The following is a 57,671-nucleotide window of genomic DNA, read 5'->3' on the forward strand; positions in this document are numbered from 1 at the left end:
TGTCGAAAAATATTTTTTGGACACCCCTGAGGGGCCGAAAAGCCTTGATAAATCAACATTTCTAGAGGGAGGAACAGACTTATGACGCATACAACCGGAAACGAAACAAGCTTCCGTGTGAAGGTTCAACGGTTTGGTGGTTATTTGAGCGGCATGATTATGCCAAACATCGGAGCGTTTATCGCCTGGGGGTTGATCACGGCGTTATTTATCCCGACCGGCTGGTGGCCGAATGAGACGTTTGCCAAGCTGGTCGGGCCGATGATTACGTACTTGTTGCCGCTATTGATCGGGTATACGGGCGGCAAAATGGTGTACGACGTCCGCGGCGGTGTCGTCGGGGCGACAGCGACGATGGGGGTCATCGTCGGTTCGGAAATCCCGATGTTTTTAGGCGCGATGATCATGGGGCCGCTCGGCGGCTATGTGATCAAAAAAGTGGACGGCCTCTTCCAAGGAAAAGTGAAACAAGGGTTCGAGATGCTTGTCAACAACTTCTCGGCCGGGATTGTCGGCGGCGTGTTGACGTTGCTCGCCTTTAAAGGGGTGGGCCCGATCATTTCTTTGATTAGCCAAACATTAGCGGCAGGGGTCGAAAAAATTATCGCTTGGCACTCGTTGCCGCTGGCGAACATTTTCATCGAGCCGGGGAAAGTGCTGTTCTTGAACAACGCGATCAACCATGGGATTTTAAGCCCGCTCGGCGTCGAACAGGCAGCGCAAACCGGGAAATCGATTTTGTTCCTGTTGGAAACGAACCCTGGGCCAGGACTTGGCATTTTGCTGGCGTACTGGCTGTTTGGCAAAGGGATGGCGAAACAGTCGGCGCCAGGGGCGGTGATTATTCATTTCTTAGGCGGGATTCATGAAATTTACTTCCCGTACATTCTCATGCGTCCGATCTTGATTTTGGCGGCGATGGCCGGTGGAGTGAGCGGAGTGTTCACGTTTACGGTATTCCATGCCGGGCTGGTGGCTGTGCCGTCGCCGGGAAGCATTTTTGCCTTGCTTGCGATGACGCCAAAAGGAAATTACCTCGGCGTGCTCGCTGGTGTGTTCGTCGCCGCAGCGGTGTCGTTCCTTGTCGCGTCGGTTTTCTTAAAAGCGGCGAGGCAAAACGAAGAGGAAGAAGATTTGGCGAAAGCGGCGGAGAAAATGGAGCAGCTGAAAGGGAAAAAGAGCCAAGTCGCTGCCGCGCTGCAACAAAATGAAGCGGCTTCGCCAGCGGTGGCTCAAGCCGTTCCTAGCCGGGTGAAAAAAATTGTGTTTGCCTGTGATGCGGGAATGGGGTCGAGTGCGATGGGAGCATCGATTTTGCGCAATAAAGTACAAAAAGCCGGCCTTGATATTGAAGTCACGAACACGGCGATCAATCAGCTGCCGGCCGACGCCGATATTGTCGTCACCCACCAAAATTTAACCGACCGGGCGAAAGCGAAACTGCCGAACGCGTATCATGTGTCGGTGGAAAACTTCCTCAACAGCCCGAAATACGATGAGTTGATCGAGCAATTGAAAAAGAATGCCTAAATCTTGAATAGAACGCAGGGGAGTCATGGTCCCCTGCGTTTTTTCATCAGAAACAGAAGAAGTTCTCTGCGTCTCCCGTTGGCGCAGGCGGTGGGAAGATGTCATTGGTGAAGGCTCCCGCCCGGATTTGTCTTTGACCGTGCTGATGAGCTCGGCCGTGGATCTGCCCCTATCTTTGTCGTAGGCGGTCATGCGTCTGGAACAACGGAACGTATGACCAATTAAAAACTGTCAACAATAACAATGACGAAAACGAAACATCTATTCATTGTCACATCAAGAAAAAAGCCCTTACAATAAGAAATGGAAAGAAGATCAAACATTTTAAACGTGTCAACAGTATGGCCCTAGGATCGGAGGTGAACAGCGATGTACGTATCGGCACGGGAGCGAAAGCTGCTTGAGCGTTTGTTGGCCGATGAACGGGAAATGACGGTCGGCGAACTGGCTGAGGAGCTGAATGTCAGCGTCCGCACGATCCACCGTGATTTGCAAGGCCTTGAGTCCGTTTTGCGGCGCTACGGGCTCGAGTTGGTGAAAAAAGCGGGAGTCGGCATTCGTGTTATCGGGGAAAAGAAACAGAAGCAGGCGCTGGCTGTAGAGCTGCTTCATCTTTCTCATCGTGAATATACGCCGGAAGAGCGGCAGCTGATGATTTTAATCGCCTTGTTGGAAGCAGACGAGCCGGTGAAACTCGTCTCATTGGCGAATGACCTAAACGTTACGGTCGCTACGGTCAGCTTGGATTTGGATAAACTGGAGAAAACGGTTGAAGCGTACGGGCTTTCGCTCATTCGCAAGCGCGGGTACGGCGTCGAGCTTACCGGTTCTGAATCGGCGAAACGGCGCCTCATTGGCGAACTGCTATTTCGCCATGTCGATGAACACGAATTTTTGGCGCTGATGAAAGAGACGATCCAGAGACGGCCGGACGACCCACTCGATACGGTGGCGGAAAAACTGCTCGGGCTGGTCGACCGGAAAAAGTTGGCCGTCATTGAACAACAAATCGCGCAGGTGAAAGAAACGTTCCCGTTTACGATGGCCGACAGTTCGTACATCGCCTTCGTCGTCCATTTGGCGCTCGCCATCGAGCGCATCAGACGGGGGGAAGCGATTCATTTCGACCCGCGTGATTTGCAGGCGCTTCAGGCGACGAGAGAGTATGAAATTGCGGAAGCGCTGGCCGAATCGTTAGAAAGAGCGTTTGGCATTGACATCCCCAAAGAAGAGATCGGCTATATGACGATGCACTTAATGGGAGCGAAATGGCGCAGCCGCCAAGGAATGGTGATGGAGGAGCCGAGTTTGGCCATCGGTATGAAAGCGCAGCAGCTCATTCGTTTCGTCAGCCGCGAGCTCGGTGTCGATCTGTCCGCCGACCGGGCGCTATACGAAGATCTCGTCGTTCACTTGAAACCGGCCTTATACCGACTAGAACACGGGATGGGGGTCGCCAACCCGCTGCTTGATCCAATTAAGCAAGACTACGCGGAACTGTTTGCGATTGTCGCCGCCGGAACGAAGCAGCTGTTTGGCGATGTTCCGGTGCCGGAGGAGGAGATCGGCTATTTAGTGCTTCATTTTGCGGCTGCACTCATGCGCGAGAAAAAAGGCTGGCGGGCGCTCGTCATTTGTTCAAGCGGGCTCGGGACGGCAAAAATTTTGGCGACAAGGCTGAAGAAAGAGATTCCGGACATCGCTGTCATCGAACAAGCGTCCGTGTTTGAATGGAAAACGAAAGACGTAAGCGCGTACGACCTCATCATTTCCACCGTGCCGCTTGCGGAGGAACACGGCCCGTATTTCATCGTCAGCCCGATGTTGCGGGAGGAAGAAGCGCGGGCGATCCGCGCGTTTTTAGCGCGAAAATCGGCCGCTGTGGCGAAACCAGTAGAACGCGGGCAAGACGCACAGCCTAACCGACAGACGCTGAAAACGATGAAAGCCATCAGGCGCATCAGTGAGACGATCATCGGCATGTTAGAAGGATTTTCGCTGCGGGTCGTTAAGCACTGCACCGTTCACGGGCTCTTGTCCGACGCTTGCCGCCGGCTTGAACAAAGCGGCGTCATCGTCGATGCCGAAGCCGTCATCGGGGAGCTGCGGCGGCGGGAGTCGCTTGGCGGGCTCGGCGTCCCTGGCACGTCGCTCGCGCTTTATCACGCCCGCAGCTTCGCGGTCCTTCGCCCTTCGCTGACGATGTATCGGCTTGATGAGCCGCAGACGGTGGCAGGCATGGACGGGAACCCGATGGAAATCAACACTGTTGTGCTGCTTCTTGGCCCTGCTGATGCAGACGAGGAGACGCTTGCTGTTTTAAGCCATATCAGCGCGCTGTTAGTCAAAGATGAGCAAAGCATCACCGTCTTGGCGCACGGCGATGAGGAACAAGTGTATTCGCTCATTAGCACCCACTTGGAACAATTTTTTGATCATTATTGGACATCGGCGAAGGAGTGAAATGTATGTTGACCCATTCAATTTTAAACAAAGAAAACATTGTGCTAAATGCACAACCAAAAACGAAAGAAGAAGCCATTCGCCTAGCCGGCGACGTGCTCGTCAAGCAGGGGTATGTTGATCCAGCCTATGTGGACGCGATGCTGGAGCGGGAGGAACTGACCTCCACCTATATCGGCAACAGCGTCGCCATCCCGCACGGAACGGAAGCAGCGAAATCGCTCGTTAGGCATTCCGGCATTTCGATCGTGCAAGTTCCGGGCGGTGTTGACTTTGGCGGCGGCAACGAGGCAATGATCGTCATCGGCATTGCCGGCAAAGACGGGGAACATTTAGATATTCTTTCGAAACTGGCGCTTGTTTGCGCGGAAGCGGACCATGTCGCCGCCATGGCGAACGCCAAAACGGCCGAGGAAATTCTTGCGCTGCTTCATGAGGTGAACGGCTAATGCGGGCCGTCCACTTCGGCGCCGGCAACATCGGCCGCGGCTTTATCGGCAGCCTACTGGCGGCGTCGGGATATCAGGTCGTGTTTGTCGATGTCAACGAACAAATCGTCCGTTTGTTGAAGGAGCGGGGAGCGTATCGCGTCATCGTTGCCGGCGAACGGCAGGAAGAACAGTGGGTGCGCGGCGTTTCCGCTCTCAACAGCCAAACGGAACGGGAACATGTCATGGAGGCGATCGCGGCCGCCGACCTCGTGACAACTGCGGTCGGCCCGCACATTTTGCCGGCCATTGCGCCAGTCATCGCCGCTGGGCTCGAGCGGCGCTTCACGGTTCATCAGCAGCCGCTTCACGTCATTGCCTGTGAAAACATGATCGGCGGCACGGAAACGTTGAAAACACACGTCTTTGCCCATCTTTCCGCGGCTGGGCGACAGCTGGCAGATGAACACGTTGGTTTTCTCAATTGCGCCGTCGACCGCATCGTTCCAAACCAAACGAGCGATGATCCGCTCGCGGTGACGGTCGAGCCGTTTTTTGAATGGGCGATTGAAACACGAAACGTCATCGGCGCCGTTCCGCCGATTCAAGGGGCGCATTTTGTCGCTGACTTAGGGCCGTATATCGAGCGCAAATTGTTTACGGTCAATACCGGCCACGCGTTGGCCGCCTATTTAGGCTATCAAAAACAATACCAAACGGTTCAGGAAGCCATGAAAGACAGCGGCATCCGGACGAGTGTCGAGCAGGCGCTCGGTGAGTCGGGAGCTGTCTTAGTGAAAAAGCACGGATGGAATGAAGAAGAGCACCGTTCCTATATCGAAACGACGATCGGGCGTTTCATCAATCCGTCCCTTTCCGATGATATCGTCCGCGTCGCCCGTTCACCGATCCGCAAGCTCGGGCCGAACGACCGGCTCATCGCTCCGGCTGTGCAATATTACACTTTATTCGACAGCGTCCCGTCCGGGCTTGTCAAAGGCATCGCCGCGCTCTTGCGGTTTGATGAGCCTAGCGATGCCGAAGCTGCTGCTCTCCAGCAAACGATTGAACAAAGCGGTGTCGAAGGCGCGCTTCGGCAATACGCGGGACTGGAGCATGACCATCCGCTCGTCGTGGCGGTGAAGGAAGAATATGCTCAAATGAAACAAATGGATTTGCGTTAAACTCGGAGATCTCTTATATTCTGTCGTCGACCTCCAATCGTGCAAAAACCCCCGGGGGTCGACGACAACCGTTGAAAGCGCCCCACCTTCCAGCTACCGAAGGAAAAAGAAATTGACACAATTTTTGAAACATGATATTCTGAAAACAGCTGCCAACGGAAACACCTGATTTCACGGGCTTTGTTTGGGTTTTTATCGTACCTATGAGGGATTGAAACTCGAGGGAATGAAATCGATGAATGGTCCGTTGCAAGAGTTTTTATCGTACCTATGAGGGATTGAAACTAAATGCCCGCCGCCGCGAATACACTGCCACCGTAGCGTTTTTATCGTACCTATGAGGGATTGAAACAATTGGTCTTTGTCTCGCCTGTCGGCTCTCCTGTCGTTTTTATCGTACCTATGAGGGATTGAAACCTTGTTGCGGCGGACGTTTGCCAGCTCTCAAATCAGGTTTTTATCGTACCTATGAGGGATTGAAACCTTTGCAACTCATACTTACGCAATGGTTCATAAACAGTTTTTATCGTACCTATGAGGGATTGAAACGTTTTTCTTTCGCAATAGTTTCTGGAGAGTCGCCATGTTTTTATCGTACCTATGAGGGATTGAAACAAATGGAGAACTTCGTCGTTTCGGAAAACGTACATTGTTTTTATCGTACCTATGAGGGATTGAAACTCAAGTCGATCTTTTTAGACAAGTCCACGCCGATATGTTTTTATCGTACCTATGAGGGATTGAAACCAGTGCGTCGCCAAAGAGTTGTTCCTCCTCGCTCTTTGTTTTTATCGTACCTATGAGGGATTGAAACTAAATATCTTGAAGGGATGCTATCCCTCCTAATTCGTTTTTATCGTACCTATGAGGGATTGAAACATGAGTCAGAAGTGATCGCCAACTGCCAGGCGTCGGTTGGGTTTTTATCGTACCTATGAGGGATTGAAACGCTCCCCACGGTTGTTTTCCGTGGGGCTGAAATTCGTTTTTATCGTACCTATGAGGGATTGAAACCCTTTCATTTTGATCTTGTCATGATCACGAAACTCGTTTTTATCGTACCTATGAGGGATTGAAACACACAACTTTCATTTTCTTTCCCTCCATTCTTTTTTGTTTTTATCGTACCTATGAGGGATTGAAACTAGATTTTCTGAACCACTTACCCATTCTAAATTAGAGTTTTTATCGTACCTATGAGGGATTGAAACCGATTGGTACGTTTCACAAGGCGTGCCACTTTCAGGTTTTTATCGTACCTATGAGGGATTGAAACCGCCGCGCGACAGGCCCTAACTGTCCCGGCATAGATGTTTTTATCGTACCTATGAGGGATTGAAACAAAGCTCAGACAACTTACCTGAATTAGACTGCTCAATTTGTTTTTATCGTACCTATGAGGGATTGAAACTCCGGTTCGGCCGGAAAATTCGCTGGGTTCTCACCAGTTTTTATCGTACCTATGAGGGATTGAAACTAATGAACATCGCCGATATTTGCTGATTTAATCTTGTTTTTATCGTACCTATGAGGGATTGAAACAGCGAATGGAAAGCGAAGGAGGTTCAATAATGGCAGGGTTTTTATCGTACCTATGAGGGATTGAAACCTCAGATGTTTATTAGACAGCCCTCCCGCCCCACAGTTTTTATCGTACCTATGAGGGATTGAAACTCGAAACATTCAACAACCTAAACGACATCAATCTCAGTTTTTATCGTACCTATGAGGGATTGAAACGTGATCCACCGGGAACAATGGTGCGCGTATGAATATTGTTTTTATCGTACCTATGAGGGATTGAAACACACATACGCCTTGGCCACTGTTTTCTTCTCCATGCGTTTTTATCGTACCTATGAGGGATTGAAACGTCCGTATTCGGTTACTTCTTGCAATTTTTTTCTCCAAGTTTTTATCGTACCTACGAGGGATTGAAACTTGGAAAATTCATGCGTTTGCACGCGCAAGGCATCATTTTTATCGTACCTATTAGGGAAATGAAACAATTCCTCCATGATCGTTGATCATCTTTTTCTACGGGATTTATTGTATCGATGAGGGATGGAAATAAAGAAAACGTGGAGTGGGCGACTGGTTTTTCAAAGAGCTGCTGTCCACATTTTTCGAAGAGGTTTTGCGCCTGCTCATCCGTCTTGAGCTCGATGTTGATAAAAAACAACAGATTCGCTCGATTGGTGAGAAATTACAAGAAACAAAATAATGACGTTGCAAGGTTTTGCAGTTTGAGAAACAATGTTGGAGAGCAGCATTTCCTGTTAAATTACCTGCCTCTAGGAGGCCGGAGATTTAAGGGTGTATACGGATTTGCAGTGTCATTTCTCAATTAGAAAAACCTTGTTGGATCGGGCCTGTTTTTCAATCATTCTCCCATTGATGAAGGGGATCAGCGGTTTTTCACCGGCCTCCTAGAAGATCGTGATTTCGTACAAAATCTTGCTATTTCATCTGTTTTTCAATTAGAGAAGCTTTGCGAAATCAGCTTTTTTGGGTGAAATGCCGCTGATTTGCTCGTGGCAGTCGCTTTGGGGTGCCCCAAGGCGACCGGGACACCCTGTCTCTTCGGCCGGTAACATCATGGAAAATGGGTGGATTCATTGAAGATGTGCTTATCAATTCTAAGACATGAGTCTTTAGGAGTCAGTGGTACATCGATTCTAACCAAGGAGTCGGGTTTATGTCTCCTTTTTGTTTGATTGCCAATGGATGTGAGAAAATTTGCGTGTTTGCGCCAGTATTGCTTTCGGCGAACGGAAACATCATAATACAAGCCTGTATGTTTTCCAGCGCGAGGACGAAAATCAAGGGAATTTTACGAAGAAGTATTGTAAACCGCTTTCATTTGGTTTATAATAAAGCTAAACCGGTTTATGAAAGCGTTTTGGGAACTAAATCGATTTAGGGCAAGAGAGGGATCGCTGTTGAAAAAAGTCACGATGGCCGATGTCGCGAAATTGGCCAACGTTTCCAAAAGCACGGTTTCGCAATATTTGAACAAACGCTACGAGTATATGAGCGAGGAAACGAGAAAGCGCATCGCCGAGGCGATTGAGGAACTTGGCTATCAGCCGAACGTGATCGCTCGCAGTTTGAAACAAAAAACGACGGCGACCATTGGCGTGATCGTTTTTAATATGCTTCATATGTTGACGACGCAAGTGCTGCACGCGATTGAAGAAGAGTGCCAAAAACGCGGCTTTCAAGTCATTGTCTCCAACTCCGGCGATGATCCGGAAAAAGAGAGAACATATATCGAGATGCTGCTGGCGAAACAGGTCGACGGGTTGATCGTCTTTCCCACGGGGAAAAATGAAGACGTTTACCAACGCCTTGCCGCCGAGCGGTTTCCGCTCGTCTTTGTTGACCGGATGGTGCCGGGAGTCGAGGCGGACAGCGTGCTGTTAGACAACTTTGGCGCAGCGGAGATGGCGGTTGATTATTTAGCAGCGGGCGGTTATGACCGCATCGCCATTGTCACCCCGCCGCTCGTTCCTTACAACGTGCCGCGGATGGAACGGTTTGCAGGGTTTCGGGCGGCGATGGCGAAAAGAGGGTTTGACATTGACGATAGGAATGTCATCGCCGCTGATCCGGCCGTACTGCCTCGGGAACTGAAAAAACGGTTTGCTGAGTCCCAACGGCCCAACGCCTTGTTTGCGATTAACGACTTGACATTGATGGGCGTTTTACGGTTTGTCAAGGAGGCGGGTGTGCGCATGCCGGATGAGCTGGCGATCATCAACATCGACGATGTGCCCTTTGCCGATATTTACACGCCAGCGCTAACGACGATCGCCCAGCCGACGTTTGCGATGGGGAAAAAGGCAGCTGAGCAGGTATTTTTACAAATCGATCGGAAACGGTCGGGCAAACCGCACGTGTTTCGTTTCTCTCCGATACTGAAGGAACGGACATCGATTAGACGGGAAAAGGCTTGAGGAAAGGAGGAGAAACGGTGATGATCCATGAACAGGTGGTCATTGGCATCGATATCGGGACGACTAGCACGAAAGCGGTCGTTTTCGGCGAATGTGGTCGGGTGTTGGCTTCCTATGCCGTTGATTATCCGATCATCCAGCCGCATCCGGGCTTTGCCGAACAAGATCCGGAAGAGCTGTTTGCGGCAGTCATTCAAGCCGTCGGGGCGGTGACGATCCGCCATCGGATTCGTCCCGAGCAGGTGAAAGCGATTGGGTTGAGTGCGGCGATGCACTCGATTATGGCGCTTGACGAATCGGGGCGGCCGCTTACTCGTTTACTCATTTGGGCCGATAACCGCAGCGTCGCCCAAGCGGAGCGGCTGCTGAAAGAGAACAACGGTCTTGACATTTATCGGCGGACGGGAACGCCGATCCATCCGATGTCTCCGTTGCCGAAACTGCTTTGGTTGAAAGAGAAGCAGCCGGATGTGTTTCGGCAAGCCCGCTGGTTTGTCTCTGTGAAAGATTATGTGCTTTACCGCTTATATGGCGATTATATCGCTGACCATTCGCTCGCTTCAGCGACCGGGTTGTTCCGCCTCGATACGCTCGATTGGGATGAGGACGTGCTTTCGTTTCTTGGCATAAGCCGCGAGCGGTTGCCGCGTTTAGTCCCAGCGACATACGTCTTGCAAGGGATGAAGAAAGAATGGGCGGATAAAATGGGGGTATCCGCTGATGTGCCGGTCGTCATCGGCGCAAGTGACGGCGTGCTGGCCAACATCGGTGTCGGCGCGGTGCTTCCGGGTGAGGCAGCCATTACGATCGGGACGAGCGGAGCGGTGCGGACGATCGCCGCTGCCCCGACGACCGATGAAAAAGGGCGGACGTTTTGTTATGCGTTGACGCCTAGCTATTGGGTCGTTGGCGGACCGACGAACAACGGCGGCATTTTGCTTCGCTGGCTGCGCGACGAGTTTGGCGCTCAAGAGCGGGAAGTGGCGAAAAAGCTCGGCATTGATCCGTACGACTTATTGACGAAATATGCCGAACGCGTCGCACCCGGAGCGGAAGGATTGGTGTTTTTGCCGTTTTTATCAGGTGAGCGGGCGCCGTATTGGAACGCGAACGCGCGCGGAACGTTTTTTGGCCTTGGCCTTCACCATCGGCGCGAACATTTGATTCGGGCGGTGATGGAAGGTGTCTGCTTCAGCATCGTATCGGTAGCGCTCGCGATCCGCGATGTCACCGGGCCAATGACCGAAATCCGCGTCTCCGGAGGCTTTGCGAAATCGCCGTTTTGGCGGCAAATGCTTTCCGATATGCTCGGCAAACCGCTCATTGTGCCGCAGACGCATGAGGCGTCGGCGCTGGGAGCGGCAGCGGTGGCGCTGCACGCGTTAGGGGAACTGCCATCTTTGGAAATGGTGAAAACGTGGATGGACACGACCGCCCGTCATGAACCGAAGGAAGAACATACGCTGATTTACGCTGAGCTGTTTGATTTATACACCCGCTTGTATGAGCGCTTAAAAGAAGAGTTTGACATCATCGCGGCGTTTCAGCGGCGAGGAGGGTAACAGGTGCAGTCACCTAAATCGGTTTAGGAAGCATCGGCTGCTCCTAAATCGATTTAGGAGAACGTGCGGCCTCGTTTACTTCTTGTTGAAAACGCTTGCTCCCTGAGCGAAATCGATTGATTCGAGATGTTGAGAAAAGGAAAGGGGGTGAAGAGCGTCGGCAGGATGAAACCTCAGCCTTGATGGTTGCGCACCTGCCACGTGAGCACATCACTCAAGAAGAAACGATGGTCGAAGAGTCAATCAATAAATGGTGATGACATAGCGTATACCGCTTTTCCGGCGGATCGTTTTCTCCAATCGAAAAAACCTTGCAACAACGGTTCTTCTTTGCATAATGGACGCTTATGGATTGGGAGAAACCGCTGTTTTTCACCGCTTTCTCAAATAGACGAATACAAGGGGGAACAAGTCATGGGAATTGCCATTGTCATTGCCGCCATTATTGTTTTATTGTTATTGATTACCGCAGCGAAAATGCATCCGTTTGTTGCACTCATTTCCGTTTCCGTCGGTGTCGGGCTGGCGATGGGGATGCCGCTCATTGCCCCGTCGCCGGAAACACCAGGGATCATCGACTCGATTAAAGCAGGGCTTGGCAATACGCTCGGCTTTTTAGCGATCGTCTTGGCGCTTGGGACGATGCTCGGCAAAATGATGGCTGAGTCGGGCGGTGCGGAGCGCATTGCGAAAACGTTAATCAATCGGTTTGGCCAAAAACGCGTCCATTGGGCGATGATGGTCGTCGCCTTTTTAGTCGGGATTCCGGTCTTTTTCCAAGTCGGATTTGTGCTCCTCATTCCACTCGTCTTTACGATCGCAATCGAGACGGGCATCTCGCTTGTGACGATCGGCATTCCGCTTGTCGCCGGTTTATCGGTGGTGCACGGCCTCGTCCCGCCGCACCCGGCGGCGATGGCGGCTGTCGGCATCTTTAAAGCAGATGTCGGAAAGACGATTCTTTATTCCATCATCGTCGGTCTGCCGACGGCAATCATTGCTGGACCGCTGTTTGGCAAATGGATCGGCTCGCGCATACACAAATCCGTGCCGGCCGACATCGCTGAGCAGCTCGTGCAGCAGAAAGAAGCGCGTGAACTTCCGGGCTTTGGAAATACGCTGTTTACCATTTTGCTTCCCGTTATTTTGATGTTAATTGCTTCTGTGGCCAACGTGACGCTTGATCAAAAGTCTGAAGCAGCGAAAGTGTTGCGCTTTATCGGTGATCCGATCGTCGCGCTGTTGATCGCCACGGTTTATTCATTCTTTAGCCTAGGCTATGCCCGCGGCTTTACCCGCGACGCTGTCCTGAAATTCGCCAACGACTGCCTCGGTCCGGTCGCAAACATCTTGCTTGTCATCGGAGCGGGCGGCGCGTTCAACAAAGTGCTGCTCGATTCCGGCATCGGCAATCAAATCGCGGAGGTGGCGAAACACTCGCACTTATCCCCGCTCCTGTTAGGCTGGGGCATCGCCGCTCTCATCCGCGTGGCGACCGGGTCAGCGACCGTGTCGATGATGACCGCAGCCGGCATCGTTGCACCGATTGCTGCGAGCATCCCGGGAACGAACACAGAGCTCCTCGTTTTGGCGACCGGTGCTGGGTCGTTGATCTTGTCACATGTCAATGACTCCGGGTTCTGGATGATCAAAGAATATTTCGGCATGACGGTCAAGGAAACGCTCATGACATGGACAGTGATGGAAACGATTATTTCGGTGGTGGCGTTTATGTTCGTCTTACTGTTGAATGTGGTTCTATAACAACAGAGTGGAAGAGGGTGTCTCGAAAGGATCGAGACCCCTCTTTCATTATGACATCCTTATTTTTCGTCGGTGTCGCTTGTTTTGACATATTCCTTTCATTTATTTTATGTTATAATAATGTAATAAAACATTACATAAGGAGTGACAAAAGTTGATTTTTGCGAGGCGTGCAGAGAGAAAAACAAGGAGTGAATCCGCTAGGTCAGAGCAGGAGGAAAAGCGTGAAGAACGAAACCAAATCGCTCGGCAAATTGTGGTGGCCGTTGATCAGCTCAAGGCGGTGATGGAACAGATGAAACTGGCGGCGCTTTCGCTAAGTCACATTTCCGATTCAAGCCAGAACAGCGCGGCAGAGCTGATGAGCCATAGCGAAAAAACAGTCGAGTATACAGAGAAAGTAGCGAAAAAAATGCGGGCCATCGAGGAAGCGGCTAAGGAAATTGCCACATCTTCGAACGACATTCATGCAAGCAGCCGACAGTTTTCTGAACAATGGATGCATTCATGGAATTAATTGGAAACGCTGCAAAAGGAAATCCGAACATTGCGCTCCCGCCATGAAACATTGCTGAGACAAATGGACCACCTTGTTTATCATTCGCAACGCATCAATCAAATTATATCGGCGATCGGTGAGATTTCACAAAAAACGAGAATTTTATCGCTAAACGCCAACATAGAAGCGGCTCGTGCCAGAGAACACGGACTTGGGTTTGCGGTCGTTGCGCGTGAAATTGGCATGCTAGCCAATCAAACATCGGAGGCGGTTCAACAAACGCAGGACATTTTGTCGCTCATTCAAGGGGAAATCGCAGCGACGACCGATATCGTTCGTGAAGAAACAAAGCAGATCGATGTCGAAGAAAAAGAAATGGAAGCGATTATGACGTTCCTTCATTCATTGCAGCAGCAGCTGAATAATATGATGGACCTCGTCTCTTCTTCTGCCGAGTCAGCATCCGGGCAGTCGGATAGCGTGGAAGAAATTGTCGGCCTGCTTGAAGAAATTGTGCAATTGAGCCAGGAAAATCAACAGTTTGTCGAGCGGGTGGCGGCGGATATGAACGAACAACATGAGAACGTCAGGCAGATCTTGCGCATTCACGAAGCGTTGCAAAAGACGGCGGAGGATCTGCAGCAAACAGTCGGACGTGATTGGATGAGAGAAACGATTTTTGTGGATGATGCAGTCGTAAAAAACGCGATTCATAAACTATCAGCTTTGCTTCAGTCGGCTCCGTTGGAACAAATGGATGAGATCATCCACTGTCGGGTACTGGACCAATTTTTAGCCCAGAACGGAGAATTTGAGGCTGTTTGGTCGAATCGTCTTGATGGCACGTTTGTCTATTCGAATCCACCAGCCGGATTGGTCAACGCCAAAGTCCGGTCGTGGTTTCAGGAAGCCAGTAAAGGAACAGTGTACGTTTCTGATCCGTATGTGTCGGCATTGACGAAACGTGTTTGTGCCACGGTTTCCGCTCCCATTGCGAACCATAACGGTCAAATTGTCGGAGTCATCGGAGCGGATTTGGCGCTTTCGAAATGAGAGATGCCCCAAAAAGGTGCATGTGTGCCTTTTTGGGGTGTTTTTTGTTTTTTTAGGAGGCTGGTGATTTAAGGGAGCAAGCTGCTTATCAAGCCTGTTTCTCAAATAAAAAACCTTATCGCATCAGGATCGTCTCCCCATTGCCCAAAGGAACAACCGTTTTTTTACCAGTCCGAATGACTTTAGAAACAAGAGGGGGGTTCTTTTATGATAATAAATATAACAAAAATATGTCATGAAATATAACAATGATGTTGAACCAATGATATCTAGGCCTTACACTGCTAATCAAGAATACATCCTCAAGATGGTTTACACAAAATGGATATCGCTCGTCACCTTGAGGAACAAGGGAGGGAGGCCGCTTTCCTAGATTAACGAAATATAAGGAATCATTGGTTTTTAGAAATGAATAAGGGGGAAGGATGTCCGAATGAAACCAAAATTCATGCCCAAGTTATGGTTGCTTTTCTGCATCAGCGTTTTTGCCCTTGGTGGCTGTGCGGCGTCATCAGCTGTGGATCAAGCAAAAAACGAAAACAAAAAGGATTCGTCTTCGGCTAGTAAAGAAGGCGATACGGTCAAAGTAGGGATTCTCCATTCGCTGAGCGGAACGATGGCCATCAGTGAAGTGTCGCTGCGCGATGCCGAATTAATGGCGATCGAGCAAATCAATGCATCCGGAGGGCTGCTCGGCAAGAAAATTGAACCGGTTGTGGAAGATGGGGCGTCGGACTGGCCGACGTTTGCCGAAAAGGCGAAAAAACTGTTACAAAAAGATCGAGTGGCCACCATTTTTGGCGGTTGGACATCGGCGAGCCGCAAAGCGATGCTTCCGGTTGTGGAGCAAAACAACGGGCTGCTTTGGTATCCGGTGCAATATGAAGGAATGGAGTCATCACCGAACATCTTTTACACCGGGGCGACGACGAATCAACAAATCGTTCCGGCGGTTAGTTGGCTCTTGAAAAACCGTGGCAAAACGTTTTTCTTGCTTGGGTCGGATTACGTCTTTCCACGGACCGCGAACAAAATCATCAAGGCTCAACTGAAGGACGAAGGCGGGCAAGTGATCGGTGAAGAATATACGCCGCTCGGCCATACCGATTATAGCACCATTATCAGCAAAATCAAACAAGTGAAACCGGCTGTTGTCTTCAATACGCTCAACGGCGATAGCAATGTCGCCTTTTTCAAACAGTTGAAAGACGCTGGCATCACGCCGAAAGACGTGACGGTGATGTCCGTCAGCATCGCAGAAGAAGAAATCCGCGGGATCGGGCCGGATGTGTTGGCCGGTCATTTGGCTGTGTGGAACTATTTCCAGACGACCGATACACCGGAGAATAAGGCGTTTGTACAAAAGTATAAACAAAAGTACGGACAAGACCGCGTGACTGATGATCCGATTGAAGCGGCGTATACAGCAGTTCATTTATGGGCCGAAGCGGTGAAAAAAGCCGGTTCCTTTGATGTGGATCAAGTGAAAAAAGCTGCGGCCGGCCTTGAATACAAGGCGCCGGAAGGAACGGTGAAAATTGACGGGGAAACGCAACATCTATGGAAAACGGTGCGCATTGGCGAAATCCAAGCGGACGGACAATTCAAAGAGTTATGGAATTCCGGCCAGCCGGTGAAGCCAGATCCGTATTTAAAGAGCTACCCATGGGCGAAGGGATTAAGTGAATAGTTCACTTGGAAGGAAGGAGTTTCCTTCCTTCCCGCCCAACCGATACGAGAGGGGGATAGCGATGTTCATTGACCAATTATTCAACGGGCTGAGCCACGGTTCAATTTTGCTTTTGATTGCCATAGGGTTGGCGATTACGTTCGGGCTGATGGGTGTCATCAATATGGCACACGGTGAATTGATGATGGTCGGAGCGTATACAACTTATGTGACCCAACAATGGTTTGCCAACGATATGCCGCACTCGGCAGGACTGTATTTTGTCGTCGCCATTCCGTTGTCATTTTTGATCGCCGCTCTGCTTGGCTGGGGGTTGGAAAAAAGTTTAATCCGTCATTTGTATCGCCGTCCGTTGGATAGTTTGTTAGCGACATGGGGGATCAGTTTGATTTTGCAGCAGACGGCCCGCCTCATCTTTGGGGCGCCCAACGTGGCCGTTGTGCCGCCAAGCTGGCTGGATGGCGGAATCCGCTTGTTCGGGGCGGTGTTTCCGTATAAACGGTTGTTTATTCTTTGTCTTGTGTTGGCGATCGTTTTCTTTCTCTATCTGTATCTAATGAAAACACGAGCTGGGCGACGCATTCAAGCTGTTACCATGAACCGGTCGATGGCGGCCTGCCTCGGCATTGCCACGCAAAAGGTCGATGCTTACTCGTTTGCCATCGGTTCAGGATTGGCGGGAGTGGCGGGATGCGCGTTGACCTTGCTTGGGCCGATCGGGCCGACGATCGGCACTTACTATATTGTCGATGCGTTTATGGTCGTCATTTTAGGGGGAGTAGGAAAACTGGCCGGGACGCTGCTGGGGGCATTTGGCATTGGCTTGATTTCGACGTTCGTCGAGTATTCCACAAGCGCCACTATGGCCAAAGTCATTGTGTTCGTTTTGATTATTGCGTTCTTGCAATGGAAACCATCCGGTCTTCTTAACGTGAGAACGCGGTCGCTTGATTGAGGGGGGAGCATGGTGAATCAACGTTGGGGATACTGGCTGTTTTTTGCCGCCTTGTTTCTTGCGCCGTTTTATTTGACCGAGTTTCGCTTGTCCCTGCTCGGCAAATTTCTTTGCTTGGCCATCGTGGCGGTCGGCATCTCCCTCATTTGGGGTTATACCGGCATTTTGAGCCTTGGCCATGGGGTGTACTTCGGATTAGGCGCTTATTGCATGGCAATGTATTTGAAGCTCGAAGCTTCGCGAGGGCATTTGCCTGATTTTATGGAATGGAGCGGTGTACGCGAACTGCCTTGGTTTTGGAAGCCGTTTTCGTATCCTATGGTGGCCATTGCCGCCGCGATTGCTCTTCCTACGTTGCTAGCTGCGCTATTAAGCTATTTCACATTTAAAAATCGGATTAAAGGCGTCTATTTTTCTCTTCTCTCCCAGGCGGTGGTCGTCGTATTGGTGACATTGTTTATCGGCAAGCAAGAATGGACAGGTGGAACGAACGGCTTGACCAATTTTTCAACTGTATTTGGTTTTTCGCTATCATCGCCGCTCACGCAAATCGTTTTGTATTGGCTGACAACAATCTGTCTCGCTCTCATTTTCGTCGCGGCGCGCCGCTTAACATCCGGACGATTGGGGAAGGTGCTCATCGCGATTCGCGACGCGGAAAACCGGGTCCGTTTTTTAGGATTCAATCCGACCGTCTATAAAGTGTTTGTGTATAGTTTGTCGGCAGCTTTTGCCGGGGTGGCCGGAGCGTTGTTTGTCCTGCAAGTCGGGCTTATTTCCCCAGAGATGATGGGGATTATTCCTTCAATTGAAATGGTGTTATGGGTGGCTGTCGGCGGACGCCACTCGCTCATGGGCGCGATCGTTGGCGCGATTGTCATGAACACGGCGAAAAGTTTTTTAAGCGAAAATTATCCCGACCTCTGGTTGCTTTTGTTAGGCGCGCTGTTTGTCGTTGTTGTGTTATTCGTGCCGAAAGGATTGGCGGGCATTTATGAATCGCTCGTTGCTGTTCGCATCAAAGCAAAAAGGGGGCATGAACGTGAAGCCCGTGTTGATGTGTCGTGATGTGATTGTTGACTTTGATGGATTCCGCGCTTTGCAAGGTGTTGATCTCACCGTTTACCCTCATGAAGTGCGGTTTTTGATCGGCCCGAACGGAGCGGGGAAAACAACACTTCTCGATGTCATTTGCGGACGGACGAGAGCGACGGACGGTCGAGTGATGTTTTTCTCCCATGACATCACGAAACAGCCGGAATACGAGATCGTGCAAATGGGGATTGCCCGGAAGTTTCAAAGCCCTTCCATTTTTCCGTTTTTGACAGTGTGGGAAAATATGGAGTTGGCCATTCGTCAAGATCGGCGCCTGCGTTCTGTTTTGCGGGCGAAGCGGACCGAAAAAGAGGAAGAGATCATGGCAGCCCAACTAGAGAGAATGGGATTGCTTGATGAACGCCATCGCTTAGCCGGCACTCTGTCTCATGGACAAAAACAGTGGTTGGAAATCGGCATGCAACTGATTCAGCGTCCGCAACTTCTCCTATTGGATGAGCCGATTGCTGGCATGAGCGCAGCGGAACGGGAGCGCACGGGGGAATGGCTTCATGAAATTGCTGAACATTGTGCGGTGATCATTGTGGAGCATGATATGGACTTTGTCCGCCGCTATTCGAAACAAGTGACGGTGATGCATGAAGGAAAAGTATTGTGCGAAGGCTCGATTGATGAGGTGCAGCAAAACGAACAAGTCATCGATGTGTATCTTGGAAGGAGGAAAAACGCATGTTATGTCTCCGGAATGTAACCGCTGGCTATGATGAAAGTGTTGTGCTCGGTCAAGTTCGCATGGACATTCCTCTCAGCCGGGTGACGGCGGTGTTAGGCAGAAACGGGGTCGGCAAAACGACGTTGATGAAAACGATCATCGGGTTGATTCGCCCGATGTCAGGCGTGATCGAATGGGAAGGAGAAGATATCACGCGATGGCCGCCGGAGCGGCGGGCGCGGGCAGGGATCGGTTATGTGCCGCAAGGGAGGGAAATTTTCTCTGCGCTGACAGTGGAAGAAAATCTCCTTCTCGGGTTGGAAGCGCAGGCCGAGAACGTCCGTCCTCAGCCGATCCTTGAGGAAATATATGCATTATTTCCAGTCTTAAAAGAGATGCGCCAGCGAAAGGGAGGGGATTTAAGCGGTGGACAGCAACAACAGCTGGCCATCGCCCGCGCGTTAGCCGGCGAGCCGAAACTGCTCTTGCTTGATGAACCGATGGAAGGCATTCAGCCGTCGATCGTTGAGTTGATTCATGATGTGATTATGAAAATCGCCGAAGAAAAGCAGGTCGGCATCGTGTTGGTCGAACATAACGTGGAGCTGGCGTTTTCTTGTGCCGATCATTTCTATATTTTGGATGGCGGCACTGTCGTGGCGAAGGGGGATGTCGATGAGGCGGATTTGACTTATATTCAATCGTTTCTTGCTGTTTAAGCCACAGGCCGCGGGTTAGCGATGAGAGAGTTCTTGAACCTGCGAGAATAGGTGGGGGCATTTAAGAGGGGGAGAGATGAGTGAAACTGACTCCGCGCGAACAGGAAAAGCTGTTGATCGTCGTGGCCGCTGATTTGGCGCGCCGTCGGAAAGAACGAGGATTGAAACTAAATTATCCGGAAGCGGTGGCGCTCATTACGTATGAGCTGTTGGAAGGGGCCCGCGACGGACGGACGGTGGCGGAGCTGATGCAATACGGCGCAACGATTTTGACGCAGGACGATGTGATGGAAGGCGTCGCTGACATGATTGAAGAGATTCAAGTGGAAGCGACGTTTCCCGACGGTACGAAACTCGTCACCGTCCATCAGCCGATCCGGTCGTAACGACGCCGGCCGATTCAATGAAGATGGATAAAGGAGTGGTCCTATGATCCCAGGAGAATATCGATTGCGTGACGAACCGATTGTTTGCAATCGGCAGAAACCAGTCACGAAACTGACGGTCATCAACCGCGGCGACCGCCCGGTGCAGGTTGGTTCCCATTTTCACTTTTTTGAAGTCAACGCATTTCTTGAATTTGACCGGCAGGCGGCGTATGGAAAGCATTTGAACATTCCAGCCGGGACAGCGGTTCGTTTTGAGCCCGGAGATGCGAAGCAAGTAGAGCTTGTTCCGTTCTCCGGCGAACGCCGGGTGTACGGATTAAACAATATGATCAACGGTCCGCTTGATGGCAGCAAGAAGGGAGAGTAAGAGAATGAGTTTTTCTATGTCAAGACGGCAATACGCGGATATGTTTGGGCCGACGACTGGGGACTGCATCCGGCTAGCGGATACGGACTTATGGGTTGAAATTGAGCATGACTATACGGTTTACGGCGATGAAGTGAAATTCGGCGGTGGGAAGGTGATTCGCGACGGGATGGGGCAACATCCGCTCGCAACCCGCGACGAAGCAGTCGATTTAGTGCTGACGAATGCTGTCGTCGTTGATTACACTGGCATTTACAAAGCCGATATCGGGATCAAAGACGGGAAGATCGCCGCTATCGGCAAAGCTGGGAATCCGCTGTTAATGGACGGTGTCAATATTGTCATCGGCGCCTCAACGGAAGTGATCGCGGCGGAAGGAAAAATCGTGACCGCCGGCGGGGTCGACGCCCATATCCATTTCATTTGCCCGCAGCAAATCGAAACTGCTTTGTCATCCGGCATTACGACGATGATCGGCGGCGGGACCGGACCGGCGACTGGAACGAATGCCACGACGTGCACGCCGGGAGAGTGGAACATTTACCGGATGCTTGAAGCTGCCGAAGCGTTCCCAATGAATATCGGTTTTTTAGGAAAAGGCAACGCATCGGCGAAAGAACCGATCACTGAACAGGTCTGCGCTGGAGCGATTGGGCTCAAACTTCATGAAGACTGGGGAACGACGGCGGCGGCGATTGACGCATGCTTGCGGGTGGCCGATGAGTACGATGTGCAAGTCGCCATTCATACGGATACATTGAATGAAGGTGGGTTTGTCGAGCATACGCTAGAGGCCATTAACGGGCGCGTGATTCATACATACCATACGGAAGGAGCCGGAGGGGGGCATGCGCCCGATATTATGAAAGTTGCCAGCTTCCCGAACATTTTGCCTTCTTCCACGAATCCGACGCGGCCGTATACAAAAAACACGCTTGATGAGCATTTGGATATGCTAATGGTGTGTCATCATTTAGATCCATCTGTTCCAGAAGACATTGCGTTTGCCGATTCGCGCATTCGCAAAGAAACGATCGCTGCTGAAGATATTTTACACGACATCGGCGCGTTCAGCATGATCAGTTCCGATTCCCAAGCGATGGGGCGCGTTGGGGAAGTCATTTTGCGTACATGGCAAACGGCGGACAAAATGAAAAAACAGTTTGGCCGCTTGCCGGAGGAAACGGGGCGGGGCGATAATGTCCGCGTCAAACGGTATGTCGCTAAATACACGATCAATCCAGCCATTACTCATGGGATTGCCGAATATGTCGGTTCGGTGGAAGTCGGAAAATTCGCAGATTTGGTCGTTTGGCATCCCGCTTTTTTCGGGGTCAAGCCTGAGCTCGTCATCAAAGGCGGGATGATCGCCTACAGCGTGATGGGCGACCCGAACGCCAGCATTCCGACGCCGCAGCCCGCTCTGTACCGCCCGATGTTCGCCAGCTATGGCGCCGCCATCGCGAAAACGTCCATCACCTTTTTATCCAAAGCGGCGCTTGAACGTGGCATTCCTGATAAGCTGGGGCTGCAAAAAACGGTGAAACCGGTCGGGAATATTCGCCGTTTATCGAAAAACGATATGGTGTTCAACAACGCCATGCCCCACATCGATGTTGATCCGCAGACGTATGAAGTGAAGGTCGACGGGCGGCTCATTACGTGCGAGCCGGCCGAAGTGGTGGCCATGGCGCAACGATATTTTCTTTTTTGAGGTGATGGCAGATGATTATTGAAACGATTGTCGGCAATATTCAAACCATCTCTTCTCTTCCCCCGCATATTGAACGGGTGTACATGGCGAGCGACGATTTAGTGAAGCGAATCCAGCGGGTCGTGACCGATCATGGGCGGGAACTTGGCATTCGCCTAAAGGAAGCGAAAGAATTGGCGGATGGAGATGTATTGTGGATGGATGACTATAACGCGATCGTTGTTTCCGTTCTTCCTGAGGATTTGCTTGTTATAAAGCCGGTTTCGTTGAAACAAATGGGGGAGATCGCTCATCAGCTTGGCAACCGCCATTTGCCCGCCCAATTCGAGGAAGGGGAAATGCTTGTCCAATACGACTATTTAGTCGAAGAGCTGCTCAAACAGCTGCACATCCCGTACAAGCGGGAAAAACGGAAAGTAAAACAAGCGTTTCGTCATATCGGCCACCGCCATGACTGACCAACAGCTATTGTGGCTGTTGCAGCTCTCGGATTCGAATTTTCCATCTGGAGCATTTTCCCATTCCTTTGGGTTTGAAACATACATGTACAATGAGCAAATTTGTGATGCCAAAACATTTCGTGAATCACTTATCGTTTACATTCAAACCCAGCTGACGTATACGGATGGATTAGCGTGCCGGATCGCCTATGAGCAGTTGAAAGCCAACAGCATCGAAGGACTGCAACGGTTGAACGAAACGCTGTTTGCTCTCTGCCTGGCAAAGGAAACGCGGGAAGGAACGAGAATGATCGGAGAGCGTTTATGGAAACTTTGCCGCCACATTTATTCGGTCGATGAACTCGATGAGATCGTACAAACGAAGCAGTCCATTCATCCGGCCATCGTGTTTGCGGCAGTCGGTCGCAAAATCGGGGCAACCAAACAAACGACGGTGCTGACGTATTTGTTTGCTTCTGTACAAACGATGGTGCAAAACGCGGTCCGCGGCATTCCCCTCGGCCAAACGGACGGGCAACAGCTGCTCGTCATGGTGCAGCCATATTTGATTCATGCCACGAACATCATCGAGATGCTCGGCGAAGAGGAGCTCGGGGCGGCAGCCATTGGCTTAGAAATCGCACAAATGCAGCATGAACGCCTTCCGGTCCGGTTGTTTATGTCATAATGTTGGACAAACAAAAAAGCGCCTATTTGGGTTGGAATGAAAAACGAAGAAGGGGGAATATCATGATCGAACCGGTACGAATCGGCATCGGCGGCCCCGTTGGCGCCGGCAAAACGATGCTTGTCGAGAAACTGACGCGGGTGATGCACCACCGCTTTAGCATCGCGGTCATTACGAATGATATTTATACAAAAGAAGATGCCCAATTTTTAATCAAACATAGCGTTCTGCCGGAAGACCGGATTATCGGCGTCGAAACGGGCGGGTGCCCACATACCGCCATTCGCGAAGATGCATCAATGAATTTTGCGGCCATTGATGAACTGAAGCGGCGCCATCCGGATGTCGAGCTCATTTTTATCGAGAGCGGCGGCGATAACTTGGCGGCGACCTTCAGTCCGGAGCTTGTTGATTTCTCCATTTACGTCATCGACGTCGCCCAAGGGGAAAAAATACCGCGCAAAGGCGGACAGGGGATGATTAAGTCGGATTTGCTCGTGATTAATAAAATTGATCTTGCCCCTTTCGTCGGTGCCAGTCTAGAAGTGATGGAACGGGATGCCAAAGCGGCGCGAGGGGCGAAGCCGGTTATTTTTACAAATTTAAAAGAAGAGATCGGGCTTTTTGACGTTGTGGATTGGATCGAAAAACAGGTGCTGTTGGCAGGGTTGGACGAATGAGCTGGACGGGACGTTTGCATTGCACCGCGGTCGTGAAAGACGGCCGCACTGTCATTTCTGACACTTATAATGAAGGAGCGCTGAAACTGATGCGCCCTGTTTATCTCGATTCTGCTCATCCGACATTATATCTTGTTCACGTTGGAGGAGGATACGTCAATGGCGACCGCTACGAGATCAATATGAAGTTGGAGTCTCACGCCAAATTGATGGTGACGACACAAGCGGCGACAAAAGTATACAAAACCCCGTATGCGCCTGTTTGGCAATATACGCAATTTTCCTTGGGTGATGAAAGTGTTCTCGAATATTTTCCCGATCCTCTCATTGCCTACGAGCAAGCCCGTTTTATCCAAGAGACCGTCGTTCATGTAACAAGCCGTTCGACATTTATGTATGGGGAGATCATCACGCCGGGTTGGTCAGAGAGCGGCCAACTGTTCCGCTACGATTGGATTCGTTCGAAACTGAAGGTGTATCAAGACGAGGAGCTCGTTCTGTTTGATCATCTGTACTTAGATTCGCGGCAGCACTTAACGAGCATGCTGCAGCTTGGCGGCTATACACATGTCGGATCATTGGTGGCTCTTTCTCCGTTCATCACAAAGGAAGTGTTAGAACAGTTCAACCAATTCATGGAAGAAATGCCGCGAGAGGTTCGCTACGGTTTTTCAGCGGCAGCCGTTCCAGGCTTTTCTGTACGTATATTGGCGTATGAAACATCGGCCATCGAAGCGATATTTCAACGTATCCACCAGTTTATTCGCCACCAATGTGGTGAGAAAGCGCCAGTTTGCTGGAGGAAATATTGACAAGAGAAAGGAAGAAGACAATGGGAACGATATGGCCTGTGCTCTTGTTTGGATTGCTGCTAGGAATGAAACATGCGACAGAACCGGATCATGTTATTGCGGTTTCTACGATTGTCAGCCGAACAAAAAAACTTTCCCTTTCGTCGCTGGCCGGCATGTTTTGGGGAATCGGCCATACGTTGACGCTGCTCATCGTCGGGATGGCGATGATCGCTTTTGAGCGACAAATTCCTGAACAGGTTGCTTCTTACCTTGAAATGGTCGTTGGCGTTATGATCGTCATTTTAGGAATTGCCAGTTTTCGCTCGCCAATGAGCATGGATCATCATCGCCGTGGCGATATTCATCATTTTCATATCAAATCGACATTGATCGGCATTGTTCATGGTTTGGCCGGAAGTGCCGGAATGGTGTTGTTGACGATGACGACGGTCAAAGGAACTTGGATGGCCTTTTCCTTTATTTTGCTTTTTGGCTTAGGGACGGTCATCGGCATGATGTTGTTCACCACACTTCTTGGCGTTCCGTTCGTTTGGATGAAAGTGAAACGGCAAGCCATAAGCCAATGGATGGTGAAAACCGTCTCCCTCATTAGCATCGCCTATGGAGTATATTACATTTATCATATAACCACCGAGCTTTAATACTCCTAGCGACTAGCTTCATAGGTGAGGAGTATAAAATATTGGAAGAAGCACTAGCCTTGGGAGAAGGCTGGTGCTTCTTTTTCAAGAAGACGTCATCATTGCACCGTGTCACCCTAGTCGTTTCACAAGCAACAGCTCATCCCGAATCGGAATGCCATCAGCGCTCATCAACGGAATGCTTGGCTTGATTTGCCGCGCCTTGTCGACAGCATTCGGAAAGACATTCACGATTTGATAGCCGCGCTTTTGATAGAAACGAAGTGCATGCAAGTTGTCATTCGTCGTGATCAGTCGAACCGCGGTGCACCCTTGTTGCCTCGCCCATGTTTCTGCCTCATGCAAAAGGGCGCTGCCGACGCCGCGGTTTTCCATTATGCTGTCTAGCGAGATGATCTCGCATTCGTTTCCGCGAATCACAAACGTAATGAGCCCGATGATCCGCTGTCCATTCTCGACAGCGGCAAATCCATCCAGCTCGCTGCAGCCATAAACACCAGTCGACACCACCATTTGTGAACTTCCCCAATGTTCGATCAAAAACTGGTTGACCAGAGTGCGGTCTAATTGTTTTGTTGGGACGATGTTCAAGACCGTTTTCCTCCCCTATACCAGCGATTCACGTTTTCTATTATACTGAAAGTAGATGCTTTTTACATAGGGATGAGGAGGAAAGACATGGAAAACCGAATCGCAGCGGGGAAAACGATTCGACAATGGATGAGGGAACTTCCGTTGTTGGAGAATATGATCAGAACAGAAGAAGTGTTTTGGCCGAATCCAAACATTTGTTCATTTGATCAAGCCGCCCGCCATCTTCCGCTCGGTGAACGCGATGTCAAGGAAGCCGAAGAGCGGTTGGCGCGCTTTGCCCCGTATATCGCCAAGGCGTTTCCGGAAACGCGGGACAGTGGCGGAATCATTGAATCGCCGCTAATAAAGATTCCGAAAATGCAACGGTATTTGGAAGAGATGAGCGGGCAGCCGATTGAAGGAGAAGTATGGCTCAAATGCGACAGCCATCTCCCCATCTCCGGATCAATCAAGGCGAGAGGGGGGATTTATGAGGTCTTGAAACATGCCGAAGACCTCGCGCTCGCAAACGGTTTGATTTCCATAGAGGATGACTACGCAGTCTTCGCTGACGAGGAGTTTCGGAAGTTCTTTTCCCGCTATTCGCTTGTCGTTGGTTCAACGGGAAATTTAGGCCTGAGCATCGGAATCATCGGCGCGCGTCTTGGATTTCATGTGACGGTGCATATGTCGGCGGACGCGAAACAGTGGAAGAAAGATTTGCTGCGAAGCAAAGGGGTGACGGTGGTCGAACATCTCACCGATTACAACAAAGTGGTCGAAGAGGCGAGAAGACAATCGGCTGAAGACCCAACCTCGTATTTTATCGATGACGAAAATTCGATTCATTTGTTTTTAGGATACGCGGTGGCGGCGTTGAGGTTAAAGCAACAGTTAGAAGACAAGAACATCATCGTCGATGAAGATCACCCGCTGTTTGTCTACCTTCCTTGTGGAGTTGGCGGCGGACCGGGTGGGGTGACGTTTGGCTTGAAACTTGTGTATGGGGATCATGTGCATTGCTTTTTCGCCGAGCCAACCCATTCGCCTTGCATGCTGCTTGGGCTGATGACGGGAGAGCACGATCGCGTCTCGGTGCAGGAGTTTGGCATAGATAACCAAACCGAAGCCGACGGGCTGGCCGTCGGCCGCCCTTCGCGACTGGTCGGAAAGATGCTGGAACACGTCATCAGCGGCGTCTATACAGTGGATGATTCCACCCTTTATCGGCTGCTTGCGGCGATGATCGATACGGAGGAGATCCGCTTGGAACCGTCCGCGTTGGCAGGGGTCGCAGGGCCTGTGCGGCTGTTTCAAGACCAAGCGGGGCAAACGTATCTCAAGCAACATCATTTGAAAGAAAAAATGAACAAAGCCACCCATATTTGCTGGGCCACAGGCGGAAGCATGGTGCCGAAGGACGTGATGGACGCCTACTATCAGGAAGGGAAACGCCGGCAAGGGTGATGCCGCCGAAAGAGCATGACGGCTTTTTCGGCCGACGCTATGTTTTACGCAGGAAAGGCGTTGGCAGATAGAGATATCTAGGAGTCCGGTGATTTAAGGGGAAATGCTGCTCTCCAACAATGTTTCTCAAACTAAAAAACTTTGCAACGTCATCATTTCATTCCTTGTAATTTCTCACCAATCGAGAGAATCTGTTGTTTTTCACCAACCTTCTAGAGAGAGGGCGCCCCGCATCGAAGAAGATACGGGGCGTTTCGTATGTCCGATCGATTGGTCACCCCCATTGCACTGCCACCGCCCGAACGGGCGAGCCGTCGCCGCCGGGCAAGGAAAGGGGCAGAGCGATAATGTATGGGTCATCAAAATCGATTTGACCGAAGTTGGTGAAGTTTTCCCCAATCACCCCATTGGCGCCGAGAATAAGTTCATGGGCGCGAAATGAAGAGCCGTCCGGTGGATCGATGTTCAAGGCATCGATCAAAAACGTGCGAACGCCCCGTTCGAGCATCGCTTCAATGACATCCGGCGCGACGTACGGGTGGCGAAAATACCGCTCCGTCCCAGCGCATGATGACCAGCCGGTGTGAAACAAAACGATCGTCCCTGGCGACAGTTTCGGCATATACGGGGCGGCATCCGTCATCGTCACCGCTTCCCCTTCCGCTTTCCTTGTGGCATCGATCACAACGCCGTGGCCGAGAAAATAAGTGAGCGGCACGTCATCCAACCGCCAGCCGTGCTCGCAAAAGTGAAACGGCGCATCGACATGGGTGCCGCTATGCGAACCGAGCACAAGGCGGCTGACGTGGTAGCCGTCAGCGGCGAACGTGGCCGCCGGTTCGATGTGCGGCTTCGGATCCCCGGGGTAAACCGGAGTTTGGGCCGTGATCGGCATGGAGAGGTCGATGAGTTTTTTGATGATCATTGCTTCATTCTCCCTTTGAAAAGTGGTTCGTTGCATATAATGAAAATGTATAGATAAAGAAAGCTTAAGAAACAACCTTTGACCAAAGGCGCTGCTTGTCTATGTCGCAAAGACGCTTATCGAATTGCTGCGCAGGCGGACATATTCATCAATTAGACTGACTAATGCCTGTAGGCGAGTAATGGGGCTCGGCTTTACCTTTGTGTAAGGGAAATTCACCATATTCACAAGCATTTTTGCGGCTAAACCAGCGATAGAGATGTATAATGGGAGCAGCATCCACTTGTTTGCTAGGTGGCGCGAGAGGGAAGAGGGAGGCTTTGAAAATCTTTGCTGCTGGTTGCTGCCGTCTTTTTGGAAGAGATGAAGGATTTCCGAGCACAGTGGCGAATGAAACAAGTAAATAGGGCGTGCCGGACAGATATCGGTAAAGGGAACGTATCAGCCAAGGACGCATGCCGAAAACATAGAAAGGGTGAAATGAGTGAAAACAGCAGTACAGAAAAAGAAATTATACATCAACGGCGAATGGCGGGAAGCGAAGTCTTACACCGAACTGAAATCACCGTATTCACGCGAGACGATTGCCGAAATTCCGATGGCCAACGAACAAGAAGTTGATGAGGCGATCGCTGCGGCGTATGCGGCGCGGCAGACGATGGCCGCCATGCCGGCGCATGAACGGGCCGCTATTTTAGGGCGGGTCGTCGAACAGCTGGAAGAGCGGCAAGAAGAAGCAGCGAAGTTGATCGCCTTGGAAGCCGCCAAGCCGATCACCACAGCGAAAGGGGAAGTCGCCCGCACGATCCAGACGTATACATTCGCCGCCGAAGAAGCGAAGCGCATCCATGGCGAAACATTGCCGCTTGATGCGGCGCCGGGCGGGGAAAACCGCATCGCCATCACCGTCCGTGAGCCGATCGGCGTCATTGGGGCGATCACGCCGTTTAACTTCCCGATGAACTTAGTCGCCCATAAACTTGGTCCGGCTATCGCTTCAGGCAATACCGTGGTGTTGAAACCAGCGAGCCAAACGCCGCTGTCGGCCTACTTTATCGCCGAGCTGTTCGAGAACGCAGGCTTGCCGAAAGGGGCGCTCAACGTCGTCACCGGAAGCGGCCGCACGGTCGGCGACCAAATCGTCGCCGATCCCCGCATCAGCATGATCACGTTCACCGGCAGCCCGGAAGTGGGCATCGCGATCCGCAACAAAGCAGGCTTAAAGCGGGTGACGTTGGAGCTTGGCTCGAACTCCGCCGTCATCGTTGACGAGCAGGTCGATCTTGACCGCATCATCCCGCGCTGCGTATTTGGCGCGTTCACGTTCCAAGGGCAAGTGTGCATTTCGCTCCAGCGCATCTATGTCCATGAAAAACGCTATGACGAGTTCGTTGAAACATTCATCGCTGCCGCGAAACAGTTGAAAATAGGCGACCCGCTCGATCCAGCCACCGATGTGTCGGCGTTAATCACGCCAAACGATGTCGATCGCGCGCTTGCTTGGATTGAAGAGGCGAAACAAGGCGGCGCGAATGTCGTCCTCGGCGGCGAGCGCGACGGCAACATTTTGCTTCCAACGGTCATTGTCGATGCCCAACCGACAATGAAAGTGTCATGCCAAGAAGTGTTCGCCCCGATCGTCTTGATCAACCGCGTCCGCTCGATCGACGAAGCGATTGCGCTTGTCAACGACTCGCGCTACGGTTTGCAGGCGGGCATTTACACCGATAACGTCCATACCGCGTGGAAAGCGGCGAAACAACTGCACGTCGGCGGCGTGCTCATCAACGACATCCCAACGTTCCGCGTCGACCATATGCCGTACGGCGGCGTGAAAGAAAGCGGGTTCGGCCGCGAAGGAATTCGCTATGCGATCGAAGAAATGATGGAGTTGAAGTTGATTATTTTCAACGAGAATGAAGCGAGATGAGAAGAAGAGGGAATGGAATTTTATTCCTAACACTTTTCGCATAGAAAGAATGGTTGCGCAGCCTTGGAGAGAGTGATACCCCAAGGCTGCTTGTTTATGCTTGTTTCTCTAAAATATATCCCCAACGGTTCGAGGCGAGAACAGACAGGTGGTATTTATGCTCGAGCTGTTTGCTAAACCATGCTTTTTTCACGAGAAGCAGGCTTCGATTCGTATGCAAGAACGTTTTCAGCCCTCCATGCCGAGGTTTAAGGTCATTCGCCAGCTCTGCCGTTAAGACCGCATTTTGCGGCCAGTGATCTTTCCAATGCAATGGATGGTACATAAAGAGTTCGTACCCGTGAACAGGCATTTGGGCGGTCCGCTGAAGTAATGCCAGTTCCCAATTTGGTTTCGGATGATGGATATAATTTTGAATATTCATTTCGTAAAACGATGCGACAAACAACAGACCGGCAAGCAACAACCCACGTGCTCTCCACGTTCCTTTTCTCCACAATTGACTGGCGCAAATGCCAATCAGCATACAAAGCGGTGGGTAAACAGGGAGAATGTACCATCTGATTTTCGTCTTAGCTAGGGTAAACATGAGAAGCGGGACGCAAATCCATACTAAAATCCCGACCACATCCGCTTTCAAACGATGATTCGCTCGATCAAAGGTTAAAAGACGAACGTCTTGTATATAGCTGATGACCATGATGCCGATCAAGAGTGCGAGCCACCAAAAGAAAAAATGAACAAGAATGATGCCGTAATAGGTTTCATCGCCAATATGACCCTCAATAGGCCGGGAGGAGCGTAACAACAAATCATAGGCGATCATTTGCTTCAAAAACCGCCATCCATCATAGTGGTAGCGGGCAAGAACCCAAGCGAGCACAGGAACTGCGAAACTGAGGGCTGCCCTCCACCAGGCGCGCCAATGAAATGACTCCCATTGTCGAGTAAGTAGGAAATACACAGCCATGATCAACAAAATGTTCCCTGCATGCCAACTTTTCGTTAAAAAAGCGAGTGAACAGGCAAGGCCAGCTGCATACAACCATTGCGTCTGCCGTCTGGCCGACAGCAAAGAAATGATGGATAACGTAAAGAAAAATACAAAGAGCGAATCTGCATCTCCTGTGCGAGCGCAATGGTTGAGAAGATATTGGGTGCTAGTCGACAAGGCAAGCAATGATATGATAGCCGCCATGCGGCCAAATCGTTTTTTCATAAATAAAACAATGACTATAGCCATGAAGATTGCGCAAACGCCAGACATCAGTCGCAAACCAAGAGCGTTCAGCCCAACCAACTTATAACCAACCATAATAGCCCAATAACTAAGGGGAGGTTTTAAATTCCAGTAATCAGGGTGGCTAAGATATGTGTTGACGATCAAATTTCCATGTTTTAACATTTCATAAGCATTGACGCCATGTCGCGCTTCGTCCCAGCTGGAAATAGGGAATTTTCCGAGATTATAAAAGACATTGTAAACCATCATAGAAAATATCAGTCCCGCCAATACATAAAACGACACGTTTCGCAGATAGCCCGTCTTTCTCATTATACCGACCCCTTCATAGGCAAACGGATGTAATAAAGTAACGCCGTGATAGAACTTATTACAAATCAATGAATATGTCAAGCACTGATGTTTTCACAATATTTTTGTTAGCTGCAAGGAGTTAAGAGCCTCTATAGAGAATGAATAAATGAATCATCATTCAGAGGGGGAGAGCGATGGAAACGATCGTACTGACATTTGACCAAAACAAAGCAATATTGGAACTGAACCGCCCGCAGTCACTCAATGCGATGGATGGACAAATGTTAACAGAACTTGTCGGCGCATTGCGGCAAATCGAAGAAAGTGACGCTTCGATCGTCGTCATCCGCGGCAAGGGAAGAGGATTCTCGGCAGGCGGCGACATTAAGACGATGCTTTCCGTCGATGACCCGGGCCAATTTCAGACGGTGATGAACACGATCCAAGAGATGATCATGCGATTGTATACGATGCCGAAAATCACCGTTTCGCTCATTCATGGGCCCGCCGCTGGCCTTGGGTTCAGCTTTGCGTTGGCGAGCGATTACCTGATCGCTACAAAAGAAGCGCGCCTCGCCATGAACTTTATCGGCATCGGCCTCGTCCCTGACGGCGGTGGGCATTTCCTCTTGGCGCAGCGCGTCGGTACGGCAAAAGCAAAACAGATCATTTGGGAAGGAAAACCGATGAGCGCCGACGAAGCGCAGCAGCTTGGCCTCGTCGATTTCGTTGTCGATCATGAGGAGCAAGCGGAACAATGGATCGCCTCCTTGCAGGAAAAACCGCTCCAAGCCATGATCGCCACGAAACAGCTGTACGCCGAGCAAACAAAGGCGGACTTGCTTCGCGTCCTAGAGCTTGAAACCGACGCCCAACAGCGCATGCGGCAAACCGAAGACCACCGCGAAGGCGTCCGCGCCTTTTTAGAAAAACGGAAACCGGTGTTTCGGGGGAGGTAGGAGAAACGACGATATTTTTGCTTAAAACCGGTCAATTCAGGCCGGTTTTTATATGGGCTTCATTTATTACGAAATCGAAAAAAGCATTGAAAGAAAGTGGAAAAAGAATTAGAATAACATTAAAAGGGCAAGCGCTTTACTTAACAAGGTTAACTATAATCAATGGAGAGATTGGTAAACGATGAAAGTGACAATCTACGATGTAGCGAAAAAAGCCGGTGTATCTATTTCAACGGTATCAAGAGTGCTCAATAATACGGGACGTATAAGTGAAAGAACGAGAAAAAGAGTCCTTCGAGTAATGGAAGAGCTACATTATCAACCGAGTATGGTCGCCTCGGCATTGACGGGGAAGCGGACAAGAACCATTGGCCTTGTCATCCCTGACGTGGCCAACCCGTTTTTTTCTGAAATCGCTAGGAAAGTAGAAGATCGAGGGAGAGAACAAGGATTTAACGTTCTGATGTGCAATACGGATAACAATCCGGAGACGGAGGAAATGTATCTTTCTTTATTGCGCCAAAAAAGCGTGGATGGCATCATCATCGGAACTACAACGAACAATTATACAATGATCAAAGAGTTGTTGGAAGAGAATTTCCCTTTGGTTTTTATTGCTCAAGACATCCCAGAGCTAGCCATTAACGTAGTGAGAGTTGATGATTTTTTAGGAGGGTATCAAGCCGTCTCGCATCTTATTTCCCTAGGCCATCGACAGATCGCGATCATGCTAGGGAATTTAAGTCGCACAAGTGATAAATACAGATTGCAGGCCTATCAGCAGGTGCTTCAAGAGAACGGCTTGAAATGCGAAGAATCTTGGATTGTATATACGGACTATTCGATGGCTGATGGAAAAAGGGCGGCGATGGAGCTGTTGCAGTCGACCCCAAGGCCGACAGCGATTTTTGCCTGTTTTGATTCTCTTGCCGTTGGCACTTATCAGGCGGTCAAAGAGTTGGGACTCCGCATTCCCGATGATCTGTCAGTGGTTGGATTTGATAATACGATTTTATCGGCCATTATCGACCCACCGTTGACGACAGTCGCCCAACCTATTGAAGAAATGGGAAGGCAAGCGGTTGACCTACTAATTGCCCAAATTGAAGAGACCAATCATACGAAACAGCGGATCATTTTGCCGCCTCATCTAGTGGTAAGGAAATCGGCCTGTCATATCGCTAAAGTGAAATCGTAAGGATGTGAGCAGATTGTTTTTATGGAATAATAGATGTTACTGGAGAAAACGTTGAATTTAATGAGAAGAACAGCTGTAAGTAGCTGTTCTTTTATTTTTTAATAAAAATTCTATAAATTTAGAAAAAATACTTGATAAAATAATAGGTTGAGGGTAAAATAAAAAACAAAAGGAAAGCGCTTGCTCAAAAAATTCGATGGAGATTAGATTACGCTATTATTAATGGACATGATAACCATTGGTTTCGATGTATTAGAAAGCGCTTCCTTGCTACAACGGAGATGAGGAGGAGAAAATAATGACTCGGGTGAAAGTAGGGATTTTGGGAGCCGGAGGGATTGCCAAGGTACATACGTCGATCCTAAAGAAAGATGAGCGGGTTCAAATTATTGGGGTAGCGGATATTGTGGAAGAAAGAGCCGCTTCATTGGCGAAGGAAGCCGGGGAAGCAAAAGCGGTCAAAAGCCTCGAGGAATTATTTGATCTTGGTGTAGATGCTGTTTACGTGACGACGCCAAACACGATGCATGTTGAGCCGGTACTAAAATGTCTGGAAAACAATGTGCATGTCTTCTCAGAAAAACCGATGGCGACTTCTTTGGAGGGGGCAGAGCAAATCAGGCAAGCGGCTGAACGATCAAAGGCGATTTACAACTTGGGAATGAACCGCCGGTATGCGTCGGTGTATAAAAGAGTCAAGGAATTGGTTGATTCCGGGGAGGTAACCCCCTATTTGGCTCATGTAAAAATGAACCGCGGCGAACTGTTAAATCCTCCTTGGACGGCAAACCCGAAGGTGACGGGAGGCTTCTTGTATGAAACTCCTTTCCATTTGATGGATCTGTGCCGTTATTTATTTGGTGAAGTACAAACGGTTTACTGCGAAGCAAAACAAAACATTTCGACAGAGGAATTAGACACATTCGCGATTATGATGACGTTTGCTTCAGGGACAATCGTCAATTTTGTGACGTATGCTCATGCTGGATGGAGCTTTCCGTTTGAGAGTTTAGAGGTTTATGGAAAGTATTGCACGGTCGCTACCCAAGAACTTGAAAAAGTGATGTATGCTCCAGGGTTGCAGCAGACGGCGCAAATTCATGATTTTTATCAGTTGACCATTGAGGAAAAGTGGGGATATGCGGAAGAAGATCGACTGTTTATTGATGCGATTGTTCATAGCGCAAAGCCCCCGGTGACAGCTGAAGATGGCTTCCGCTCGATTCAATTGCTAGAGGCGATTTATGAAAGTGCTAAAACAGGGGAAATAATCCACTTTCGCCAAACAGCTCCGTCAAAATAAAAAGGCGGGTGAGAGAATGAGAGAGAAAAGACAAATCCGGATTGGCATGGTTGGTTATAAGTTTATGGGGAAAGCGCATAGCCATGCATTTCGCGATCTTCCCTTTTACTTCGACACAGATGTCATCCCAGTTCTGCAAGCCATTGCGGGCCGGGATGAGCAAGGAGTTAAAGAAGCGGCGAAAAAAATGGGATGGGCATCGTATGAAACAGATTGGCGCCGTCTGATGGAACGGGATGATATCGATGTCATCGATATTGTTACCCCAAACAATACGCATGCGGAAATTGCAATCGCGGCAGCGAAAGCAGGAAAACATATCATTTGTGAGAAACCGCTTGCTCTCACATTGGAACAATCGCTTGAAATGTTGGAAGCTGTCAAGCGAGCAGGTGTAGTTCATATGATTTGTCACAATTACCGTTTTGCTCCGGCGGTTCAGTTTGCCAAGCAGTTGATCGCACAAGGGCGACTGGGAAAAATTTACCACATTCGTGCTACGTTTTTGCAAGACTGGCTGATGGATCCGAACTTCCCGTTAATATGGCGCCTGAAAAAAGAAGTATCTGGATCAGGCACACACGGAGATCTTGGGGCGCATATTATCGACCTAGCCCGTTTCTTAGTCGGGGAATTCCGCGAAGTTGTCGGCATGGTGGAGACGTTTATTAAAAAACGGCCGCTTGGGGATATGGATATCCATTTAAAAGGGCGGATTGAAAGTACCGCATGGGGAGAAGTGGATGTTGACGATGCCTCCGCCTTTTTAGCCCGTTTTGAAAACGGGGCTTTAGGGGTATTCGAAGTCAGTCGTTTCAGTAGGGGGAATCGGGCGGGCAACCGTTTTGAAATCAATGGAGAACGTGGCTCGATCCGTTGGGATATGGAGAATATGAATAACCTCCAAGTGTATTTGGAAGATGACGAGCGCGGGCTGCAAGGATTTCGGACGATCAACTGCACAGAGGTGGAGCATCCGTATGCCTCGGCTTATTGGCCGGCTGGGCACATTATTGGCTATGAACATACATTTATTAACTTGTTGGTGGAAATGATGAATGGCATTGCCGGCGGGTACAGCCCTTCGCCGAACTTCGAAGACGGCGTTCGCAATCAAGCCGTGCTTGAGGCGGTGGAACGGTCGGTGCAAACTGGAGGATGGGTAAGCATTTCTGAAGTGCTACCGTCAGTGCAAGTGCAATCGCGTTGATGAAATACGACGATTTAGAAAGCGATCACATTAAGCAAAGAAAGGTGTGTGGATCATGACCGTTCGTTGTGCAGTTCTTGGATTAGGGCGCCTTGGACACCACCATGCGAAAAACTTGGCAACTCATCAAGTGAGCGGGGCGAAATTAGTGAGTGTCGTTGATCCCCTTGGAGAAAGAGCGGAGCAGTTCGCACGTGAATACGGGATCGAGTACTGGACCAAGAACCCGGATGATGTATTCGAGGATCCAACAATTGATGCCGTCGTGATCGTAACCCCGACGAGCACTCATGCAGAGATGATTGCAAAAGCAGCTAAAAACGGCAAAGCGATCTTCGTCGAGAAACCGCTTACTCAAAGTTTAGAGGAAGCCGATGACATCATTCAAACGATTCAGGAGACAGGTGTCATTTGTCAAGTCGGCTTTATGAGACGGTTTGATCCTGCTTATGCCGAGGCGAAGAGAAGAATTGAAGCGGGGGATATTGGCAAACCAATCTACTTTAAAGGGATTACAAGAGATGCTGGTTCACCTCCGGCTGAGTTTATTCAACATAGCGGCCGCGTATTTTTGGACGTTTCGATTCATGACTATGATATTGCCCGTTACTTAATGGGGGCAGAAATTACGTCTGTTTCCGCTCATGGAAGAGTACTGTTGCATTCATTTATGAAAGAGTTTAAAGATGTGGATCAGGCAATTACGTATGTCCATTTTGACTCTGGCGCAGCTGGGGATATCGAAGCAAGCCGGAACTCGCCATACGGGCACGATATTCGTACAGAGATCATCGGCACAGAAGGTTCGCTGTTTATTGGCACTTTGCGCAACCAAAATGTCACATTGTTGAATGCCAAAGGAAGCACGTACGAAATCATCCCTGATTTCCAAACGCGCTTCAATAATGCATACCGTTTAGAGCTTGTCCACTTTATCGAATGCATTCAAAACCGGCAAACGCCAAAAGTAACCGAAATTGATGGAAAAGTGAACTTAAAAATCGCCATTGCGGCGACTGAATCGTTTGACACCGGAAAAACAGTATGGCTCGAAGGACATGTAGCTGAGCAAACACGTTAATTGACGGCAGCGAGGCTATTCTAGAAGGCCGGTGAAAAACCGCTGTTTGCCTTGATCGATGGGTGAACGTGTGAAAATAGGGCTGAAGCTACAAGTTTTTTTACTTGGAGAGCGATTCCAAGAAGCTGTTGCCCTAGTAAATCACCGGCCTTCTAGGCTTCGTTTGTCATAAAAAACGTCCATAGGTCGGTTTCGCTCTCCATCGAGAGATGAACATGGCAGCTATGGATAGAGAAGTTTGAAAGAAACAAAGGGGACAAGGGGGCAAAAGGAAGATGAAAGGTCGAATGAAGTGGGTTTCGTTGATCTTGTTGTTTAGTTTTTCGTTGCTTTTTGCTTGTAACAAGCAACAAGAAACAGCTCAACCAGGGGACAAATCAGGGAAAATGGTCATCGGCGCGGCCCTTCCAGATTTTGATGACAAATGGCTGAGTTACTTGCAAGACGGAATGAAGGAATATGCCAAAACGCAAAAAGATGTGGAAGTCATTTACGTTGATGCGATGAATGACGCAAACAAGCAATTGTCTCAAGTGGAAAACTTTGTTCAACAAAAAGTGGATGCCATTGTCTTGATTCCTGTCGATACGGTTTCGGCGCCGCAAATGGTGGAAAAAGCGAATCAAGCGAACGTTCCAATCGTGGTTGTAAACCGTATTTTTGACGGGGTAGACAAGGCAACAGCCTATGTTGGTTCTGAATCGATCAAAGCTGGCATCATGCAAATGGAAGAAGTGGCAAAAATCTTAGGAGGCAAAGGAAACATCGCCATTATCAATGGCCAAATGGGTCAGGAAGCACAAATCAAGCGGACAGAAGGAAATAAGCAAGTGATAAAAAAATATCCGGGGATGAAAGTCGTTCTAGAAGGAACAGCAGAATGGGATCGTGCAAAGGGAATGGCGCTGATGGAAAATTGGTTGCAGTCGGGCAAAAAAATTGATGCTGTTGTCTCTAACAATGATGAAATGGCTATCGGTGCGATTATGGCACTGGAGGCTGCCGGAAAGTTAAATGATGTTGTTGTAGCAGGAGTTGATGCGACGCCGGATGCTCTTGAATATGTTAAGCAAGGAAAATTAAAAGTCACCGTCTATCAAAACGCGAAAGGTCAAGGACAAGCTGGATTAGAGACGGCTATTAAAGCGGCAAAAGGAGAAAAAGTAGAGAAATACAATTGGATTCCGTATGAGCTGGTTACGAAAGAGAATGTCGATGAGTACATCAAAAAGTGGCAATGAGAAAAGAAAAGGAAGGATGCTGCCGCGTTGCTGACATCCTTCCTAACATTCATTTTTCCTTTGTGAAACTAGCCTACCTAAGCTCATAGAACGGCCGACGTTATAAAGCCGCGGGGCAACCATCCGCTCTGATAAAAGGGGTAATCTATAGCGAAAAGGCGGGGTGCGAATGAGCAACAATTATGTATTGGAAATGATCGATATTACAAAAGAGTTTCCTGGAGTAAAGGCTTTGGATCGGGTGCAGCTGAAAGTAAAAAGAGGAACTGTACATGCACTGATGGGGGAAAATGGAGCGGGGAAGTCTACCTTAATGAAGATCCTGATCGGCATTTATACACCTGATCAAGGCAAGATCATGTTCGACGGGGAAGAGCTGAAAGTCTTCACGATTAAACAAGCGCTCGATAAAGGCATTTCGATGATTCATCAAGAGTTGAGCCCGGTTCCGAACATGACGGTGGCGGAAAATATTTTTCTCGGCAGAGAACCGAGTTATCCGTTCGCAGGTTGGGTCAAAATGAAGGAACTTATTCAAAAGACGAGACAACTATTTGAACAGCTTGAGATCGATATTGATCCCAATGCGAAAATGGGGGGGTTGAGCATTGCCAATATGCAGATGGTGGAAATTGCGAAAGCGATCTCTTACAATTCGAAGCTGATCATTATGGATGAACCGACGTCGGCCATTACGGAGAAAGAGGTTCATCACCTTTTCCACATCATTCGCTCTTTGAAAAAAGAGGGTGTATCCATTATTTATATTACTCATAAGATGGATGAACTCGAGCAAATCACCGATGAGGTGACCGTGCTGAGGGACGGGAAGTACATCGGGACGAAGCCGAGCCATCAAATTTCAAGGGATGAACTCATTCAAATGATGGTCGGAAGGGAATTGAATCAAATTTTCCATAAGCCAAAGATTCCGATCGGAGAAGTGGTGTTGTCGGTCAAAGGGTTGACGAAAAAAGGGAAATTTCATGATGTGAGCTTTGAAGTGCGGAAAGGGGAAATAGTCGGGTTTGCTGGGTTGATGGGGTCTGGAAGAACAGAAGTATTAGAAAGCGTTTTTGGCGTTGTCAAACCGGACGCGGGAGACATTTATGTTCACGGAAAAAAGGTTGCGATTCGCTCGGCACGGGACGCGATTCGATATGGGATGGGCCTGTTGACGGAAGACCGAAAACTGACAGGGCTGTTTTTACCGTTGTCTGTCGAGGACAACATGATCACGGTTACGGTCAACCAGTATACGAAGGCGGGTTTTTTGCAACAAAGAAAAATCCGCGAAGACTGTCAAAGGTTAGCCGAACAGCTTGCGATTAAAACGCCGAGTTTGCAGCAATTGATCAAATATTTAAGCGGGGGAAATCAGCAAAAAGCGCTCATTGCCCGATGGCTGCTTCACAATCCGGATATTTTGTTTCTCGATGAACCGACGAGGGGAATTGATGTAGGGGCGAAGGCGGAAATTTACAATTTAATTTTTGATCTCGCCAAGAAGGGAAAAGCGATCGTCGTAGTTTCTTCGGAAATGCCGGAAATATTGGGATTGAGCGACCGGATTATCGTTATGCATGAAGGAAGAAAAACAGGAGAGCTGACAAGGGAAGAAGCAACCCAAGAGCAGATTATGCAGCTGGCAACGGGCCAGTTGATCGAGGCGAAGCGATAAAGAACAGGGGGAATGGGTATGGAAAGCCAAGTTTCTGTTACGAACAAACAGGGGAAGGCAGGGATTTCTTCGACGGCTACGTCCAAGGACAAATTGTATCGATTTTTAAACCGATATGGCATGTTGGTGATTCTGATAGCACTCGTCATTTTGATGTCCATTCTTTCACCGACATTTTTTACAACCGGCAACTTATTAAATATTGTTCGACAAATGTCTGTTGTTGGAATTGTTGCGATTGGTGTCACGATTGTGATTATTACAACCGGCATTGACTTGTCATCCGGTTCTGTCATTGCTCTTGTCTCTGTCGTTGCGGCTAGCTTTGCGCACCCAGATACGTATCCGGTTGCTGTTCCGATTTTGACTGGTCTTGGACTAGGACTCTTTACAGGAGTCATCAACGGGACGATTATTTCGAAGGCGAAAATTGCTCCTTTTATTGTGACATTAGGGATGATGACAGCAGCTAGAGGTGCAGCACTGTTATTCAGTGATGGAAGACCAATCGGCAATTTGTCGCCGTCGTTTTTATGGATTGGGCAAGGAGATATTCTAGGAATTCCGGTTCCGATTCTCATTTTTGCGCTTGTGGGGGGCATTTCCTACATTCTATTAAATAAAACGAAGTTTGGCAAATACGTGTATGCAATTGGCGGAAATGAACAGGCGGCCATAATTGCCGGAGTCAATGTCGATAAATATAAGATTTTCGTTTACGCATATGCCGGGCTATTGTCAGGGGTGGCTGGACTCATCTTGACCTCGCGCATTTCCTCGGGGCAGCCGACGGCCGGGGTCATGTATGAACTCGATGCCATCGCTGCCGCGGTCATTGGCGGAACAAGCCTTGCCGGTGGGATCGGGACGATTGGTGGTACGATTGTCGGTGCGCTCATTATCGGTGTAATGAATAACGGCCTTGACTTACTAAACGTTTCTCCGTACTGGCAACAAATTCTCAAGGGGGTCATTATCACCGTAGCTGTATTCATTGATTCTCGCAAAAATCGCAAATGGTAGGATAGGAGGAGAATAATGAAAATCGTATTTAATGAGGCGACGACGTTAAAAAATTCTACATTAAAGAATGACTTAGAGCTATGTGAAAAATATGGTTATGACGGCATTGAAATTCGGCTTGATAAGTTGAAAGAATTTCTCGCTTCCTATACAGTTGACGACTTGAAACAATTCTTTGCTTCTCATTGTTTGAAACCGTATGCTTTCAATGCACTGGAGTTTATCACGTTCCGCGATGAGGAAGGATTCGGCCAAATCCGTCGCGATCTGCAGTTTTTGTGCGAAATTGGCGAACAAATTGGCTGCCAAACGGTGATTGTGGTTCCGACGTTTGATGTCGGTGATTATACGAAGTCGGAAATAAAAACGGAAACCGTTCGCGTGCTTCGGGAGTTAGCCGAGTTCAGCGAACCGTACGGCGTAAAAATTGCCCTCGAGTTTTGTGGATACCCGAATTGTTCCGTCAACACGTTCGCGCAAGCGTATGAGATTGTCAAATCGGTGGACAGCAGTCAAGTGGGCCTTGTTCTGGACTGCTTCCATTTTCACGCCATGAACTCCCGACTCGAAGACTTGCAGGCGGCCGATCCAATGGACATTTTCGTCTTTCATATTGATGATTGTGAAGATTTGCCGGTCGGAGCGTTACGCGATCACCATCGAGTGTGGCCGGGGGACGGGGCAATTGATTTAGATGGCATTTTACGCACCCTCCAATCCATTGGCTACAATGACATGGCTTCCATTGAGTTATTTAGGCCAGAATACTGGCAGTGGGAGGCGGAAGCGACGATTCAAACAGGAAGAGAAAAAATAGAGAAGGTTTTACGCTCGTATTTTGAGATCAAAACTGTTTAAACATTTACGGAGGGGAAAGCGCATGAAAACGGTCCGTCTGACGACCGCCCAAGCGTTAATCAAGTTTTTAGATCAGCAGTATGTCGAGTTTGATGGCAAGGTGCAAAAGTTTGTCAAAGGGATTTTTACGATTTTCGGTCATGGCAATGTGCTTGGCCTTGGCCAAGCGCTTGAGGAAGATCCTAGAGAGCTTGAAGTGTACCAAGGGCGCAATGAACAAGGAATGGCGCATGCAGCGATTGCCTTTGCCAAACAAAAACACCGGAGGCAAATAATGGCATGCACGTCATCCGTGGGCCCTGGGGCGGCGAATATGGTGACGGCAGCGGCGACAGCTTCGGCGAACCACATTCCGGTGCTATTGCTTCCGGGAGATACGTTCGCGACAAGACAGCCCGATCCGGTGCTTCAACAAATCGAGCACTGGCATGATTTGACAGTTTCCACAAACGATGCGTTTCGTGCTGTCAGTAAATATTGGGATCGCATCAGCCGCCCTGAGCAGCTGATGCCGGCTATGATCCAGGCCATGCGGGTGCTGACCGATCCGGCCAACACCGGGGCGGTTACCATTGCTTTGCCGCAAGATGTACAAGCGGAGGCATACGATTTTCCTGAATCCTTTTTCCAAAAACGTATTCATCGTATTGAACGCCGCATCCCTGCGACAGCGGCCATTCAGGACGCTGTAGAGTTAATCAGAAGAAAGAAAAAACCGATCATCATTTGCGGCGGCGGTGTCCGTTATTCGGAAGCGGCGGAAGAATTGAAACAGTTTGCCGAGAAATTCCACATTCCTTATGGGGAAACGCAAGCCGGCAAAAGCGCGATAGAAAGCACCCATCGGTATAATCTTGGGGGAATTGGCGTTACCGGCAATCTTGCCGCCAATACGATCGCAAAGGAAGCCGATTTGGTCATTGGAATTGGTACCCGTTACACTGATTTTACGACAGGCTCAAAACAGCTTTTCCAACATCCTGAAGTGGAATTTTTGACAATTAACGTTTCGGCCTTTGACGCTTGCAAATTGGATGCTGTCCGCGTCGTGGCCGATGCGAAACTCGCTCTTCTCGCCTTAACCGAGGAGTTGGAGCGCATCGGGTATCGATCCGGCTATACGAATGAAATAGATGTCGCGAAAAAGGCGTGGGAAGAAGAGCTGAACCGGCTGCATCACGTCCGCTACCGTCAGTCGGGCTTTCAGCCAGAAGTGGCCGGCCATCTCGATGAGTTGTTGCCTGAATACTCAGAGTTTTTCGGCTCGTCGTTAACGCAAACGGAAGTCATTGGCGCGATTAACAAGTGGATCGACGACGACGCGATTATCATCGGTGCAGCGGGCAGCCTGCCAGGGGACTTGCAGCGTATGTGGGTAGCGCACCGGCCCAATACGTATCATATGGAGTACGGCTATTCGTGCATGGGGTATGAGATTGCTGGTGCGCTTGGCGTGAAAATGGCGGAGCCGTATAAAGAAGTCTATGCGATGGTCGGCGATGGCAGCTACTTAATGCTTCACTCGGAGCTTGTAACGAGCATTCAGGAAAAGAAAAAAATTAATGTTCTCCTATTTGATAATGGTGGATTCGGCTGCATTAACAACTTGCAAATGGGTCATGGAATGGGCAGTTTCGCCACAGAATTCCGCTATCGCAATGAGGAAACCGGGCGCTTAGACGGGAGCTTGATTCCGATTAACTTCGCGCAAAGTGCGGCTGGCTATGGGGTGAAAACGTACAAGGTGCACACGCTCGAACAGTTAAAGGAAGCACTCGAAGATGCCAAACAACAATCGGTGTCGACATTGATTGATATTAAAGTGCTTCCAAAAACGATGACCCATGGTTATGAGTCATGGTGGCATGTCGGGGTGGCGGAAGTGTCCCGGAACCCAAAAATTGCGGAGGCATACAAACGGAAAGAACAACAATTGCAAAGGGCAAGAAAATATTGAACAACTGGAGTGAGAGAGATGGAAAAAACGGTTAATCCTTTTCGTATCGGCATTGCCCCGATCAGCTGGGTCAATGATGATATTCCGGGACTGGGTGATCACTATACCCAAGATCAAGTCTTATCCGAAATGGCGGAGCTTGGGTATGTTGCAACGGAAATGGGGCGCCTGTTCTCCCAAGATCCCCCGTCATTGAGGGCAAAACTGAACCAATATGGCATCGAGCTCGCCAGCAAATTCACCGGCGTGCTCTTTTCAGACCGTTCTCGTCTTGAAGAGGAACTCGAGACGTTCCGGTCTTGGGCGGAATATTTGCGCGATATGGGATGCAAGTATGCGATCGTCTGCGAAATGGGGGGATCGATGCATTGGGATCCACGCCGGGCGCCAGAAGAAAAAACGATTCAACGGCTCACGGATTCCGAATGGGAATGCCTTGTCGACGGATTGCATCGTGCCGCACATATATGCCAGGAGCTGGGGATGAAGCTCGTTTACCACTTTCACGCGGGAACGGTTGTCGAAACGGCTGACGAGATTGATCGCCTAATGCAGTTGACAGATCCGAACCTTGTCCATCTTTTGTATGATACAGGGCATGCGTTATACGGCGGATACGATCCAGTTGAACTGCTACATAAATATGCGGATCGGATTCAATACGTTCATTTAAAAGATGTACGGCGCGACATACTGGAGCAGGTGAAACGGGAACAGCTCGACTTTCGCAGTGCTGTGTTGCGCGGAATGTTTACCGTTCCTGGGGATGGGTGTATTGATTTTGTCCCGATTTTTTCCAAGCTGATGGAGATGAACTATGACGGTTGGATCATCGTCGAAGCAGAACAAGACCCGGACGTTGCCCGTCCATATACGTATGCGAAAATGGCCAAAGAGTATATCGACCATCATATTCAAACCCTATTAGCCGCACGTCAACGATAAAGGGGGGAGAAAACCATGAGCCGATTCATTATTTCCAGCCATTCGCCGAATGAAGAAGGGAACGTCGTCCGCGTAACACCGGAATCAGTGGGGTGGGAGTACGTCGGGTTTGAAGTGTATGTGTTGGTAAAAGGACAAACATTGCGAAAAGAGACGAAGGATCAGGAGGCTTGCCTTGTCCTTCTCAAAGGGAAAGCCAACATATACACGAGACATGAACGGTGGGAAAATATTGGACTGAGAATGGATGTTTTTGAGAAAGTTCCGCCATACTCAGTCTATGTCCCGTCCAATGATCGTTATGAAGTGCAAGCAGTGACTGATTTGGAGTTGGCCGTTTGTTTAGCGCCAGGGAAAGGAACGTATCCAGCCCGTTTGATTCCGCCAAGCGAAGTAGGAGTTGAAATACGCGGGGCGGGAAACATTGAGCGGCGGGTGCATAACATTCTTCCGGAGTCTAAACCGGCTGACAGCTTGCTTGTCGTTGAGGTATTTACGCCGGAAGGAAACTGGTCGAGTTACCCACCGCATAAACATGACCAGAACAATTTGCCGTATGAATCCTATTTAGAAGAAACGTATTATCATCGAATCTATCCGGACCACGGTTTTATGGTGCAACGGGTCTACACCGATGACCGTTCGATTGATGAAACGATGGTCGTGAAAAACGGAGATGTTGTCTTAGTGCCGAAAGGTTATCACCCGGTTTCCGCTCCCCCAGGTTATGAGGGGTATTACTTAAACGTCATGGCCGGACCCGTACGGACGTGGAAGTTCCATAATGACCCGGACCATGAGTGGGTGATGGAAAGCAAGTTTGCGGCCAAACAGAAGTAGAAACGATCCAAAAAGATGACAGGAAAGAGGCGGTTCGATGAATTTACTACCACTTGACCAGCAAAAACCGTTGGACTTTATCGCTGTCGGACGGCTATGCATCGATTTAAACGCCAATGAGATCCATCGGCCGATGGAAGAAACGATGACGTTTACCAAATATGTCGGCGGATCTCCGGCGAATATTGCCATCGGCATGGCCCGGCTTGGCATGAAAACAGGGTTTATCGGCCGAGTGGCCGACGACCAAATGGGCCGATTTATTGTTCGGTACTTAAAAAACAATGGCATTGATACATCCCATGTCATTACCGACAAGTCCGGCAGTGTGACGGGCTTGGCGTTTACCGAAATCAAGAGCCCGACCGACTGCAGCATCCTCATGTATCGCGATAATGTCGCTGATTTGAAACTGGAACCGAACGACATTCATGAAGACTATATTCGGCAGGCAAAATGTCTGCTGATTTCCGGGACGGCTTTGGCGAAAAGCCCGTCAAGAGAAGCGGTGTTTTTAGCGTTGGAGTATGCAAGACGTCATGCGGTCGTTGTCTTTTTCGATTTGGATTATCGCCCGTATACATGGCAATCCAAAGAGGAAACGGCAATCTATTACAACTTAGCCGCGGAAAAATGCGACGTGATCATCGGCACGAGAGAAGAATTTGACATGATGGAGCAGTTTGACGGCCAGCGGAGCGATGATGAACAAACAGCGCGAAAATGGTTTGATTACAACACGAAAATCGTTGTCATTAAGCATGGCAAAGACGGGTCGATCGCCTATACGAAAACAGGAGAAACATTTATCGGCACGATTTTCCCGGCGAATATTGTCAAAACGTTTGGAGCGGGCGATTCTTACGCTGCTGGGTTTATCTATGGATTAATGAATGGATGGACGATTCCAAAGGCGATGGAATATGGTGCAGCTGCCGCTTCGATTGTCATCTCGAGCCATAGTTGCTCTGATGCGATGCCAACGTTGGACCAAATTGAACAGTTCATTCAACAACATAAAAGCAGCTCGGCCACTGCGAAGTCATAATGAAAGGGGATCAACGAACATGACGATGACAACGGGAGTGCAAACCTTAAAAAACTATATTGGTGGGCAATGGGTGGAATCTCGTTCTGCGAAGACAGAAGCGGTTCCAAACCCGGCGACGGGCGAAGTGCTCGCTTACGTCCCGATTTCGAACCGTGAGGATTTGGATTATGCGGTTGCGGCAGCGAAAGAGGCGTTCAAAACATGGCGCAAAACGCCGGTGCCGCGCCGGGCGCGGATTTTATTCAAATACCAGCAGTTGCTTGTTGAACATTGGGAAGAACTGGCCCGGTTAGTGACATTAGAAAACGGAAAAAGCTACAACGAAGCCTACGGGGAGGTGCAGCGTGGAATTGAATGCGTGGAATTTGCCGCAGGTGCGCCGACACTCATGATGGGAAGACAGCTTCCTGACATTGCGACTGGCATTGAATCAGGAATGTATCGTTATCCGATTGGTGTCGTTGGGGGCATCACGCCGTTTAACTTCCCAATGATGGTTCCTTGCTGGATGTTCCCGCTGGCGATTGCCTGCGGAAACACGTTCGTCTTAAAACCGTCCGAACGCACGCCGATGTTGGCCAATCGCTTGGCTGAACTCTTTAAAGAAGCAGGGCTTCCGGACGGAGTGCTCAACATCGTTCATGGGGCGCATGATGTCGTGAACGGACTTTTGGAACATCCAGATGTGAAAGCAATCTCGTTTGTCGGTTCTCAACCAGTCGGCGAGTATGTGTATAAAACGGCAGCGGCTCACGGCAAACGCGTTCAGGCGCTGACGGGGGCCAAAAACCATTCCATCGTCATGCCGGATGCGGACTTGAAACTGGCTGTTCGTGAAATTATTAACGCGGCGTTCGGCTCGGCTGGAGAACGGTGCATGGCGGCGTCGGTCGTTGTCGCGGTTGGGGATATTGCTGATGAATTAGTTGAGAAGCTAGTGGCGGCCGCGAGTGAAATTAAGATAGGCAACGGGTTAGAGGAGAGCGTCTTTTTAGGCCCCGTCATTCGCGAAGCTCATAAACAACGGACGGTCAAATATATTGAACTCGGAGAAAAAGAAGGAGCCATTTTAGTGCGCGACGGGCGGAAGGATGCCGCGGTTCAGGACAATGGATACTTTATCGGTCCGACGATCTTTGACCGGGTCACCACCAACATGACAATTTGGAAAGATGAAATTTTCGCCCCTGTTCTTTCGATTGTGCGTGTTAATACATTAGATGAAGCCATTGAAGTCGCCAACAAATCTCCATTCGCCAACGGGGCATGCCTTTACACAAGAGATGGAGGAAATGTTCGTAAGTTCCGAGATGAAATCGATGCCGGGATGTTAGGGGTCAACTTAGGCGTTCCAGCACCGATGGCCTTCTTCCCGTTCTCTGGGTGGAAGAATTCGTTCTACGGCGACCTTCACGCCAACGGCATGGACGGTGTGGAGTTTTATACGCGTAAGAAAATGCTCACTGCTCGCTGGTAAGAGTGGTGGAAAAGGATCAGGCGCCTTATGGCGCTTGATGCTTTTCTCGTATGTGTGAACAGAAGGGGGAATCAAAATGCCGCTTGTCTCAATGAAGAACATGTTGCAATGCGCATTACGAGGAAACTATGCTGTCGGGCATTTTAACGTGAACAACTTGGAATTTGCCCAAGCCATTCTCCTAGGGGCCGAGGAAGAAGAGGCACCTGTCATTTTGGCCGTGAGCCCGGGATATATCGGACATCTTGGCGGGCTGCGAACGGCAGCAGCCATGGTCAAAGAACTCGTGAAAGAATACGGCATTACTGTGCCTGTCGCTCTCCATTTAGACCACGGCTCCTCCTATGAGCAATGCCTTGAGGCGATGGAAGCCGGGTTTACATCGGTGATGATCGATGCATCCCATTTCCCTTTAGAAGAAAATATTTCGATGACAAAAAAAGTCGTTGAGGCAGCAAGGTCCTTTGGTGTCTCCGTTGAAGCCGAGGTTGGAAGAATCGGAGGGCAAGAGGATGACGTAGTGGTCGATGAGGCGGAAGCAATGTACGCCATTCCGGAAGAATGTGAGCGGCTCGTTAAAGAAACGGGGGTCGACTGTCTGGCACCGGCGCTAGGTTCGGTTCACGGCCCGTATAAAGGGAAACCGAAATTAGGATTTGCGCAAATGGAACAAATCCAACGCTTAACCGGCGTGCCTCTTGTATTGCATGGGGGAACAGGAATTCCCTTGGATGATATCCGCAGAGCCATTTCGTTAGGAACAGCGAAAATTAACGTCAACACGGAAAACCAATTGGCTTTTACCCGAGGAATTCGCCGCTTATTCAATGAGAATGACAGTCTGTACGATCCAAGAAAATACCTTGGAGCGGGAAGGGAAGAAGTAAAACAGACCGTAAGACAAAAAATTCGCGAATTTGGTTCGGCAGGGAAAGCGAAAGAAGCTTTGTTGCCTTCATTTTCACAATAGCGGTCCGCAAACAGACCAAGGGGGGAGTGGAAGTGCATCGTGGCCCGTGGTACAAGGATCGTGTCCTTTTTCTTACCGCCTCGTTTTTCTTTTGGCTGTCCCTTTTTATTTATATGCCGATCTTATCTCCCTATATTGAAGAGATAGGGGGCACATACTCGTTTATCGGGCTTGTATTAGGCAGTTACGGCCTTATGCAGTTGTTGTGCCGCCTGCCTATTGGGATTGTATCCGACCTAGCACAAAGAAGAAAAACGTTTGTCATTTTAGGGATGGTCTTCGCCATGGGGAGTGGCTTTTTGTTTGCCCTCACCGACAGTTTAGGATGGGCGCTTACATCAAGGGCGCTGGCCGGAATTGCCGCGGCAACATGGGTAGCTTTTACCGTGCTGTATTCTTGCTACTTCCACTCCAAAGAAACTCATCGGGCGATGAGTCAAATTTCGCTGATTGTCGTTTTGGCGCAACTGACCGGCATGACGGTTAGCGGATATATGGTGGATCAATGGGGATGGCACGCTCCGTTTTGGGCTGGCGGGGTTCTTGGTGCGACGGGCGCCTTTCTTTCTATATGGGTTAGCGAGCCGAAGCGAGACGACGAACGAAGACAAACGATTCAACTGAAACATCTTCTTCTTGTGATCAAGGAACCACAGCTATGGAAAGTTTCTACTTTATCGGTATTGGCTCATGGGATCATTTTTACGACGATGTTTGGCTTTACCCCGGCCTATGCGTTGAAGATCGGTCTAAAAGAAGGAGATTTAAGTATGTTAACGTTTTGCTTTATGATTCCGCATGCCTTGGCGACTTTTTTTATTGGAAAAACGCTCGTTCCGCGATGGGGCAAGTGGGGCTCGCTTCTTATGGCGTTTTCTGGAACAGCGCTGTTTACGTTCATGATTCCAGCCGTTAGTGGAAGCATTTCTTTCTATGTTGTTCAAGCTGGCAACGGCTTTTTCCTTGGGCTGTTGTTTCCGTTGTTATTAGGAATGGCGATTGAGTCTGTTGATGAGGCCAAGAAAGCAACCGCCATGGGAACATATCAGGCCATTTATGCTATTGGCATGTTTGGCGGTCCGTATCTGGCCGGAATACTGAATGAGTCGATCCGTATCCAATTCGCGTTTTACTTCTCGGGGACGCTTGGGTTGGTCGCAATCGGATTGATTGTAGCATGGAAGCACGGGGAATGGATTCCATTGCTGAATAAAATCATTCATAAGGAGTATCAGTGAGTTTTCTTGCTGCTTAGACATAAAAATAGTGTTCACACTGCTGTTGATTCTTTACGATGGTCTAATCCCGTTATGCGAAAATTTTTCGTTTGTGAGCGGTGGCTTTCATTTCTATAAAAAGAATTTCCGAATTTTTCGTTGCGGGTTTCATCTAAGTACAAGTCGATATGAGAGGAATCAGCGGGATGTAGAACAAAATTTCAACTTAATATAGAAGGCTGGTGAAAAACAGCGGTTGTCCCTAGCTGACGTCCGATGACGTGAAACGAGAAGTGGATACCACAAGGTTTCTCAATTTGAGAAACAAGGCGGTGAAGCAACCTGCTCCAGTATCGCCCGCCATCCTAATTGAAGGATCATGTCCTGCTCCTTTCATGATCAAACGATACAGCCAATTCAAGGGTAAGTTTATGGATATTCATAGGGGCACCTTTTCCGATATGGCTATTTGCACCTACAGGAAAGGTGCTCTTTTTCAGGGGTTGTTGAATGGATAGAAAAGCAAAATTATTTGAGATACTATTTCTCAGTTTATGTGGCATACTTCATACACTTCAATACTTCTTTCGGGACGTATAGAGTATCTTCTGCGAGACAAGTAGTACAATGGATATCATAGAGATTAGTCTTTAGATAACCACTTTGTTTTTAGACAGTTCTCATAAACCTATCATCACTACTGTTTCTACCTCAATATATTCTCTCACAAAATAAAAAGCAAAATCATTTGTTTGTATTATAGACAAACAAAGATAATTGCTTTATAATTTACTTAAAAGTTTTAAAATTACTAGCCATTAGGGGGGGTTACTATGAAGAAGGTTTTAAAGTTCTTAAGCCCTGTCTTATTACTTTCTCTTATCTTCCTGTTGTTGTCCGGATGCGGGCAGGATGTCGCCAAAAATGAAAGCGGAAACAACAGCGGAAATCAGGCGGGCCAAGACAAAAAAATAAAAATTGGTTTTTCGGTATCCGACCTGACGCTTGAAAGATGGCAGCATGACCGTGACATTTTTGTTGAAGAGGCTAAGAAGTTAGGGGCCGATGTTTTAGTTCAGTCTGCAAACGGGGATAGCGAGAAGCAACTGTCGCAAATTCAAAATATGCTTTCCCAAGGGATTGATGTTTTAGTCATTGTAGCCGTTAATACGGAATCCTTATCACCAGTCATTCAACAGGCTAAAAAAGAAGGGGTCAAAGTGCTTGCTTACGACCGGCTTATCATGAATGCAGATGTCGATGCGTATGTGTCTTTTGACAACGTACGTGTCGGCGAAATGCAAGCGGAATATTTGGTGAAAAAAGTTCCTAAAGGAAACTACTTTTTATTAGGAGGTTCACCGACTGACAATAATGCCAAAATGTTTAGAGAAGGGCAAATGAAGGTATTGCAACCACTAATCGATAAAGGTGATATTAAGGTTGTCGGGGATCAATGGGCAAAAGACTGGCAAGCTTCTGAAGCAATGAGAATTATTGAGAATGCATTGACGGCCAACAAAAACCAAATTGATGCGATTGTGGCATCAAATGACAGCACGGCAGGCGGGGCGATCCAAGCGTTGAAAGCTCAAGGATTGGACGGAAAAGTGGCGATTTCTGGTCAAGACGCCGACTTGGCTGCCGTTCAGCGGATTGTCGAAGGCACTCAATCCATGACGGTGTACAAACCGATTAAGAGCATCGCGACAAAGTCCGCGGAAGTGGCTGTACAGCTGGCGAAAGGAGAGAAAATTCAAACTGATGAAACGATAAATAATGGAAAAGTGGATGTACCATTTATCAAGTTGGATCCAATCATGGTGGATAAAGATAATGTCATTGATACCGTTATTAAAGACGGATTTCACTCGTATGATGAAGTTTATAAAAATGTGCCCGAAGATAAACGCCCGCCGCGTCCATAATTCGCTAGAATCGATGGGCGGACAGCATCTTCGCTTAAAGGCGCGAATGCTGTCCGTCGTTTCTAAACTTAGTTTACCAATTTAACTTTCTTTGTTAGTAGGTGGGATCTATGCAACCGTATATTTTGGAAATGAAGGGAATTACAAAAGAGTTTCCGGGGGTTCGGGCATTGGACAACGTGACTTTTTCCGTTCGTAAGGGAGAGATCCATGCCCTTTGTGGAGAAAATGGTGCTGGGAAATCGACGTTGATGAAAGTTCTCAGCGGCGTTTATCCATATGGGACATACGAGGGAAGGATTTATATTGAGGGAAAGGAAGTTCGATTTAAAACCATTAAAGAGTCACAGGCAGCGGGAATTGCTATTATTTATCAAGAATTGGCGTTGGTTGACGAAATGACCGTTGCCGAGAATTTATTTCTTGGTCATGAGTTAATGCAACGGAGATATATAGACTGGAATCGGTTGTACTCGGAGACGCAAAAATGGTTGCAAAAAATCGGGTTGAATATTGACCCGGAAACAAAGATTCGAGATTTAACGGTAGGCAAGCAACAGTTAGTAGAAATCGCCAAAGCACTCGCCCAAGACGCTAAGATCATTATTTTAGATGAGCCGACAGCTGCACTGACGGACAGTGATGTAGAAGTGTTAAAACAAATTCTTCGAGACCTTCGCGCCCAAGGAGTTACTTGTATTTATATTTCCCATAAACTAAACGAAGTTATGGAATTGGCTGACACAGTAACAGTTTTACGTGACGGACAAACCGTTAGTACGGATTCTATTGATCAGTTGACGGAAGAACGGATTATTGCAAAGATGGTAGGTCGGGAACTGAACGAGTTATATCCTTATGAACCTCGAGATATTGGACCAGAAGTGCTTAAAGTAGAAAACTATTCTGTTAGAGATCAAAGGACAGGACGAACAATCATCGGGGATGTCTCTTTTTCCTTACGGAGAGGCGAGATTTTAGGAATTTCCGGATTGATGGGCTCTGGAAGGACAGAACTGTTTACTAGCCTGTTTGGCGCTTATCGCGGAAAGAAAGAAGGAACTGTTTGGATTGATGGCAAACAAGTTCATATTCACCGGCCTTTGGAAGCGATTGAATGTGGAATGGCGTATGTGTCTGAAGATCGGAAAAAGTATGGACTTGTTTTAGAGATGGATATTATTAAAAATACTACTCTTGTTGCATTAAAAAAGGTGGCAAGGCGGCATGTGATTGATCGGGCGCTGGAGGTCAAACAGGCGGAAGAAATCACGAGAAAAATGAAATTAAAAGCCCCTTCTTTAGAAGCGAAAGTATCTCAGCTTAGTGGAGGCAATCAGCAAAAAATCGTGTTGAGCAAGTGGCTCTTGAGCAATCCTAAAATATTAATTTTGGATGAACCCACTCGTGGAATCGACGTCGGAGCCAAATACGAAATTTATAAAATCATTAACGAGCTGGCTAGACAGGGGGTGGCAATTGTTTTGATTTCATCTGAGCTGCCAGAAGTCATGGGAATGTCAGACCGCATTTTAGTCATGTCAGAAGGACGAATAACCGGGGAATTTCAACGACATGAGGCAACGCAAGAAAAAATTATGACTTGTGCAACAGGAGGAAAAAAGGATGAAAAATCCACTTCCTACAACTACATTGGGAAACCGAACGGATCAGAAGGTGCAATGGAAATTTGACTTCCGTTCTTATACACTGATTATCGCACTATTTTTAATCGCTGTGATTTTTGGTTTCTTAACTGACTGGGAATTCGTTTCGTCCCGGAATTTGTCTAACTTATTTATGCAAATGTCTGTGATTTCTGCTTTAGCCATTGGAATGACACTGATTATTATAGCTGGTCACATTGATCTGTCAGTGGGTTCGGTTGTTGGACTGACTGGAGGGATTGCGGCGATTTTGCAAGTATGGCATGGTTGGGGGACCATCAGTGTCATTTTAGTGGCGATTGCCGCCGGAGCGTTGATTGGACTCTGGCAAGGATGGTGGGTGGCTTATCGCGGTGTTCCTGCTTTTATTGTCACCTTGGGAGGAATGTTAATTTTTCGGGGGATTTTAATCGGGATTAGCAATGGTGAAACCGTAGCACCGTTAGATAATAGTTTTGAAGCGATTGGAAACAGTTATCTTCCTTATGCAATCGGCTATATTTTAGCGATTGTTAGCATCATTCTATTATTTGTTTCCGTAGAGAGAAATAGAAAAAAACGAAAAGAGCTAGGTTTGGCGCTTAATTCAAAGGCAAATGATTATGGAAAAATATTAGGCTATTCGCTGTGTATTTTTGTTCTCGTGTACATGCTAAACCGTTACTATGGTGTTCCCATCCCCATGCTTATTGTTATTTTACTGGCGATGATCTTTGTTTTCATCGCTGTAAAGACACCATTTGGACGATATATTTATGCGATCGGCGGGAATATTGAGGCGGCTGCATTATCCGGAATCAACATTAAGAGAGTCGTGCTGTCCGTTTTTGTTTTAATGGGAACTCTTTCCGCTGTAGCAGGTATTCTTTTAACAAGCCGGCTGAATGCAGCTACAGTAAGCGGTGGGGAAATGTATGAACTCGATGCCATCGCTGCTTGTGTCATTGGCGGTACGAGCCTGATGGGAGGAAGAGGAAATATTGTCGGGGCGATTATTGGCGCTCTGATCATGGCTAGTATCGATAACGGTATGAGCATGATGAACATTGAAACATTTTGGCAATATATTGTAAAAGGGTTAATTTTGATTATCGCTGTTTGGGCAGATATCTCAAGCAAAAGTAAGGCAAGTTGATTCTACGATATTTCGGTTTGTTTGTCTGGAGAATGAGGGGCTGGCTTGTTTTGGTGCCAGCCTCTCCCTTTGAAAATGGAAAGGAGAGACGAAACATGGGGAGTAAAGTTCGCTTTGGTATTATGAGTACAGCGGCCATTGCCAAAGACGTGATGATTCCGGCCATTCGCCGGACGGATCGCGCTGAAGTCGTGGCGATCGCCAGTGAAAGCGGGAAAGCCAGCGAAGCGGCGCGGGCGCTCGGCATTCCAAAGGCGTATGACAGCTACGGACAGCTGCTTGATGACCCGGACGTCGACGCGGTGTACATTCCGCTTCCGAACAGCCTGCACGCGGAATGGACGATCAAAGCGGCACAGAAGAAAAAACATGTGCTTTGCGAAAAACCGGCTGCCTTATGCGAAGAGGACGCCCAGCGAATGATCAGAGCGTGTGAAGAGCGCGGGGTTTTATTTATGGAAGCGTTCATGTACCAGTTCCATCCGCAGCATGAGCGAGTCAAACAGCTTCTCGCTGCCGGTGAGATCGGTGACGTCACGTATATGCGTGCCCATTTCTCTTTTTATTTGCAAGATCGGGAAACGAATATCCGCATGAACCCTGAGCTTGGTGGGGGAAGCTTGTTCGATGTCGGCTGCTATTGCGTGCACTCGACAAGACACATCCTTGGTGCCGAACCAATCGAATTATTTGTTCAATCCCATTTTGATCCGCACCGTTCGGTCGATGTAACGACGAATGGTTGGATGAGGATGGAAAACGGTGTGCTTGCGCAGTTCACGTGCAGTTTTGACATGCTCTTTCAGAACGAATACGAAGTGGTGGGCACGAAGGGAAAAATCGTTGTCTCGCGGGCGTATCGGCCGGATGTCGATGGCGGTGAGGGACGGATTACGATCGTAACGGCTGATGGAAGGGAGTGCGAGGAAACGGTGTCAGGCGATCAATACGCGCTGCAAATCGAGCACTTCTCGCGCGCTGTTCTTGAAGGCACACCGCTGTTGTATTCGCCAGAGCGTATGATCAAACAAGCGCGGGCGCTCGACGCTTGCCGAACATCGACGAAGACAGGAAACATCGTAAGGTTATAAGGAAGGGGAAGCAACATGAAATTGACATATGAGAAATGGGCTGGATATAACGGAAAAGAAGTGCTTTTGTTTACATTGACCAATGATCACGGCGTAGAATTGTCGGCGATGAACTATGGATGTGTTGTCACGAGGCTATGCGTTCCTGACCGAAACGGCAACATCGAAAATGTCGTACTTGGGTTTGACCGGTTTAAGCCGTATATCGAAAATACGCCATACTTTGGTGCAGCCATCGGCCGCGTGGCTGGGCGCATTCAAGGGGCAAGCTTTGAGCTTGAGGGCGTTACATATCGGTTAGCGAAAAACGAAAACAACAACCATCTGCACGGCGGTTCGAACGGCTTTCACCGAGTGCTTTGGCAGGCAGAACCGATCCATCGCGATGATGCGGTCGGCGTCGTTTTTTCGTACACGAGCCCGGACGGAGAGGAAGGGTATCCGGGAACTTTGGAAGTGCAAGTGGCGTACTGGCTGAACAATGACAACGAATGGACGGTGACGTACCGAGCCCGTTCGGACAAAACGACGTTGCTCAACTTGACGAATCATACGTATTTTAACTTAAGCGGCAACGGCAAACGTGATATTTTGGACCATACGCTGACGATCCAAAGCTCGCGTGTGCTCGAACTAAACGAAGAACTGATTCCGACAGGCCGCGTCTTGGATGTCGCCGGAACACCGTTTGATTTGCGGCACGGAAAGGCGATCCGGGAGGCGGTTGAATCTGGGCATCCGCAAATCGAACTCGTTGGCGGGGGCTATGACCATCCGTTTTGGCTCGACCGGCATCATGACAAAGAAATTGTACTCTATGACCAAGAGAGCGGACGAATGTTGACGGTGGAGACGGACGAAGCCGGCGTGGTCGTGTACACATCGAACCAGTTGCCGGAAGGGATGGATTTAGGCGGCGTGCCGTCGCGGAAATACTTAGGCATCTGCCTTGAAACACAAGGGTTGCCTGATGCGATTCATCATCCTCAATTTCCGTCGATCGTATTGCCGGCTGACGAGGAGCAGGTGTCGATGACAAGGTATCGATTTAGTGTTGACTAAGTTGAATTTGAAAATCTGAAAGCAGTTGTGTAAACAG

Annotated in this window: 49 protein-coding genes and 1 CRISPR repeat array; of the genes, 46 read left to right on the top strand and 3 right to left on the bottom strand. The window is 49.0% G+C overall.

Annotated features, from left to right (window positions below):
* Nucleotides 1-81: 81 nt before the first annotated feature.
* From B4113_RS13055 to B4113_RS13160, 23 genes are all read left to right on the top strand, one after another.
* Nucleotides 82-1,530: a PTS mannitol transporter subunit IICB gene (locus B4113_RS13055; protein ID WP_033843759.1), complete on the top strand. Its 1,449-nt coding sequence runs from the start codon at nucleotides 82-84 to the stop codon at nucleotides 1,528-1,530.
* 369 nt (nucleotides 1,531-1,899) lie between these two features.
* Nucleotides 1,900-3,993 carry a BglG family transcription antiterminator gene (locus B4113_RS13060; RefSeq protein WP_033843760.1) on the top strand — a complete coding sequence of 698 codons (2,094 nt, stop codon included), beginning with the start codon at nucleotides 1,900-1,902 and terminating at the stop codon, nucleotides 3,991-3,993.
* A gap of 5 nt (nucleotides 3,994-3,998) precedes the next feature.
* Nucleotides 3,999-4,442: a PTS sugar transporter subunit IIA gene (locus B4113_RS13065; RefSeq protein ID WP_033843761.1), complete on the top strand. Its 444-nt coding sequence runs from the start codon at nucleotides 3,999-4,001 to the stop codon at nucleotides 4,440-4,442.
* The gene (locus B4113_RS13070) at nucleotides 4,442-5,605 is read left to right on the top strand and encodes a mannitol-1-phosphate 5-dehydrogenase (RefSeq protein ID WP_033843762.1); all 1,164 of its coding nucleotides are present in this window, start codon (nucleotides 4,442-4,444) and stop codon (nucleotides 5,603-5,605) included. The genes B4113_RS13065 and B4113_RS13070 overlap by 1 nt, the downstream gene beginning before the upstream one ends.
* Nucleotides 5,606-5,793: 188 nt before the next feature.
* Nucleotides 5,794-7,611: direct repeats of the CRISPR family, unit length 30 nt; unit sequence GTTTTTATCGTACCTATGAGGGATTGAAAC.
* 80 nt (nucleotides 7,612-7,691) lie between these two features.
* Nucleotides 7,692-7,829, top strand: a complete 138-nt coding sequence (locus B4113_RS19935; protein WP_156102712.1) for a hypothetical protein — start codon at nucleotides 7,692-7,694, stop codon at nucleotides 7,827-7,829.
* Between the two features lie 718 nt (nucleotides 7,830-8,547).
* Nucleotides 8,548-9,564 carry a LacI family DNA-binding transcriptional regulator gene (locus B4113_RS13080; RefSeq protein ID WP_033843764.1) on the top strand — a complete coding sequence of 339 codons (1,017 nt, stop codon included), beginning with the start codon at nucleotides 8,548-8,550 and terminating at the stop codon, nucleotides 9,562-9,564.
* 17 nt (nucleotides 9,565-9,581) lie between these two features.
* The gene (locus B4113_RS13085; RefSeq protein ID WP_033843765.1) at nucleotides 9,582-11,126 is read left to right on the top strand and encodes a gluconokinase; all 1,545 of its coding nucleotides are present in this window, start codon (nucleotides 9,582-9,584) and stop codon (nucleotides 11,124-11,126) included.
* A 414-nt stretch (nucleotides 11,127-11,540) separates the two neighbouring features.
* Nucleotides 11,541-12,890: a GntP family permease gene (locus B4113_RS13090; protein WP_033843766.1), complete on the top strand. Its 1,350-nt coding sequence runs from the start codon at nucleotides 11,541-11,543 to the stop codon at nucleotides 12,888-12,890.
* Nucleotides 12,891-13,044: 154 nt separating this feature from the next.
* Entirely contained in the window at nucleotides 13,045-13,407 is a 363-nt protein-coding gene (locus B4113_RS20640; protein WP_231559830.1) for a hypothetical protein, read from the top strand.
* A 30-nt stretch (nucleotides 13,408-13,437) separates the two neighbouring features.
* Nucleotides 13,438-14,442 (top strand): methyl-accepting chemotaxis protein, encoded by a 1,005-nt coding sequence (locus B4113_RS13095; protein WP_235598008.1) that lies wholly within the window; start codon nucleotides 13,438-13,440, stop codon nucleotides 14,440-14,442.
* Between the two features lie 433 nt (nucleotides 14,443-14,875).
* A complete protein-coding gene (urtA, locus tag B4113_RS13100) occupies nucleotides 14,876-16,132 on the top strand; it encodes an urea ABC transporter substrate-binding protein (protein WP_061912556.1) in 1,257 nt (418 codons plus the stop codon).
* 61 nt (nucleotides 16,133-16,193) lie between these two features.
* Nucleotides 16,194-17,087, top strand: coding sequence for an urea ABC transporter permease subunit UrtB (urtB, locus tag B4113_RS13105; protein ID WP_197055021.1), 894 nt, complete (start codon nucleotides 16,194-16,196; stop codon nucleotides 17,085-17,087).
* 9 nt (nucleotides 17,088-17,096) lie between these two features.
* Nucleotides 17,097-18,155, top strand: a complete 1,059-nt coding sequence (urtC, locus tag B4113_RS13110; protein WP_033019114.1) for an urea ABC transporter permease subunit UrtC — start codon at nucleotides 17,097-17,099, stop codon at nucleotides 18,153-18,155.
* Complete coding sequence (urtD, locus tag B4113_RS13115; protein WP_033019112.1) at nucleotides 18,130-18,894, top strand: urea ABC transporter ATP-binding protein UrtD; 765 nt, start codon at nucleotides 18,130-18,132, stop codon at nucleotides 18,892-18,894. The genes urtC and urtD overlap by 26 nt, the downstream gene beginning before the upstream one ends.
* Nucleotides 18,873-19,574 (top strand): urea ABC transporter ATP-binding subunit UrtE, encoded by a 702-nt coding sequence (gene urtE, locus B4113_RS13120; protein ID WP_033019111.1) that lies wholly within the window; start codon nucleotides 18,873-18,875, stop codon nucleotides 19,572-19,574. Before urtD ends, urtE begins: the two co-directional genes overlap by 22 nt.
* Nucleotides 19,575-19,654: 80 nt before the next feature.
* Nucleotides 19,655-19,960: an urease subunit gamma gene (gene ureA, locus B4113_RS13125; RefSeq protein WP_033019110.1), complete on the top strand. Its 306-nt coding sequence runs from the start codon at nucleotides 19,655-19,657 to the stop codon at nucleotides 19,958-19,960.
* A 43-nt stretch (nucleotides 19,961-20,003) separates the two neighbouring features.
* Nucleotides 20,004-20,330, top strand: coding sequence for an urease subunit beta (locus tag B4113_RS13130; protein ID WP_031409126.1), 327 nt, complete (start codon nucleotides 20,004-20,006; stop codon nucleotides 20,328-20,330).
* Nucleotides 20,331-20,334: 4 nt separating this feature from the next.
* Entirely contained in the window at nucleotides 20,335-22,044 is a 1,710-nt protein-coding gene (gene ureC / locus B4113_RS13135; RefSeq protein ID WP_031409128.1) for an urease subunit alpha, read from the top strand.
* An 11-nt stretch (nucleotides 22,045-22,055) separates the two neighbouring features.
* A complete protein-coding gene (gene ureE, locus B4113_RS13140) occupies nucleotides 22,056-22,502 on the top strand; it encodes an urease accessory protein UreE (RefSeq protein ID WP_033019108.1) in 447 nt (148 codons plus the stop codon).
* Nucleotides 22,495-23,172, top strand: a complete 678-nt coding sequence (locus B4113_RS13145) for an urease accessory protein UreF (RefSeq protein WP_031409131.1) — start codon at nucleotides 22,495-22,497, stop codon at nucleotides 23,170-23,172. Before ureE ends, B4113_RS13145 begins: the two co-directional genes overlap by 8 nt.
* Before the next feature lie 65 nt (nucleotides 23,173-23,237).
* On the top strand, nucleotides 23,238-23,852 hold the full coding sequence (gene ureG, locus B4113_RS13150) for an urease accessory protein UreG (RefSeq protein WP_031409133.1): 615 nt from the start codon (nucleotides 23,238-23,240) through the stop codon (nucleotides 23,850-23,852).
* The gene (locus tag B4113_RS13155) at nucleotides 23,849-24,664 is read left to right on the top strand and encodes an urease accessory protein UreD (RefSeq protein WP_033843768.1); all 816 of its coding nucleotides are present in this window, start codon (nucleotides 23,849-23,851) and stop codon (nucleotides 24,662-24,664) included. Before ureG ends, B4113_RS13155 begins: the two co-directional genes overlap by 4 nt.
* A 20-nt stretch (nucleotides 24,665-24,684) precedes the next feature.
* The gene (locus B4113_RS13160; RefSeq protein WP_031409137.1) at nucleotides 24,685-25,308 is read left to right on the top strand and encodes an urease accessory protein UreH; all 624 of its coding nucleotides are present in this window, start codon (nucleotides 24,685-24,687) and stop codon (nucleotides 25,306-25,308) included.
* Between the two features lie 111 nt (nucleotides 25,309-25,419).
* Here B4113_RS13160 and B4113_RS13165 read toward each other — a convergent pair whose 3' ends face one another.
* Nucleotides 25,420-25,899: a GNAT family N-acetyltransferase gene (locus B4113_RS13165; protein ID WP_033843769.1), complete on the bottom strand. Its 480-nt coding sequence runs from the start codon at nucleotides 25,897-25,899 to the stop codon at nucleotides 25,420-25,422.
* Nucleotides 25,900-25,986: 87 nt separating this feature from the next.
* Here B4113_RS13165 and B4113_RS13170 point away from each other — a divergent pair, with 87 nt between their 5' ends.
* The gene (locus B4113_RS13170; RefSeq protein ID WP_033843770.1) at nucleotides 25,987-27,348 is read left to right on the top strand and encodes a D-serine ammonia-lyase; all 1,362 of its coding nucleotides are present in this window, start codon (nucleotides 25,987-25,989) and stop codon (nucleotides 27,346-27,348) included.
* A 274-nt stretch (nucleotides 27,349-27,622) separates the two neighbouring features.
* On the opposite strand, the gene B4113_RS13175 is transcribed toward B4113_RS13170, so the two are convergent.
* Entirely contained in the window at nucleotides 27,623-28,273 is a 651-nt protein-coding gene (locus B4113_RS13175) for a cyclase family protein (protein WP_033843771.1), read from the bottom strand.
* A 484-nt stretch (nucleotides 28,274-28,757) separates the two neighbouring features.
* On the opposite strand from B4113_RS13175, the gene B4113_RS13180 reads away from it, so the two are divergent.
* Nucleotides 28,758-30,203, top strand: coding sequence for an aldehyde dehydrogenase family protein (locus B4113_RS13180; RefSeq protein WP_033843772.1), 1,446 nt, complete (start codon nucleotides 28,758-28,760; stop codon nucleotides 30,201-30,203).
* Between the two features lie 94 nt (nucleotides 30,204-30,297).
* Here the strand turns inward: B4113_RS13180 and B4113_RS13185 are convergent, their stop codons facing one another.
* Nucleotides 30,298-31,758 (bottom strand): glycosyltransferase family 39 protein, encoded by a 1,461-nt coding sequence (locus tag B4113_RS13185; protein ID WP_033843773.1) that lies wholly within the window; start codon nucleotides 31,756-31,758, stop codon nucleotides 30,298-30,300.
* Nucleotides 31,759-31,934: 176 nt separating this feature from the next.
* Here B4113_RS13185 and B4113_RS13190 point away from each other — a divergent pair, with 176 nt between their 5' ends.
* From B4113_RS13190 to B4113_RS13290, 21 genes are all read left to right on the top strand, one after another.
* Nucleotides 31,935-32,699 (top strand): enoyl-CoA hydratase, encoded by a 765-nt coding sequence (locus B4113_RS13190; protein ID WP_033843774.1) that lies wholly within the window; start codon nucleotides 31,935-31,937, stop codon nucleotides 32,697-32,699.
* A gap of 181 nt (nucleotides 32,700-32,880) precedes the next feature.
* Nucleotides 32,881-33,897 (top strand): LacI family DNA-binding transcriptional regulator, encoded by a 1,017-nt coding sequence (locus tag B4113_RS13195; RefSeq protein ID WP_033843775.1) that lies wholly within the window; start codon nucleotides 32,881-32,883, stop codon nucleotides 33,895-33,897.
* A 298-nt stretch (nucleotides 33,898-34,195) separates the two neighbouring features.
* Nucleotides 34,196-35,200, top strand: coding sequence for a Gfo/Idh/MocA family protein (locus tag B4113_RS13200; protein ID WP_033843776.1), 1,005 nt, complete (start codon nucleotides 34,196-34,198; stop codon nucleotides 35,198-35,200).
* Between the two features lie 16 nt (nucleotides 35,201-35,216).
* Entirely contained in the window at nucleotides 35,217-36,410 is a 1,194-nt protein-coding gene (locus tag B4113_RS13205; protein ID WP_033843777.1) for a Gfo/Idh/MocA family protein, read from the top strand.
* A gap of 55 nt (nucleotides 36,411-36,465) precedes the next feature.
* On the top strand, nucleotides 36,466-37,491 hold the full coding sequence (locus B4113_RS13210) for a Gfo/Idh/MocA family oxidoreductase (protein ID WP_033843778.1): 1,026 nt from the start codon (nucleotides 36,466-36,468) through the stop codon (nucleotides 37,489-37,491).
* Nucleotides 37,492-37,766: 275 nt separating this feature from the next.
* A complete protein-coding gene (locus B4113_RS13215) occupies nucleotides 37,767-38,732 on the top strand; it encodes a sugar ABC transporter substrate-binding protein (RefSeq protein WP_033843779.1) in 966 nt (321 codons plus the stop codon).
* 169 nt (nucleotides 38,733-38,901) lie between these two features.
* Nucleotides 38,902-40,413 carry a sugar ABC transporter ATP-binding protein gene (locus tag B4113_RS13220; protein WP_033843780.1) on the top strand — a complete coding sequence of 504 codons (1,512 nt, stop codon included), beginning with the start codon at nucleotides 38,902-38,904 and terminating at the stop codon, nucleotides 40,411-40,413.
* Nucleotides 40,414-40,431: 18 nt separating this feature from the next.
* The gene (locus B4113_RS13225; protein WP_033844900.1) at nucleotides 40,432-41,436 is read left to right on the top strand and encodes an ABC transporter permease; all 1,005 of its coding nucleotides are present in this window, start codon (nucleotides 40,432-40,434) and stop codon (nucleotides 41,434-41,436) included.
* Between the two features lie 15 nt (nucleotides 41,437-41,451).
* Entirely contained in the window at nucleotides 41,452-42,294 is an 843-nt protein-coding gene (locus B4113_RS13230) for a sugar phosphate isomerase/epimerase (protein ID WP_033843781.1), read from the top strand.
* Between the two features lie 22 nt (nucleotides 42,295-42,316).
* Nucleotides 42,317-44,251, top strand: coding sequence for a 3D-(3,5/4)-trihydroxycyclohexane-1,2-dione acylhydrolase (decyclizing) (iolD, locus tag B4113_RS13235; RefSeq protein ID WP_033843782.1), 1,935 nt, complete (start codon nucleotides 42,317-42,319; stop codon nucleotides 44,249-44,251).
* A gap of 18 nt (nucleotides 44,252-44,269) precedes the next feature.
* Nucleotides 44,270-45,196, top strand: coding sequence for a myo-inosose-2 dehydratase (gene iolE, locus B4113_RS13240; protein ID WP_033843783.1), 927 nt, complete (start codon nucleotides 44,270-44,272; stop codon nucleotides 45,194-45,196).
* A gap of 15 nt (nucleotides 45,197-45,211) precedes the next feature.
* On the top strand, nucleotides 45,212-46,036 hold the full coding sequence (gene iolB, locus B4113_RS13245) for a 5-deoxy-glucuronate isomerase (RefSeq protein WP_033843785.1): 825 nt from the start codon (nucleotides 45,212-45,214) through the stop codon (nucleotides 46,034-46,036).
* 37 nt (nucleotides 46,037-46,073) lie between these two features.
* Entirely contained in the window at nucleotides 46,074-47,084 is a 1,011-nt protein-coding gene (gene iolC / locus B4113_RS13250; RefSeq protein WP_033843786.1) for a 5-dehydro-2-deoxygluconokinase, read from the top strand.
* Nucleotides 47,085-47,103: 19 nt separating this feature from the next.
* A complete protein-coding gene (locus B4113_RS13255; RefSeq protein ID WP_033843787.1) occupies nucleotides 47,104-48,564 on the top strand; it encodes a CoA-acylating methylmalonate-semialdehyde dehydrogenase in 1,461 nt (486 codons plus the stop codon).
* A 76-nt stretch (nucleotides 48,565-48,640) separates the two neighbouring features.
* Nucleotides 48,641-49,534: a class II fructose-1,6-bisphosphate aldolase gene (fba, locus tag B4113_RS13260; RefSeq protein WP_033843788.1), complete on the top strand. Its 894-nt coding sequence runs from the start codon at nucleotides 48,641-48,643 to the stop codon at nucleotides 49,532-49,534.
* A 32-nt stretch (nucleotides 49,535-49,566) separates the two neighbouring features.
* Nucleotides 49,567-50,772 carry an MFS transporter gene (locus B4113_RS13265; protein WP_033843790.1) on the top strand — a complete coding sequence of 402 codons (1,206 nt, stop codon included), beginning with the start codon at nucleotides 49,567-49,569 and terminating at the stop codon, nucleotides 50,770-50,772.
* A gap of 812 nt (nucleotides 50,773-51,584) precedes the next feature.
* A complete protein-coding gene (gene xylF / locus B4113_RS13270) occupies nucleotides 51,585-52,679 on the top strand; it encodes a D-xylose ABC transporter substrate-binding protein (RefSeq protein ID WP_033843791.1) in 1,095 nt (364 codons plus the stop codon).
* 110 nt (nucleotides 52,680-52,789) lie between these two features.
* Nucleotides 52,790-54,373, top strand: coding sequence for a xylose ABC transporter ATP-binding protein (locus tag B4113_RS13275; RefSeq protein WP_081897208.1), 1,584 nt, complete (start codon nucleotides 52,790-52,792; stop codon nucleotides 54,371-54,373).
* The gene (locus tag B4113_RS13280) at nucleotides 54,306-55,481 is read left to right on the top strand and encodes a sugar ABC transporter permease (RefSeq protein WP_033843792.1); all 1,176 of its coding nucleotides are present in this window, start codon (nucleotides 54,306-54,308) and stop codon (nucleotides 55,479-55,481) included. Before B4113_RS13275 ends, B4113_RS13280 begins: the two co-directional genes overlap by 68 nt.
* Before the next feature lie 95 nt (nucleotides 55,482-55,576).
* Nucleotides 55,577-56,572: a Gfo/Idh/MocA family protein gene (locus B4113_RS13285; protein ID WP_033843793.1), complete on the top strand. Its 996-nt coding sequence runs from the start codon at nucleotides 55,577-55,579 to the stop codon at nucleotides 56,570-56,572.
* A 15-nt stretch (nucleotides 56,573-56,587) separates the two neighbouring features.
* Nucleotides 56,588-57,634 (top strand): aldose epimerase family protein, encoded by a 1,047-nt coding sequence (locus B4113_RS13290; RefSeq protein WP_033843794.1) that lies wholly within the window; start codon nucleotides 56,588-56,590, stop codon nucleotides 57,632-57,634.
* The last annotated feature ends 37 nt before the right edge of the window (nucleotides 57,635-57,671 follow it).

The sequence above is a fragment of the Geobacillus sp. B4113_201601 genome, assembly GCF_001587475.1.
Lineage (GTDB): Bacteria > Bacillota > Bacilli > Bacillales > Anoxybacillaceae > Geobacillus > Geobacillus icigianus.

Excerpts from the sequence above, each read along its gene's own strand:
- B4113_RS13065 (WP_033843761.1), top strand. The coding sequence starts at position 3,999 with ATGTTGACCCATTCAATTTTAAACAAAGAAAACATTGTGCTAAATGCA.
- ureE (WP_033019108.1), top strand. The coding sequence starts at position 22,056 with ATGATTATTGAAACGATTGTCGGCAATATTCAAACCATCTCTTCTCTT.
- urtB (WP_197055021.1), top strand. The coding sequence starts at position 16,194 with ATGTTCATTGACCAATTATTCAACGGGCTGAGCCACGGTTCAATTTTG.
- B4113_RS13200 (WP_033843776.1), top strand. The coding sequence starts at position 34,196 with ATGACTCGGGTGAAAGTAGGGATTTTGGGAGCCGGAGGGATTGCCAAG.
- B4113_RS13090 (WP_033843766.1), top strand. The coding sequence starts at position 11,541 with ATGGGAATTGCCATTGTCATTGCCGCCATTATTGTTTTATTGTTATTG.
- urtC (WP_033019114.1), top strand. The coding sequence starts at position 17,097 with ATGGTGAATCAACGTTGGGGATACTGGCTGTTTTTTGCCGCCTTGTTT.
- B4113_RS13195 (WP_033843775.1), top strand. The coding sequence starts at position 32,881 with ATGAAAGTGACAATCTACGATGTAGCGAAAAAAGCCGGTGTATCTATT.
- iolE (WP_033843783.1), top strand. The coding sequence starts at position 44,270 with ATGGAAAAAACGGTTAATCCTTTTCGTATCGGCATTGCCCCGATCAGC.
- iolB (WP_033843785.1), top strand. The coding sequence starts at position 45,212 with ATGAGCCGATTCATTATTTCCAGCCATTCGCCGAATGAAGAAGGGAAC.
- B4113_RS13190 (WP_033843774.1), top strand. The coding sequence starts at position 31,935 with ATGGAAACGATCGTACTGACATTTGACCAAAACAAAGCAATATTGGAA.
- B4113_RS13185 (WP_033843773.1), bottom strand. The coding sequence starts at position 31,758 with ATGAGAAAGACGGGCTATCTGCGAAACGTGTCGTTTTATGTATTGGCG.
- B4113_RS13160 (WP_031409137.1), top strand. The coding sequence starts at position 24,685 with ATGGGAACGATATGGCCTGTGCTCTTGTTTGGATTGCTGCTAGGAATG.
- B4113_RS13170 (WP_033843770.1), top strand. The coding sequence starts at position 25,987 with ATGGAAAACCGAATCGCAGCGGGGAAAACGATTCGACAATGGATGAGG.
- B4113_RS13145 (WP_031409131.1), top strand. The coding sequence starts at position 22,495 with ATGACTGACCAACAGCTATTGTGGCTGTTGCAGCTCTCGGATTCGAAT.
- B4113_RS13215 (WP_033843779.1), top strand. The coding sequence starts at position 37,767 with ATGAAAGGTCGAATGAAGTGGGTTTCGTTGATCTTGTTGTTTAGTTTT.
- B4113_RS13060 (WP_033843760.1), top strand. The coding sequence starts at position 1,900 with ATGTACGTATCGGCACGGGAGCGAAAGCTGCTTGAGCGTTTGTTGGCC.
- B4113_RS13055 (WP_033843759.1), top strand. The coding sequence starts at position 82 with ATGACGCATACAACCGGAAACGAAACAAGCTTCCGTGTGAAGGTTCAA.
- iolC (WP_033843786.1), top strand. The coding sequence starts at position 46,074 with ATGAATTTACTACCACTTGACCAGCAAAAACCGTTGGACTTTATCGCT.
- urtE (WP_033019111.1), top strand. The coding sequence starts at position 18,873 with ATGTTATGTCTCCGGAATGTAACCGCTGGCTATGATGAAAGTGTTGTG.
- iolD (WP_033843782.1), top strand. The coding sequence starts at position 42,317 with ATGAAAACGGTCCGTCTGACGACCGCCCAAGCGTTAATCAAGTTTTTA.
- ureC (WP_031409128.1), top strand. The coding sequence starts at position 20,335 with ATGAGTTTTTCTATGTCAAGACGGCAATACGCGGATATGTTTGGGCCG.
- B4113_RS13285 (WP_033843793.1), top strand. The coding sequence starts at position 55,577 with ATGGGGAGTAAAGTTCGCTTTGGTATTATGAGTACAGCGGCCATTGCC.
- B4113_RS13225 (WP_033844900.1), top strand. The coding sequence starts at position 40,432 with ATGGAAAGCCAAGTTTCTGTTACGAACAAACAGGGGAAGGCAGGGATT.
- B4113_RS13230 (WP_033843781.1), top strand. The coding sequence starts at position 41,452 with ATGAAAATCGTATTTAATGAGGCGACGACGTTAAAAAATTCTACATTA.
- B4113_RS13210 (WP_033843778.1), top strand. The coding sequence starts at position 36,466 with ATGACCGTTCGTTGTGCAGTTCTTGGATTAGGGCGCCTTGGACACCAC.
- B4113_RS13220 (WP_033843780.1), top strand. The coding sequence starts at position 38,902 with ATGAGCAACAATTATGTATTGGAAATGATCGATATTACAAAAGAGTTT.
- B4113_RS13255 (WP_033843787.1), top strand. The coding sequence starts at position 47,104 with ATGACGATGACAACGGGAGTGCAAACCTTAAAAAACTATATTGGTGGG.
- B4113_RS13155 (WP_033843768.1), top strand. The coding sequence starts at position 23,849 with ATGAGCTGGACGGGACGTTTGCATTGCACCGCGGTCGTGAAAGACGGC.
- B4113_RS13130 (WP_031409126.1), top strand. The coding sequence starts at position 20,004 with ATGATCCCAGGAGAATATCGATTGCGTGACGAACCGATTGTTTGCAAT.
- B4113_RS13275 (WP_081897208.1), top strand. The coding sequence starts at position 52,790 with ATGCAACCGTATATTTTGGAAATGAAGGGAATTACAAAAGAGTTTCCG.
- B4113_RS13280 (WP_033843792.1), top strand. The coding sequence starts at position 54,306 with ATGAAAAATCCACTTCCTACAACTACATTGGGAAACCGAACGGATCAG.
- B4113_RS13205 (WP_033843777.1), top strand. The coding sequence starts at position 35,217 with ATGAGAGAGAAAAGACAAATCCGGATTGGCATGGTTGGTTATAAGTTT.
- xylF (WP_033843791.1), top strand. The coding sequence starts at position 51,585 with ATGAAGAAGGTTTTAAAGTTCTTAAGCCCTGTCTTATTACTTTCTCTT.
- urtA (WP_061912556.1), top strand. The coding sequence starts at position 14,876 with ATGAAACCAAAATTCATGCCCAAGTTATGGTTGCTTTTCTGCATCAGC.
- B4113_RS13290 (WP_033843794.1), top strand. The coding sequence starts at position 56,588 with ATGAAATTGACATATGAGAAATGGGCTGGATATAACGGAAAAGAAGTG.
- fba (WP_033843788.1), top strand. The coding sequence starts at position 48,641 with ATGCCGCTTGTCTCAATGAAGAACATGTTGCAATGCGCATTACGAGGA.
- B4113_RS13175 (WP_033843771.1), bottom strand. The coding sequence starts at position 28,273 with ATGATCATCAAAAAACTCATCGACCTCTCCATGCCGATCACGGCCCAA.
- B4113_RS13070 (WP_033843762.1), top strand. The coding sequence starts at position 4,442 with ATGCGGGCCGTCCACTTCGGCGCCGGCAACATCGGCCGCGGCTTTATC.